Origin of the sequence: Actinokineospora sp. PR83, from assembly GCF_021056305.1 — a bacterium.
Classification (GTDB): Bacteria; Actinomycetota; Actinomycetes; order Mycobacteriales; family Pseudonocardiaceae; genus Actinokineospora; species Actinokineospora spheciospongiae.
On sequence record NZ_JAJCXD010000042.1, the window covers coordinates 1 to 41,878 of the forward strand.

Annotated in this window: 40 protein-coding genes; 12 read left to right on the forward strand and 28 right to left on the reverse strand. The window is 73.5% G+C overall.

Annotated features, from left to right (window positions below; genetic code table 11):
- The 3 genes from L6E12_RS15870 to mraZ all read right to left on the reverse strand — a co-directional run.
- The coding region (locus L6E12_RS15870; protein WP_236228687.1) for a hypothetical protein at nucleotides 1–220 on the reverse strand (220 nt) is incomplete at its 3' end.
- Nucleotides 217–1,173, reverse strand: coding sequence for a 16S rRNA (cytosine(1402)-N(4))-methyltransferase RsmH (gene rsmH, locus L6E12_RS15875; protein WP_236228688.1), 957 nt, complete (start codon nucleotides 1,171–1,173; stop codon nucleotides 217–219). The genes rsmH and L6E12_RS15870, both read right to left, overlap by 4 nt.
- Nucleotides 1,174–1,353: 180 nt before the next feature.
- Nucleotides 1,354–1,785: a division/cell wall cluster transcriptional repressor MraZ gene (gene mraZ, locus L6E12_RS15880; RefSeq protein ID WP_236228723.1), complete on the reverse strand. Its 432-nt coding sequence runs from the start codon at nucleotides 1,783–1,785 to the stop codon at nucleotides 1,354–1,356.
- A gap of 852 nt (nucleotides 1,786–2,637) precedes the next feature.
- Here mraZ and L6E12_RS15885 point away from each other — a divergent pair.
- Genes L6E12_RS15885 through L6E12_RS15895 form a run of 3 tightly spaced genes read left to right on the forward strand, consistent with a single transcriptional unit; the run spans nucleotide 2,638 to nucleotide 7,416 of the window.
- Entirely contained in the window at nucleotides 2,638–3,660 is a 1,023-nt protein-coding gene (locus tag L6E12_RS15885; protein ID WP_374201887.1) for an AAA family ATPase, read from the forward strand.
- Between the two features lie 40 nt (nucleotides 3,661–3,700).
- Nucleotides 3,701–4,966 (forward strand): DUF58 domain-containing protein, encoded by a 1,266-nt coding sequence (locus L6E12_RS15890; RefSeq protein ID WP_236228689.1) that lies wholly within the window; start codon nucleotides 3,701–3,703, stop codon nucleotides 4,964–4,966.
- Nucleotides 4,963–7,416, forward strand: a complete 2,454-nt coding sequence (locus L6E12_RS15895) for a DUF3488 and transglutaminase-like domain-containing protein (protein WP_236228690.1) — start codon at nucleotides 4,963–4,965, stop codon at nucleotides 7,414–7,416. Before L6E12_RS15890 ends, L6E12_RS15895 begins: the two co-directional genes overlap by 4 nt.
- Nucleotides 7,417–8,000: 584 nt before the next feature.
- Here L6E12_RS15895 and L6E12_RS15900 read toward each other — a convergent pair.
- Together L6E12_RS15900 and L6E12_RS15905 are read right to left on the reverse strand one after the other, a co-directional pair.
- Nucleotides 8,001–8,402 (reverse strand): DUF3040 domain-containing protein, encoded by a 402-nt coding sequence (locus tag L6E12_RS15900; protein ID WP_236228691.1) that lies wholly within the window; start codon nucleotides 8,400–8,402, stop codon nucleotides 8,001–8,003.
- 162 nt (nucleotides 8,403–8,564) lie between these two features.
- Complete coding sequence (locus L6E12_RS15905) at nucleotides 8,565–10,595, reverse strand: acyl-CoA dehydrogenase (RefSeq protein WP_236228692.1); 2,031 nt, start codon at nucleotides 10,593–10,595, stop codon at nucleotides 8,565–8,567.
- A 98-nt stretch (nucleotides 10,596–10,693) separates the two neighbouring features.
- On the opposite strand from L6E12_RS15905, the gene L6E12_RS15910 reads away from it, so the two are divergent.
- Nucleotides 10,694–11,704, forward strand: coding sequence for a PHP domain-containing protein (locus L6E12_RS15910; RefSeq protein WP_236228693.1), 1,011 nt, complete (start codon nucleotides 10,694–10,696; stop codon nucleotides 11,702–11,704).
- A 314-nt stretch (nucleotides 11,705–12,018) separates the two neighbouring features.
- Here L6E12_RS15910 and L6E12_RS15915 read toward each other — a convergent pair whose 3' ends face one another.
- Nucleotides 12,019–12,495 carry a MarR family winged helix-turn-helix transcriptional regulator gene (locus L6E12_RS15915; protein ID WP_236228694.1) on the reverse strand — a complete coding sequence of 159 codons (477 nt, stop codon included), beginning with the start codon at nucleotides 12,493–12,495 and terminating at the stop codon, nucleotides 12,019–12,021.
- A 56-nt stretch (nucleotides 12,496–12,551) separates the two neighbouring features.
- On the opposite strand from L6E12_RS15915, the gene L6E12_RS35400 reads away from it, so the two are divergent.
- On the forward strand, nucleotides 12,552–13,709 hold the full coding sequence (locus L6E12_RS35400) for a PP2C family protein-serine/threonine phosphatase (protein ID WP_236228695.1): 1,158 nt from the start codon (nucleotides 12,552–12,554) through the stop codon (nucleotides 13,707–13,709).
- Nucleotides 13,710–13,745: 36 nt separating this feature from the next.
- Here the strand turns inward: L6E12_RS35400 and L6E12_RS15925 are convergent, their stop codons facing one another.
- The 5 genes from L6E12_RS15925 to L6E12_RS35405 all read right to left on the reverse strand — a co-directional run bounded on the left by L6E12_RS15925 (nucleotide 13,746) and on the right by L6E12_RS35405 (nucleotide 17,526).
- A complete protein-coding gene (locus L6E12_RS15925) occupies nucleotides 13,746–14,075 on the reverse strand; it encodes an STAS domain-containing protein (protein ID WP_236228696.1) in 330 nt (109 codons plus the stop codon).
- Complete coding sequence (locus L6E12_RS15930) at nucleotides 14,072–15,130, reverse strand: B12-binding domain-containing protein (protein ID WP_236228697.1); 1,059 nt, start codon at nucleotides 15,128–15,130, stop codon at nucleotides 14,072–14,074. The genes L6E12_RS15925 and L6E12_RS15930 overlap by 4 nt, the downstream gene beginning before the upstream one ends.
- Nucleotides 15,131–15,134: 4 nt before the next feature.
- Complete coding sequence (locus L6E12_RS15935) at nucleotides 15,135–16,475, reverse strand: PP2C family protein-serine/threonine phosphatase (protein WP_236228698.1); 1,341 nt, start codon at nucleotides 16,473–16,475, stop codon at nucleotides 15,135–15,137.
- 43 nt (nucleotides 16,476–16,518) lie between these two features.
- Nucleotides 16,519–17,148, reverse strand: a complete 630-nt coding sequence (locus tag L6E12_RS34395; RefSeq protein WP_236228699.1) for an ATP-binding protein — start codon at nucleotides 17,146–17,148, stop codon at nucleotides 16,519–16,521.
- 66 nt (nucleotides 17,149–17,214) lie between these two features.
- The gene (locus tag L6E12_RS35405) at nucleotides 17,215–17,526 is read right to left on the reverse strand and encodes an STAS domain-containing protein (RefSeq protein ID WP_236228700.1); all 312 of its coding nucleotides are present in this window, start codon (nucleotides 17,524–17,526) and stop codon (nucleotides 17,215–17,217) included.
- A 187-nt stretch (nucleotides 17,527–17,713) separates the two neighbouring features.
- Between L6E12_RS35405 and L6E12_RS15950 the strand changes: the two genes are divergently transcribed.
- Nucleotides 17,714–18,010, forward strand: coding sequence for a WhiB family transcriptional regulator (locus L6E12_RS15950; RefSeq protein ID WP_236228701.1), 297 nt, complete (start codon nucleotides 17,714–17,716; stop codon nucleotides 18,008–18,010).
- Nucleotides 18,011–18,064: 54 nt separating this feature from the next.
- On the opposite strand, the gene L6E12_RS15955 is transcribed toward L6E12_RS15950, so the two are convergent.
- From L6E12_RS15955 to L6E12_RS15975, 5 genes are all read right to left on the reverse strand, one after another.
- Complete coding sequence (locus tag L6E12_RS15955) at nucleotides 18,065–18,847, reverse strand: SigB/SigF/SigG family RNA polymerase sigma factor (RefSeq protein ID WP_236228702.1); 783 nt, start codon at nucleotides 18,845–18,847, stop codon at nucleotides 18,065–18,067.
- A complete protein-coding gene (locus tag L6E12_RS15960; protein WP_236228703.1) occupies nucleotides 18,844–19,275 on the reverse strand; it encodes an ATP-binding protein in 432 nt (143 codons plus the stop codon). The genes L6E12_RS15955 and L6E12_RS15960 overlap by 4 nt, the downstream gene beginning before the upstream one ends.
- A 185-nt stretch (nucleotides 19,276–19,460) precedes the next feature.
- Nucleotides 19,461–20,399 carry a hypothetical protein gene (locus tag L6E12_RS15965; RefSeq protein WP_236228704.1) on the reverse strand — a complete coding sequence of 313 codons (939 nt, stop codon included), beginning with the start codon at nucleotides 20,397–20,399 and terminating at the stop codon, nucleotides 19,461–19,463.
- A gap of 175 nt (nucleotides 20,400–20,574) precedes the next feature.
- A complete protein-coding gene (locus tag L6E12_RS15970; protein WP_236228705.1) occupies nucleotides 20,575–21,849 on the reverse strand; it encodes a DNA polymerase IV in 1,275 nt (424 codons plus the stop codon).
- Between the two features lie 30 nt (nucleotides 21,850–21,879).
- Entirely contained in the window at nucleotides 21,880–22,593 is a 714-nt protein-coding gene (locus L6E12_RS15975) for a bifunctional 2-polyprenyl-6-hydroxyphenol methylase/3-demethylubiquinol 3-O-methyltransferase UbiG (RefSeq protein ID WP_236228706.1), read from the reverse strand.
- A 34-nt stretch (nucleotides 22,594–22,627) separates the two neighbouring features.
- Here L6E12_RS15975 and L6E12_RS15980 point away from each other — a divergent pair, with 34 nt between their 5' ends.
- Entirely contained in the window at nucleotides 22,628–23,509 is an 882-nt protein-coding gene (locus tag L6E12_RS15980) for a ParA family protein (RefSeq protein WP_236228707.1), read from the forward strand.
- Nucleotides 23,510–23,530: 21 nt separating this feature from the next.
- The gene (locus tag L6E12_RS15985) at nucleotides 23,531–24,382 is read left to right on the forward strand and encodes a DNA-formamidopyrimidine glycosylase family protein (RefSeq protein WP_236228708.1); all 852 of its coding nucleotides are present in this window, start codon (nucleotides 23,531–23,533) and stop codon (nucleotides 24,380–24,382) included.
- A gap of 374 nt (nucleotides 24,383–24,756) precedes the next feature.
- Here L6E12_RS15985 and L6E12_RS15990 read toward each other — a convergent pair whose 3' ends face one another.
- Both L6E12_RS15990 and L6E12_RS15995 read right to left on the reverse strand, forming a co-directional pair.
- Entirely contained in the window at nucleotides 24,757–25,206 is a 450-nt protein-coding gene (locus L6E12_RS15990) for a hypothetical protein (RefSeq protein WP_236228709.1), read from the reverse strand.
- 521 nt (nucleotides 25,207–25,727) lie between these two features.
- The gene (locus L6E12_RS15995; protein ID WP_236228710.1) at nucleotides 25,728–26,531 is read right to left on the reverse strand and encodes a hypothetical protein; all 804 of its coding nucleotides are present in this window, start codon (nucleotides 26,529–26,531) and stop codon (nucleotides 25,728–25,730) included.
- A 33-nt stretch (nucleotides 26,532–26,564) separates the two neighbouring features.
- Here L6E12_RS15995 and L6E12_RS16000 point away from each other — a divergent pair, with 33 nt between their 5' ends.
- The gene (locus L6E12_RS16000) at nucleotides 26,565–27,611 is read left to right on the forward strand and encodes a quinone-dependent dihydroorotate dehydrogenase (RefSeq protein WP_236228711.1); all 1,047 of its coding nucleotides are present in this window, start codon (nucleotides 26,565–26,567) and stop codon (nucleotides 27,609–27,611) included.
- Here L6E12_RS16000 and L6E12_RS16005 read toward each other — a convergent pair.
- The 7 genes from L6E12_RS16005 to rimO form a co-directional block, all read right to left on the reverse strand.
- Nucleotides 27,586–28,869, reverse strand: a complete 1,284-nt coding sequence (locus L6E12_RS16005) for a solute carrier family 23 protein (RefSeq protein ID WP_308074917.1) — start codon at nucleotides 28,867–28,869, stop codon at nucleotides 27,586–27,588. The two genes, L6E12_RS16000 and L6E12_RS16005, sit on opposite strands and share 26 nt — an antisense overlap.
- 228 nt (nucleotides 28,870–29,097) lie before the next feature.
- Nucleotides 29,098–29,955: a hypothetical protein gene (locus L6E12_RS16010; RefSeq protein WP_236228713.1), complete on the reverse strand. Its 858-nt coding sequence runs from the start codon at nucleotides 29,953–29,955 to the stop codon at nucleotides 29,098–29,100.
- Between the two features lie 27 nt (nucleotides 29,956–29,982).
- Nucleotides 29,983–30,825 (reverse strand): PspA/IM30 family protein, encoded by an 843-nt coding sequence (locus L6E12_RS16015; protein WP_236228714.1) that lies wholly within the window; start codon nucleotides 30,823–30,825, stop codon nucleotides 29,983–29,985.
- Between the two features lie 372 nt (nucleotides 30,826–31,197).
- The gene (locus L6E12_RS16020; RefSeq protein WP_236228715.1) at nucleotides 31,198–31,656 is read right to left on the reverse strand and encodes a helix-turn-helix domain-containing protein; all 459 of its coding nucleotides are present in this window, start codon (nucleotides 31,654–31,656) and stop codon (nucleotides 31,198–31,200) included.
- A 230-nt stretch (nucleotides 31,657–31,886) separates the two neighbouring features.
- Nucleotides 31,887–32,396, reverse strand: coding sequence for a CinA family protein (locus L6E12_RS16025; protein ID WP_236228716.1), 510 nt, complete (start codon nucleotides 32,394–32,396; stop codon nucleotides 31,887–31,889).
- Nucleotides 32,393–32,932: a CDP-diacylglycerol--glycerol-3-phosphate 3-phosphatidyltransferase gene (gene pgsA, locus L6E12_RS16030; protein ID WP_308074918.1), complete on the reverse strand. Its 540-nt coding sequence runs from the start codon at nucleotides 32,930–32,932 to the stop codon at nucleotides 32,393–32,395. The genes L6E12_RS16025 and pgsA overlap by 4 nt, the downstream gene beginning before the upstream one ends.
- 167 nt (nucleotides 32,933–33,099) lie before the next feature.
- Nucleotides 33,100–34,569, reverse strand: a complete 1,470-nt coding sequence (gene rimO, locus L6E12_RS16035) for a 30S ribosomal protein S12 methylthiotransferase RimO (RefSeq protein WP_236228717.1) — start codon at nucleotides 34,567–34,569, stop codon at nucleotides 33,100–33,102.
- 341 nt (nucleotides 34,570–34,910) lie between these two features.
- Here rimO and L6E12_RS16040 point away from each other — a divergent pair, with 341 nt between their 5' ends.
- A complete protein-coding gene (locus L6E12_RS16040) occupies nucleotides 34,911–36,185 on the forward strand; it encodes a lytic transglycosylase domain-containing protein (protein WP_236228718.1) in 1,275 nt (424 codons plus the stop codon).
- A 53-nt stretch (nucleotides 36,186–36,238) separates the two neighbouring features.
- On the opposite strand, the gene L6E12_RS16045 is transcribed toward L6E12_RS16040, so the two are convergent.
- Complete coding sequence (locus L6E12_RS16045; protein WP_236228719.1) at nucleotides 36,239–37,453, reverse strand: acetyl-CoA C-acetyltransferase; 1,215 nt, start codon at nucleotides 37,451–37,453, stop codon at nucleotides 36,239–36,241.
- Nucleotides 37,454–37,604: 151 nt separating this feature from the next.
- On the opposite strand from L6E12_RS16045, the gene L6E12_RS16050 reads away from it, so the two are divergent.
- On the forward strand, nucleotides 37,605–38,099 hold the full coding sequence (locus L6E12_RS16050) for an amino-acid N-acetyltransferase (RefSeq protein WP_308074916.1): 495 nt from the start codon (nucleotides 37,605–37,607) through the stop codon (nucleotides 38,097–38,099).
- Between the two features lie 125 nt (nucleotides 38,100–38,224).
- Nucleotides 38,225–38,677 carry a phospholipase gene (locus L6E12_RS16055; protein WP_236228720.1) on the forward strand — a complete coding sequence of 151 codons (453 nt, stop codon included), beginning with the start codon at nucleotides 38,225–38,227 and terminating at the stop codon, nucleotides 38,675–38,677.
- 167 nt (nucleotides 38,678–38,844) lie between these two features.
- Here the strand turns inward: L6E12_RS16055 and L6E12_RS16060 are convergent, their stop codons facing one another.
- Both L6E12_RS16060 and L6E12_RS16065 read right to left on the reverse strand, forming a co-directional pair.
- The gene (locus tag L6E12_RS16060; RefSeq protein WP_236228721.1) at nucleotides 38,845–39,321 is read right to left on the reverse strand and encodes a DUF5684 domain-containing protein; all 477 of its coding nucleotides are present in this window, start codon (nucleotides 39,319–39,321) and stop codon (nucleotides 38,845–38,847) included.
- A 90-nt stretch (nucleotides 39,322–39,411) separates the two neighbouring features.
- Nucleotides 39,412–41,878: DNA translocase FtsK (locus L6E12_RS16065; RefSeq protein WP_236228722.1), on the reverse strand; the 2,467-nt coding region annotated here is incomplete at its 5' end.

Genomic DNA, 41,878 nt, shown 5'->3' on the forward strand with positions numbered 1-41,878 from the left:
AGCGAGACGAGCCCGACCGGGTCGACGGTTCCAGGTCCTCGGCCTCCGCACGGCGGCGGGACGCCCCGGCCCGGTCCGCGCGGGGCTGCTCCGCGTCGGCGGGGTCGGCGCGGCGGGCGGCAGCCGCGCGCGTGCGGCGCTGCGCCTCCGGCTCCTCGGCGGGGGTGCTGCTGCGTGGAGACCGCGCCGGGTCGGAGGAGTTCCTCGCGGGCGCGGTCATGGGGCCTCCCGGATGCGTTCCGCCGCGCGCAGGCGCACCGACTGCGCGCGGGAGTTGTGTTCGGTCTCGCGCTCGTCCGCCATCTCCGCGCCCCTGGTGATCAGGCGCAGTTGGGGGGCGTGCTCGGGCAGCTCCACCGGCAGGTCCGGCGGGGCGGTCGAGTGGGCCAGCGCGGTGATCGCCCGCTTGACGATCCGGTCCTCCAGCGACTGGTAGGACTCCACGACGATGCGACCGCCGACGGCCAGGGCGGTCAGGGCGGCGGGGATGGCCCGGCGCAGCACGTCCAGTTCGGCGTTGACCTCGATCCGCAGCGCCTGGAAGGTGCGCTTGGCCGGGTGCCCACCGGTGCGCAGGCTGGGCGCGGGCAGGACCGAGTACAGCAGTTCGACGAGCCGGGCGCTGGTGGTGAACGGCGCCTTGTCCCGCTCGACCAGCACGGCCTTGGCGATCTTGCCCGCGAACCGCTCCTCGCCGTAGTCGCGCAGGACCCTGGCGAGGTCGCCGTGGGAGTAGGTGTTGAGGACGTCGGCGGCGGTGGGGCCGGTGGTGGGGTCCATCCGCATGTCCAGCGGGGCGTCGCGGGCGTAGGCGAAGCCGCGCTCCGGGACGTCGAGCTGCATGGAGGACACGCCGAGGTCGAACAGCACGCCCTCCACACGCGACAGTCCCAGGCCGGACAGCGCCTCGGGGAGTCCGTCGTAGACGGTGTGCACGAGGTGGACCCGGTCGCCGTGGTGGGCCAGCCGCTCGGCGGACAGCGCCAGGGCGTGCGGGTCGCGGTCGAGGCCGACGAGGGTGAGGCGGGGGTGGGCCGAGAGCAGCGCGTCGGCGTGGCCGCCGAGACCGAGGGTGGCATCGACCAGGACGGCGTCGCGGTCGGTGAGGGCGGGGGCGAACAGCTCCAGGATTCGGTCGAGGAGGACCGGCACGTGGCGGGGTCGCTCAGTCACGCGCACGCACCTTCTCCCACACTCCCGAACTGCAGGCCACGACCTGCCCGGCCGGATCGACGGATGCCGCCAGGTCCCCGCCCGCTCGTCGGACTTGGCACCGGGGAAGGTGCGCCAAGGCCGAAGGCGAGCGGACCGAGGCCTGGCGGCACCCGAATCCCCCTCGTCTCCTGTCCGTGCTCAGAACACGCCGGGCAGGACCTCCTCCCGGGCCTGGGAGTAGTCGTCCTCGTGCTCGTCCAGGTAGGTCTGCCACGCTCGCGCGTCCCAGATCTCCAGCCTGGTGATCGCCCCGATGACCACGCAGTCCTTGGCCAGGCCCGCGTAGCGCCGCAGTTCCGGTGCGACCGTGATCCGCCCCTGACCGTCGGGACGCTGCTCGTCCGTTCCGGCGAACAGGTACCGCTGGTAGGCGCGGACCGCCTCGTTCGTCAAGGGAGCCGCCGCCACCTTCCGCGCCATGTCCTCGAACTCCGCTCGTGGAAACACGTAGAGGCAGTGGTCCTGACCCTTCGTGACCATGAGCCCACCCGCGAGTGCGTCCCGGAACTTGGCGGGCAGTGTCAGCCGCCCCTTGTCGTCGAGCTTGGGGGTGTGCGTACCGAGGAACATCTCGACACCCACCTCCCCACCGAACCCATCGGATCGGCCGTGGAGCCCCCTGCTGCCCCACTTGGCGCCACAGTACCCCACTTTTCACCACAGTCAACGCGAAACCAGCCGTGTCGGAGCCGGGAAATTGTGCGTTTCCGCAGCTAGGAGGGTGGGGGGTGACAGTGGGGGGTGGTGGGGGCGTCACCGACTCGGGTTGCCGCCCGAGACGCCGCAAGACCCCCCGGAGCGCCTCCCCGTGACCCCCGAAGCGCACGTCACGGGGTTTCGCGGGGCGAGGTGGGGGAACCGGTGGGGCGGGGTGGGGGGCCGGGGGACGGCACCCGCGCCGCTGCGGCGGGCGCCCACGGAGAGTCAACCCGCCCGGTGGTTGCGTCCTCAACGTCACCTGAACAGCCCACGCCTGTCCGCCGGTCCCCCGGCGCCGCCCGGCCGCACCACCGCTGCGCCGAACGGACCAGGGGCCGGGCGGAGGGAGGTGTCCCGGCGGCGTGCGGCAGGATCAACGCCCCGCCTCCCCGGCGGGCAGGCTCGCCGGAAGGGGTGGGGTACCTCGCCCCGGTTTGACACACTGGATGACAGGCTGACGTCCGGCACGGGACTCCGACGGCGTGAGCCCGACACCGCCTCCCGGCCGCCGGACCGGACGGCCGCCGAGAACCAGCAGGAGGTCGCGTGACGTCGAGTACCCCGCCCACCGCTCCCCCGGGCAACGCCTACGGAGCGACCGGCGGCGAGCAGTACCCCCACCCCGGTGCGAACGGGCCCACCGGCAGGCACCCCGGCGCCCCCGCGCCCCACCCGGCCCCCGGCGCCCCGGCGGGCGGTCCGGGCACCGGGGCGCACCACCCGGTGGCGCCACCGCACCAGCAGGCGCCGTCGAACGGCCTGGCCGAGCTGCACACCGCGGTCGGCCGGATCGCGGCCAACGTGGAGCGGGTGCTCGTCGGCAAGCCCGAGGTGGTGCGGATCGCGCTGGTGACGCTGCTGGCCGAGGGCCACCTGCTGGTCGAGGACGTGCCGGGGGTCGGCAAGACCTCGCTGGCCAAGGCGCTGGCCCGGTCCATCGACTGCTCGGTGAGCCGCATCCAGTTCACCCCGGACCTGCTGCCCAGCGACGTGACCGGCGTGTCGATCTTCAACCGGCAGACCAACGAGTTCGAGTTCCGCCCCGGGCCGGTGTTCGCCAACATCGTCGTCGGCGACGAGATCAACCGGGCCTCCCCCAAGACGCAGTCCGCGCTGCTGGAGTGCATGGAGGAGCACCAGGTCACCGTGGACGGGCACACCTACCCGCTGCACTCGCCGTTCATGGTGATCGCCACCCAGAACCCGATCGAGATGGAGGGCACCTACGCCCTCCCCGAGGCCCAGCGCGACCGGTTCACCGCGCGGGTGTCGATCGGCTACCCGGACCCGGCGGCGGAACTGGCCATGGTGGACGAGCACGCCGCGCGTGACGTGTTCAAGGTGCTGGAGTCGGTGTCCGACGCCGAGCAGGTGCGCGGTCTCATCGAGACGGTCCGCGCGGTGCAGATCGCCCAGGAGGTCCGCCGGTACGCGGTGGAGATCGTTTCGGCGACCCGGCGGCTGCCGGAGATCCGCATCGGCGCCTCCCCCCGCTCGACGCTGCACCTGGTGCGGGCGGCGCGGGCGCAGGCGGCGCTGTCGGGCCGCGACTTCGTGGTGCCCGATGACATCCACGCGGTGGCGGTGCCGGTGCTGGCGCACCGGCTGGTGCTCACCCCGGAGGCGCAGGCGTCGCGGCGGCCCCCGGCCGACCTGGTGCGCGGTCTGGTGCAGCGGGTGCCGGTGCCGCAGGCCGCCCCCGACCACGGCGGTGCGCAGTGGTCGGGTCCTGGCGGCAGGCGCTGAGGGCGACCCGGTCGCGGCACGGGAGGAAGGCGGTCGCGCGATGCGCGGAGCTCTGTCCGGTCTGACCACCCGGGGCCGGTGCCTGCTGGCCGCGGGGCTGGCGGCCGCGCTGTGCTCGTTGATCCTCAACGAGCGCGACCTGCTGCGGGTGTCGGTGTTCGTGGTGGCCCTGCCGCTGCTGGTGTGCGGGTTGACCGCGGCGACCAGGGTGGGCCTGCGGGCGCAGCGGCACATCACCCCGACCAGGGTGCCGGTGGGCGGCCGGGCGGAGGTGGCGCTCGACGTGCGCAGCACCGGGCGGCTGCCGACGGTGGGCCTGCTGGTCTCCGACGGGGTGCCCTACGCGCTGGGCGGCAAGCCGCGGTTCCTCATCGAGCGGCTGCCCCGGCACTCCGGGACCCGGTTGCGGTACGCGGTGCGGCCGATGCTGCGCGGCGTCCAGCAGCTCGGCCCGCTGATGGCCACCGTCACCGACCCGTTCGGCCTGGCCGAGTTCGAGCGCGAACTGGCCCGCACCTCGCGGTTGGTCGTGGTGCCGAGGGTGTTCCCGCTCACCAGCGTGCCCGGCGGTTCCGGCCTGGGCTCCGGTGACGACGGTTCGAACCGGCTCTCCGCCGGGCAGGGCGAGGACGACGCCGTGGTCCGCCCCTATCGGCAGGGCGACGACCTGCGCAAGGTGCACTGGCGCTCCACGGCGAAGCGCGACGAGATGATGGTGCGGGTCGAGGAGAGCCCGTGGCGCGGCGGGACCACGGTCCTGCTCGACCACCGGGCACCCGGGCACCGCGGCAGCGGCGCGGACTCCAGCCTGGAGTGGGCGGTGTCCTTCGCCGCCAGCGCCTGCGTGCACCTGCATCGCTACGGCCACCAGGTGCGGCTGGTGACCGAGACCGGCGGGGTGCTGGTCTCCGACGCGGGCGACGGCAGCCACAGCGACACCGCGGTCCTCGACGCGCTGGCCGCGCTGCAACCGAGCCACCAGCGCGAGATCGCCTGCCCGGCCGACCCCGGTGGCGGCCAGGAGCTGATCGCCGTCCTGGGCAGCGCCACCCCGGAGGACCTGGGCAGGCTGATCCGCCACCGCACCCGGGGCACGCGCAGCCTGGCCGTGCTGCTGGACACCAGGGCCTGGGGCGCGGGAGAGGGTCCGGCCGTGGACCCGACCGCCGCGGCCGCGCTGCTCACCGGCGCGGGCTGGGGCGTGACGCTGGCCAGACCGGACATCCCGATGAACCGGGTGTGGGCCAACGTGTGCCGCTCCGGGTCGCGCCGGGACGGGACGATGATCGCCGGAGCGGGCACATGACCACGACGCAGCACCCACCCCAGCACGCGCCGCAGCCCCCCGCGCCGCCCGAGCACGACTCCGACGCGGTGCAGTGGACGACGACGGTGACCCCGGCGGTGGCCGCGGTGACCACCCTGTGCGCCTCCACGGCGCTGGCCGGGGTGATCGACGGGGTGCGCTGGCTCGGCTACGCGGGCGTGGCGATCATCGTGGTGGCGGCGGTGGGCATGGGCCTGCGCGCGATGCGCACCCCCACCGCGGTCGTCGGCCTGGCGCAGCTGTTCGCGCTGCTGTGCCTGCTGGTCGCGCTGTTCACCAACGAGGGGATCGTCGGGATCCTGCCGGGGCCGGACGCCATCGGTGCCCTGGGCGAGGTGCTCGGGCAGTCGGTGGAGGCGGTGCGGGTCGGGGTGCCGCCGGTGGGCGCGACGGCGCCGGTGCTGTGCCTGGTGGTGATCGCCATCGGGTTGGTGGCGGTGCTGGTGGACACCCTGGCGGTGGCCGCCGGGGCGCCCGCGGCGTGCGGGCTGGTGCTGCTGTGCGTCTACGCGGTGCCCGCCTCGCTGTCCGACGAGCTGCTGCCGTGGTGGTCGTTCGTGCTGGGGGCGATCTCGTTCGCCGGGCTGCTGGCCGTCGACGGCACGCACCGCCACCACCTGTGGCGCAACCGCCCGGCTCTGCCCGCCACCGGCCGCGGCCTGGGCGCCCCGGTGGCGGTGGTGGCCTCGGCGCTGGCGCTGGGGCTGGTCGCCGGGCTGACCGCGACCGGCATCGGCACCGTCGGCGGCTTCCCCGGCGGGGGCGGCGGCGGTGGGGGCGGCGGGCTGGCCCTCAAGCCGTTCACCGCCCTGCGCGGCATGCTCGACCAGGGCAGCAACGTGGAGCTGTTCCGGGTGCGCGGCCTGGGCAACGAGAGCCGCTACCTGCGGGCGATGACCCTGCCCCGGTTCGACCGCAACGGCGGCTGGACCGCGGCGGACGCCCTGTCGGACGCGGTCCCGGCCGACGGCGACCTGCCCAACGGCCTCGGCGACGACGGTGGGGGCGCGGTCACCCGGATCGAGATCGAGCCGATCAACTCCCAGGACCTGTGGGCCCCGGTCTACGGCATCCCGCGCAGGCTCAGCGACCTGCCCCCGGACATGTACTACGACCAGAACGGCGGGATGGTCTACTCCCGCAGCCCGCGCAAGCTCGACCGCTACGTCGAGGACGCGGACCTGGGCCAGCCCGCCGCGCAGGACCTGCGGCTTGCGGGCACCCGACCCGCCGAGGGCTTGGACCCGGTGTACCTCGGCGCGGAGGGCATCGACCCCGAGGTGGTGGACCTGGCCCGGCAGTTGACCGCAGGCCAGCCCACCACGTTCGACAAGGCACTGGCCCTGCAGAAGTACTTCGACCCGGCGAACGGCTTCAAGTACCAGACCCAGACCGGCACCTCCAGCGACGAGGACGCCCTGGAGGAGTTCCTCTTCCGCTCGAAGGTCGGCTTCTGCGAGCAGTACGCCTCGGCCATGGGCGTCCTGGCCCGCGCCGCGGGCATCCCCTCCCGGGTGGCCATCGGCTACACAGCGGGCTTCGTCTCCGGCGACTACCGGTCGATCACCACCCAGGACGCCCACGCGTGGGTGGAGGTCTACTTCCCCGACCAGGGCTGGGTCTCGTTCGACCCGACCCCCCTCAGCGACGGCCGCGGCTACCAACCGCCCTACGTCCAGAGCGACGCGAGCACCGGCCCGTCGACGACGGTCACCGAGGAGGAGGTCCCCGGCGGCAGCACCGAGAACACCCCCACCCCCCAGGCCCCGGAAACCGGCCCCGCCGACGACCGGCAGGCCGCCACCCCCGACACGGGCGGCGACGGGTTCAGCCTGCCCTGGCAGGTGTGGCTGGCACTGGTCCTGATCGCCTTCGCGGGCGGCCTGGCAGCCCTGGGCGCCCGGTCGGCCAAGGTCAGCTCCCGCGCGGCGCGGCGCCCGGTGGCGGCAGCCGCAACCGCCGCGGCACTGGCGGTGTTCTTCCTGGTGGCGGCGGTGTCGTGGTGGCTCGGCGCGCTGGTGGCGGTACTCGTGGCAGCCGCGGTCCCCGCGGCCGTGCGGGCCTGGCGCCGCCGCGAACACCACCGGGCGGTGACCGGCCGCGGCACCGACGCGGCAGGCGCGGCGTGGACGGAGCTGATGGCCGAGTCCTGGGACCGGGGCGCGGAGACCGCCGAGTCGGACACCGTCCGCACAGCCGCCCGCAGACTGGTCAAGGAACACAGCCTGGACAAGGACGGCCAAGAGGCACTGCGGACAGTGGTGAACTCCGTCGAACGCTCCTGGTACGGCGGCCGGGGCGACACCCCGGAACTACCCGCCGCATTCGACGAGGTGGTCCGCGGCCTGCGCCGCACCGCCCCGATGGACTGGAAGTCCCGCCTGCTCCCCCGCTCGGTCCTCAAGCCCCGGCGGCGCAAGCAGGACTGATCTCACCCCCGCGGAGGACCCGACCCGGCACCAGGCCGCCCCGACCAGCACCGACACAGCGGCGCGGCGTGGTCGGCAGTTGCGCACGGTGGGATTGCGGATGGCTGGCAGTGGGGTGGGGTTGGGGTGGCCTGCTCGGGCCGGTGGTTCGTGGTGGCTGGTTGGCCGCCGAGCGGCCAACCACCCGAAACACCACCGCGCGCAGCCGCCGACCACCCTCGCAACCGCCGGTCCGGCGATCAGCCACGCCGAACCCGACGGGGCGCAGCGAAACCAGCCACCCCCGCAACCGCCAGCCCGGCTAAGCAGATGCCCGGGTGGGTGGATGTGCTTGGGTGGGGGTGCCGATCATGTGCAAGCCTGCCCGGGCTGTGGGGCATCTCTTCAGCCCCACTCGGTCACACTGGGCACATGATCGGCGTAGGGGCCCCGCCCAAGCAGATCCACCCACCCGGGCACCACCACCAAACGACCGGCGCTTTAAACCAAAGACACGGCGCAACCCGGAAACGGCTCAGCGCCCGCCCTCGAAACCAGGGCAGGCGCTGAGCCGAGTACCAGCGCGAAGACCGAGAAGCCCCCGATCAGCGCTCCTCGTCGAAGCGCCGCTTGAAGCGCTCCTCCATGCGTTGGGAGAACGAACTCCGATCGCGGGCGGGCGCAGGCCCGCCGCCACCGGGGGGCTCCTGACCGGGTTCTGCGGGGTCAGAGCCCCGGCGCATGGCCGTCAGCGTCAGCAGGACGCCTGCGAACATGACAAGGAAGCCGAGCAGGCTCACTGCGGGGAAACCAGCGGGGTTGAACGGCACACCCAGCACGAGGAGCGCCACGCCCACGATGAACAGGGCGATGCCCAGCAGGCGGCGTCGGCGGGACGGCTTGCGTAGGCGGGCACCTCGGACGGTGGACGCGAACTTGGGATCCTCGGCGTAGAGCGCGCGCTCGATCTGGTCGAGCAGTCGCTGCTCGTGCTCGGAGAGTGGCATTCTTTCCTCCTCCGGCACAGTCGCGGGCGCCGGGCGATCACGGTTGCCGCCGGACCCGGCGGGCACCCCGCACGGGGGTGTCGGTCTCCAGGATACGGCGAGTGGCGCCCGGCGACTACCCGATCCTCGATCACGGAACGACGGGTTTTCGTCACCAGCCGGTCACCGGGTGGTTCCGGCCGCCTCCGCGACGTCGTGCTCACGCTGCGTGACCTGCCGCGAGGTCTCCGCGCCGATCGCGATCGGGGCGGCGACCAGCGACTCCGGGATGGCGAACGCGTCGACCAGGGTGGCCGCGTGCGGGCGCAGGTGCGCGCACAGCTCGTTGACCGCCCCGGTGACCGCCTTGGCCCTGGCGGTGGTGAACCGGCCGTGGCCGAGGAACCAGTCCAGGTCGGCCTCGATGTTCGACAGCACGTGCAGGTCGCAGAGCCGGTTGAGCAGCGCGGTGGTCGGTTCGTCGGTGCAGCGGTCGATGGCGGCGACGAAGGCCTCCAGCACGATCCGGTCGACGTGCACCCTGGCCGCGCGCAGCACGTGGTCCTGGGCGTCGTTGAACACCTCGAACGGGTCGGCGTCGGCGTCCCCGGCGCGGCGCAGGCGGCGGGCGAGGGTGTCGAGGACGTGCTTCTCCCGGTCCTCGAAGACCTTGACGTGCCAGCCGCGGTCGAGCAGGTCGGTCTCCTCGTCGTTCGGGGTGACCGCGTTGACCAGGCGCTCGATCACCGAGCGGGCGGCGGTGCGCTCGATGACCGTCTCGACGAAGCGGTCGGCGACGAATCGGGCCATGCCGACGCTGCCCAGTTCGCCGACGTGCTGCCGGTAGCCGGTCAGCAGGCCCTTGGCCACGAGCTGGAACAGCACCGTGTTGTCGCCCTCGAACGTGGTGAACACGTCGGTGTCGGCCTTGAGCTGCGGCAGCCGGTTCTCGGCGAGGTACCCGGCGCCGCCGCACGCCTCGCGGCAGGTCTGGATGGTGCGGGTGGCGTGCCAGGTGGTGGCGGCCTTGAGCCCGGCGGCCCGGGACTCCAGTTCGCGCTGGCGGCGGTCGTGTTCCTCGGTGCCCTGCTCGCCGTCGGTGTACTCCACCGCCGCGCCGTCCCGCTCGGACAGCTCGTGCAGGGTCGTGACCAGTTCCTCCTGCGCGAAGTGCAGGGCGTAGGTGGTGGCGAGCGCGGGCAGCAGCTTGCGCTGGTGGGCCAGGTAGTCCAGGACCACGACCTCGTCGAGGTCGGTGCCCGGCCGCTCGAACTGGCGGCGGGCCAGGCCGTAGCGCACGGCGATGGTGAGCGCGCTCTTGGTGGCGCTGCCCGCCGCCCCGGCGACGCTGATCCGGCCGCGGATCAGGGTGCCGAGCATGGTGAAGAAGCGGCGGCCGTCGCCCTTGATGGGGCTGCTGTAGGTGCCGTCCTCGGCGACGTCGCCGTAGCGGTTGAGCAGCGACTCGCGCGGGACCCGCAGGTGGTCGAACCAGATGCGGCCGTTGTCCACGCCGTTGAGCCCGGCCTTGCGCCCGCAGTCCTCGATCCGCACACCGGGGACCGGGTTGCCCTCGTCGTCGCGGATGCGGACCAGCAGCGCGTGCACGCCGCGCCCCGCGCCGCCTGCGACGAGCTGGGCGAACACCACCGCCATCCGGCCGTCGCGGGCGGCGTTGCCGATGTAGTCCTTGCGGGCGGCCTCGTGCGGGGTGTGCAGGTCGAACTCCCGGGTGGCCGGGTCGTAGACGGCGGTGGTGCGCAGGTGCTGCACGTCGGAGCCGTGGCCGGTCTCGGTCATGGCGAAGCAGCCGGGCAGGTCCAGTTCCATGATGGCGCGCAGGTGCGCGTCGTGGTGGCGCTCGGTGCCCAGCGCCTCGACGGCCCCGCCGAACAGGCCCCACTGCACGCCCGCCTTGACCATCACCGACAGGTCGCCGAAGCCGAGCATCTCGAAGGAGGTCAGCGATCCACCGGTGTCGCCGTCGCCGCCGTACTGCTTGGGGAACCCCACCCTCGGGTAGCCCGCCGCGGCCAGCTCGCGCAGCTCGTCGAACACCAGCGCGCGGTGCTGCTCGGTGGTCAGGTCGTAGGTGGCGGGCGAGGGCAGTTCGCTCATCCGCTCCCGCGCCGCGCGCCGCACGTGCCCCCAGCGACCGTCGAGCAGCTCGGTCAGCGGTCCGGTGGGCGCGGCGGGGGTGGCGGGGATGTCCATCGGTGTTCCTCCTCGGGGTGGTTCACCCCCGAAGCTAGTGGCGCGCGGCGGCGCGCGCCCGGCGTGCGCAGCGCGGCGGGGTGCGGTTTCCTGGCGCCATGGACCCCGTTGCGGCGTTGAAGCAGATCGCGCTGTTCCTGGAGCGGGCGGGCGAGCACACGCAGAAGGTGCGCGCGTTCCGAAGGGCGGCGGCGACGGTGGCGGCCCTCCCGGGAGGCGAGCTGGACCTGCGGATCGACACCGGGACGCTGCGGAACCTGCCCGGCATCGGCGACACCACCGCCACGGTCATCGCCGAGGCGGCGGCGGGCGGCGAACCCGCCTACCTGACCCGGCTGGTGGAGGCGGCGGGCAAACCGGTGGCAGGCGGCGCCGAACTGCGCGCCGCCCTGCGTGGCGACTGCCACACCCACTCCGACTGGTCCGACGGCGGCAGCCCGATCCGCGAGATGGCCGAGGCGGCGATCTCCCTGGGCCACGAGTGGATCGCCCTCACCGACCACTCCCCCCGCCTGCGCATCGCCAACGGCCTCTCCGCCGACCGCCTGGAGCGGCAGTTGGAGGAGGTCGCGGAGCTGAACGTGGAACTCGCCCCGTTCCTGATCCTCACCGGCATCGAGGTCGACATCCTGCTCGACGGCGCACTGGACCAGAGCGAGGACCTGCTGTCCCGGCTGGACGTGGTGGTGGCCAGCGTGCACTCGAAGTTGAGGATGCCCGAGCCGGAGATGACCGAGCGCCTCCTCACCGCCGTGGCCAACCCCCACGTGGACGTCCTGGGCCACTGCACCGGCCGCCTGGTCACCAAGAAACCCCGCCCGGAATCGGAGTTCGACGCGCACGCGGTCTTCTCGGCCTGCGCCGAGCACGGGGTCGCGGTGGAGATCAACGCCCGCCCGGAACGCCTCGACCCACCCCGCAGACTCCTCACCCTGGCCAAGGACCTCGGCTGCACCTTCGCCATCAACAGCGACGCCCACGCCCCGGGCCAACTCGACTGGCAACCCTACGGCTGCGAGCGCGCCGAGGAGTGCGGCATCAGCCCGGACCAGGTCATCAACACCCGCACCGCCGACGCCCTCCTCGCAGGCATAGCCGCCCGGAACTGAACGCACCCGCCTTCGAACCACCCGCCCGACCACCAGCCATCCACCCCCCACCGGCGCAGCGGCCGACCACCCCGCCAACCGCCGGCCCGGCTAAGCAGACGCCCGGGTGGGTGGATGTGCTTGGGTGGGGGTGGCGATCATGTGCAAGCCTGCTTGGGCTGTGGGGCATCTCTTCAGCCCCACTCGGTCACACTGGGCACATGATCGGCGTAGGGGCCCCGCCCAAGCGGATCCACCCACCCGGGCACCGCCAACAAACGACCGGGCCCTTGAAACCGCGGCAAGCGGATCCCAGGTACCACGGGAATCTCAGCTCACGCAGTGTCCTGTTCGTGCAACGCCACCTGCTCAGCAGCGATGCTGAACTCGTGCAGACCACGCAGCAGCGCGGCCCGTCCCTGCGGGCTCATCCGCTCCAGCACCTCGGCGAGCCCAGCCCGCCGAGCCGCCCGCAACCGCTCCAGCAACCGCACCCCGTCGCTGGTCAGCACCAACTCCACCTCACGCCGGTCGGTCGTGGCGGAACGCCGATCGAGCAGGCCGGCAGCCTGCAACCGGTCGCACAGCCTGCTGGCGGAAGAAGCGATGGTGCCCAGTTCCTCGGTGAGCCGGGTGAGGTTGATCGGTTCGTGGTCGCCGATGAACTGCAGCGCGCGCATCTGCACCGCGGGCACCTTGGGGTACACCCCGGCGGTGGCCCTGGCCAGCACCAGGCCGAGGGCGGCAGCGGCGATCTCGGCCTCGTCCGCCGCGTCCGCACCCGGCGGCTGGGATCCCGACGACGCAGCCATACTGCAACTCTCGCACACCGGCGGCCCTGTCGGCCCCACCCCCACCGGAGGACCCCGTGACGACCGCCGCCGAGAGCCTGCGCGCGCTGGAGACCACGCTGAGATCGCTGCCGCTGCACTCGTTCGCGGAGCGGCTGCCGGAGTTGCTGACCGAGCACGCCGCCCTGCTCGGCGCCACGGTCCGGCTGGTGGACTACCCGGCGGCGAACCTGGTGCCGCTGGTCGGCGCCGCCGAGGCGGTCCCGATCACCGGCACGCTGCCCGGCGCGGCGTTCCGCGAGCAGCAGGCCGTGGTGCAGAACGACTGGACCGTGCACCTGCCGCTGCTGTGCCGGGGCAACTGCCACGGCGTGCTCAGCGGCACCGTGCTCACCGAACCGGACGACGCGCGGCTGGTGGAGCTGCGCGAGGTGGCCGACGCCCTGGCGGACGCGTTGCAGGTGGCCGACCTGGGCAGCGACCAGCTCGCCAGGGTGCGCCGCGACCGGCGGATGACGGTGGCCGCGGAGATGCAGTGGGAGCTGCTGCCCGGGCGCGGCCTGAGCTGCCCGGAGTTCACCCTGGCGGGCCAGCTCGAGCCCGCCTACGGGGTGCGCGGCGACAACTTCGACTGGAGCGTGGACCCCGGGCAGCTCACGCTCACCCTGACCAACGGGATGGGCGAGGGCCTCGACGCGGCGCTGCTGACCACGATCGCCATCACCGCCATGCGCAACGCCCGCCGCTCCGGGCACGGCATCGCCGAGGCTGCCGCGCTGGCCGACCAGGCGGTGTGGGGCCAGTACGCGGGCACCCACTTCGTCGCAGCCCTGCTGCTGTCGCTGGACCTGGAGACCGGCGCCCTGGGCATCGTCGACTGCGGCTCCCCGCAAGTCTGGCGCGTCCGCGACGACGAGTGCAGCCGCGTCGACCTGGAAACCCAGGTCCCCCTGGGCTCCCTGGAGGAAACCCACTACCGGGTCCAGAACGAGAACCTCCGCCCCGGCGACCGCCTCCTCGTGGTCAGCGACGGGGTCTTCGACTCCCTCAGCGGCGACCGCCGCTACGCCGACGTGGCACTCCCCAGGACGGTGCGCACCACCCGGGCCCTGCCACCCGGCCAGGCCGTCCGAGCGGTCCTCTCCGACCTGGCGGTCTTCCGCGACCACAAGGACCTCGACGACGACGCCGTGGTGGTCTGCCTCGACTGGCACGGCCCCGCCGCCCGGACCTGAGCCCCCGCACCGGCGGGCCCGAACGCGCGATCCCGGCTAGCTGTTCGCCTGGGCCCCCGCGATCGGCAGCACAGCGGCCAGCCCGGTCACGGCGAGGATCCGGTTCAGGAACGGCGGCACCCGGTCCAGCAGCAGGCTCGCCCGCTCGTGGTTCAACGTCGACTTGTGCACCGCGATGAACGCGCTCAACCCGCTGGAATCGACGAACGTCAGCCCGGACAGGTCCACCAGCAGGTCGGTGTCGTCGGCCACCAGGTCCATCAGGACCTGCTTGAACTCGACCGACGTGTGCATGTCGAGTTCGCCGTCGACGGCGACCACGACCCGCCCGGGGCCGGTGCTGACGGTGTGGTTGAAGTCGTTCATGTCGGCAGGTGTCCAGACGTGGTGAGGCCGCGGTCCCAGTGGCGTTCGACGAGGTCGAGCGCGAGCGGGAACTCGGGCAGGGCGGCGGTCAGCAGGTCACCCAGCTCGGTGACCAGGGCCGGGTCGGCACCCCGGGCGGCGAGCAGGGCCCTGGCCCAGTCCGCGGTCCACGACAGCGCCCGGGTGTCGCCGGTGAGCAGGGCGGCGGAGGTGGCGTGCAGCGCCTGGTCGACCACGGAGCCGACCACGCCGTCGATGCCGTCGAGCGGTGGGGTGCCCACCACCCCGGCGGTGGGCGACCAGCGGACCCGCAGGTCCGCGGCGAGCCGGTCGTGGGCCAGTTCGAGGGCGGCCTGCTCGGCGGTGACCGCCTGCGGCAGCGCGGGCGCGGTCGGCACCACCGCGGGCAGTTCGGCCACGGCGGCCACGGCGGCGCGGGCGTCGGGGGCCCAGGCGGTGGCGCCGAGGGCCAGGGCGCGGACCGGGTCCGGGCCGAAGGCGGCGCCGCCGACGAGCACCGGGATGCCCGCGGCGGTGCCCGCCTCGATGAAGTGGCGGGTGGCGGGCAGCGAGCCGAGCACCGAGCAGCTCACCGCGACGGCGTCCGGGCCCAGGTCGTGCAGGTACTGGCTGAGCCGCCGGGCCGGGGTGGCGGCGCCGAGCAGGGTGGTCTCCCAGCCCGCGGTGCGCAGCGCGCAGGCGATGATCGTGGCGGGCAGGGCGTGCCACTCGCGTTCGGCGCAGGCCACCACGACGTGGCCGCGGGTGGCGGGGACCCGCTCGGCGTGCCGGGCGACCGCGCGGGTGGCGACCACCGCGACCGCGGTCGCGGCGTGCTCCTGGGCGACCGTCCACTCGGCCCGCTGCCAGCGCTCACCGATCCGGCGCAGGCCCGCGGCGATCACGTCGACCAGCACCCCCAGCGGGTCGGCGCCCGCGTCGAGGAGGCCGTCGACCACCCCGACCGCGGCGTCGGCGTCGACCCGGCCCAGGGCGTCGTCGAACCGCGCCGCCGGGTCCGGGGCGCCGGGTGTGTCGGGGAAACCGCCTGGCAAGTCCCTACCTCCCGCAGAACACCGCGAACAGGGCCATGTCGTCGTGCGGACGACCGGCCAGGTACTCCACCACGTCCCGCTCGACCGCCTCGCACACGGCCTCCGGGCCCGCGCCCGCGTAGACCGGGAGCAGCCTGGTGAGCCGGTCCATGCCGTAGAACCCGCGGGCGCCGCGGGCCTCGTAGATGCCGTCGGTGAACATCAGCAGCGTGTCCCCGGTGGCCAGGGTGTCCTTGACCTCGGTGTAGGTGGCCGAGGGCCGCACGCCCGCGACGATCCCGCGCACCTCCAGCTCCTCGACGGTGCCGTCGGCGCGCAGGACGATCGGCGGCGGGTGCCCGGCGACCGCGACGGTGACCTCCGCCCCACCGTCGACGCCGGGCCGGACCCTGGTGCACACCGCGGTGACGAAGCGGGCGTCGCCGTCGTCGTAGAGGGCGCTGTTGAGCGCGCCGAGGACGACGGCGGGTGAGTGGTCGAAGTGTACGGCGGTGCGGATGCTCTGCCGGGCGCGGCCGTTGAGCACGGCGGCCTCGACGCCCTTGCCGCAGACGTCGCCCAGGGCGAGCAGCCAGTCGTCGTCGTGGCCGTGCACGTCGTAGAAGTCGCCGCTGATGTCGCTGTGGTCGGCCGCGGCGCGGAACCCGGCGGCGATGCGCATCCCGGGGATGCGCGGCAGCGAGGGCGGGCGCAGCCCGGCCTGCAGCACCGAGGCGACCCGGTTGCGGTCCTCGTAGAGGCGGGCGGAGTCCAGCGCGGTGGCGGCGCGGCCCGCGACCCGCTCGGCGAGGGCGATGTCCTCGGCCGGGAAGCCGCGGTCGCCGCCGCGCAGCAGGACCAGCACGCCGATGGTGCTGCCGCGCGCGGTCAGCGGCACCCCGAGCACGTCGGCGGGTCGCAGGTCCACGGCTTGGGCGCGCAGCGCGTCGTGCGGGATGAGGCTGTCGAGGCCGTCGGTGGTGGGCGAGTCGGGGGCGACGTGCAGCAGTTCGCCCTGCCCGGAGCGCAGCACGCGGCCCACGCCGAGTTCCTCGGCGGGGTTGCGGGCGACGGAGTCGGTGAAGGTCGGGTCGGTGCCGCCGTGCAGGGAGAGCCTGCCGAGCCGGTGGTCGGCGAGGACGACCAGGACCCAGTCGGCGAAGCGCGGGCGGAGCAGGTCCGCCAGCCGCAGCACCGTGCGGCGCAGGTTCAGCGACCCGGCGAGGGCGGTGGTCACCTCGTCGGCCAACTGGTCGTGCTGCCGGGGGCGGTCCGGACCGTGGTCGCCGCCCCGGGTCGCCGCGCCGGGCTCACCGAGCGGCGGGGCCGGGATGCCGGTCGCCGGGCCCGTGGTCCCGGGGGTCATCGCGCCACGCTTCCCTCTCCGAAGCCAGGAGATGGAACCCAGCCTACTGGTTGTCCAGCGGCACGGGCGTCGCCGCCCGCCGGTCGGGAGCGACCGCGACGGCCTCGGGGAGCGGGACGGAGACTGCGAAGTCGGCCCACACCCATTTGCCCGCGTCTGTGCCCACGGCCCCGGCGATGCTCTCGTAGCCCCACGCGGTGCTGAGCGCCTCGACGATCACCAGGCCCCGACTGCGCTCGGAGAGCAGGGTGGGTGCCTGGCGCACCGGCAGCCCGGCGGAGTGGTCGCCGACCCGCAGCCGGACCACACCCGTGACGAGGACGACCTCGACGTCGACCTCACCGCAGCCGTGCTCGATGGCGTTGGTCACCAGTTCCGACACGGCGAGCACGATGTCGCCCAGCTCGGCGCGCGGCACGGCCCACGAGCCCAGCGCCGCGGACACGAAGTCGCGGGACTCGGCGACCGAGGACTCGGCCGCGGGGAGCCGGGTCGCCAGCCGCCGCACCCTGCCGCTGTCGGGTGCCACCCCGTTCACCGCACCTGCCACCGCCCTCCGACCGTCGAACGCGGGAACCCGCCACCGCGGGCCCCTACCGGACAGGGTGGCGTGACCACGGGTGACCTCCCGCTTGTGCACCACCGGCACGCGCCGCACTGCCTGCTCGTCCACGACCGGGGGTGTACCCCGTTCACGGCCCGGTGAACCACCGGGCCGGACCGGCTGGTGGGGAGCGGGTCAGGCGGTGCCCGCCAGGCCGAAGACCTCCGAGAGCCCGGTGATCTCGATGATGCGGCGGACCCGGTCGTGCGGGGCGGCCAGCGTCAGCGTCCGCCCGCCCTCCTCGGCGGTGCGCAGTGCCGCGACCAGTACCCGCAGCCCGGCGGAGTCCATGAACTCCACGCCCGCCAGGTCCACCCGCACGCCGGTGGCGCCGGGGGTGGCGAGCGCGTCGGACAGCTCGGCCTCCAGTTGCGGGGCGGTCGCCAGGTCGACCTCGCCGGTCACCGACACGACGACCGGATCGGTGCCCTCGCTCTTGATGTCCACGTTGTTCCTTCCCTCGGCGGATGGGGACACGCCCACACCCGCGTGACAGTAGTGCCGCGCCCCGGCGCGCACCCGGCGCGGGCGGGCGGATCTTGCCCCAGGAGGAACCGTTTCGCCCGGCGAACTCCTGGGTAAGTCGTGGTCGCACCCCCGCGGCGCGGAGCGGGATCCTAGGGAGGGAACCACCATGGCCGAGATCACCCGACTGCCCAAGCCGGTCTCCGACGAGTGGGCCTGGCAGCTCGAAGGCTCCTGCCGGGGCACCGACAGCATGGTGTTCTTCCACCCGGACGCCGAGCGCGGACCGGCCAGGCACGCCCGCGAGGAGCGCGCCAAGGAGATCTGCCGGGCCTGCCCCGTGCTGGCGCAGTGCCGCGAGCACGCGCTGGCCGTGCAGGAGCCGTACGGCATCTGGGGTGCGATGGGCGAGGGCGAGCGGCGCACGCTGATCGCACAGCGCAGGCGCGAGGTCCGCGTCTCGTAGTCGGGTGGCCAGGGGGCCTCGGCCCCCTCCCGTCCGCATCTGGGCATGGGGGCGTCAGCCTGCCAGGGTGTCCTCGCCGAGAGCGGCGCGCAGCCGCTCCAGCGTCTTGGCCAGCAGCCGGGACACCTGCATCTGCGACACGCCCACCCGGCGGGCGATGTCGGCCTGGCTCAGCCCGCGGAAGAAGCGCAGCACGATGATGCGCTGCTCCCGCTCGGGCAGCTCGGCCAGCAGCGGTCCGAGGGCACGGCGGTTGTCCACCTCCGTCAGCCGCTCGTCCTCGTAGCCGAACCGGTCGCCGCTGGGTTCCGACAGCCGCGCGTCCAACGAGGTCCCCTGCTTGCCCGCGCTCGCCACGAGGGCCTCGTAGACCTGCTCCTTGGTGAGGCCGAGGTGTTCGGCCAGCTCGCTGGGCTTCGGTGCGCGTCCGAGCCGCTGGCTCAACTCGTTGCGCCCGGCCGCAACCGTGACGTGCAACTCCTTGAGCTGGCGCGGGACCCGCACCGCCCAGCCGGTGTCGCGGAAGTGCCTGCGCAGCTCGCCCATGATCGTGGGGATGGCGAAGGCGTAGAAGTTGCCCCGCTCCACCTCGAACCGGTCGACCGCCTTGATCAGGCCGATGGTGGCCACCTGCACGAGGTCTTCGAGCTGGTCGCCGCGCCGGTCGAACTTGCGGGCGAGGTTGCGGGCCAGGTCGACGTGGTCGGCGACCAGCTCACCGCGCAGCGCGGCGCGGGCCGGGTCGGCCGGGTCCAGCTCGGCCAGCCTGCGGAACCGCGCGATGTCGGCGGCGTCGCGCGCCTCCTTGTCGCGCGCGGCGTCCTCGCGGGTGCTCATGGCGAATCGATTCCGGCGGGCCCCGACGTCAGCTCGATCGTGACGCGGTGGCCCCCACCCGCGGGCTCGACCCGTTCGGTCACCCCCTGGGCCAGGGTCGTCAGGATCTGCCACCCCATGGCGTCGGCCGACGGCGGGGTCGGCCCCGCGGCGTCGACGCCGACGCGGACGGTGATCACCTGCTCCCCCGGTTCGAACCCGCACGCCAACGCCGAACCGGGCACCGCCGCGCGCACCAGCAGCGAGCAGGCTTCGTCCACGGCCATCCGCAGGTCCTCGATGGCGTCGAGGTCGAAGTCCAACCGCATGGCGATGTCGGCGGCGAAGGACCGCAGCAGCGGCACCTGTTCGGCGTCGGCGAACACCTTCACCTCGACGGCCCGCACCCCGTGGGCGCGGACGACCGGGGTGGTTTCGACCTCAGACACGCGTACCTCCTGCCGTCCCAAGCTGTCCCGGGACCGTACCCCCTGCGCGACCTCCGCAGAACGGTGGTGGAGCGGGGTGGGATTCGCACCGTCACCGGCGCCATCACCACCCCGCCCCACGGCAACGGGCTCACGGGGGCAGGACCCGAGAGCTGGTACCCCGACTTGATCAGAGTCAAACCGGTTCAGCGAAAAGAATTCCGCGAGTAGGTCCGGGAGAAGTTCCCGAGGCCGCCGAAGTAGGTACCGACCAGCAGCGCGGGGTCGGTGGCGACGGAACCGCGGGGCACCGACCCGTCGTTGCCGTCGTCCCAGCCCCACGAGGTGTTCGCGGCGTTGTCCTTGCCGTTGTCACCCCGGAACGTGCCCGGGCTCGCGTAGGTCTCGGCGTTCGCGCGCCGCGCCCAGAGCCCACCGGCGTCCAGCATGTCCACGAGCTGGTAGCCCACCGAGCTGTCGGTGCCGGACGACGGGGCCTCGGCGGTGCCGCTCGGGTAGTAGACGACACCGTCGCCGTCGGGGGCGTGCTGGGCGTTCTTGGCGTAGAGCCCGTGCCCCTTGGCCTCCTGGAACGTCGTGGGGTGCGCCACACCGTTGTAGGTCTGCATGACGACCTGCCCGTCCACGCTCTCCCCACCGCTGGTGAAGGGACTGCCCGCGGGCGTGTAGGAGTAGAAGTCGCTGTGCGCGACGGTGACCATGCCCTCGAAGGCGCCGTAGGTCGACCCGTCCTTGCGCACGGTCAGCAGCAGGCCCTCCATGTCGTTCTCGTGCGTGAACTGCTCGAACGGGTCGGGGAAGTCCTCCCAGTCCCGCGGGTGGTAGAGCGCGTAGGTCAGGAACCAGTGCGTCCCGGTCTCGACGACGCTGTAGTAGACGGCGCCCTTGAGCCGGTTGACGTCGGCGGACTGGTTCTCCCAGTTGTTGACCGCGTTCCAGTCCCCGTCGTAGTCCACGCGGGAGAGGTAGTCGGCGTCGTAGTCGCTGGAGTCGGTGTCCTGGTAGTGGATCGGCGCCCACCGGGTCGCCAGCGCGAGGTCGGACGGCGCGGCGACGGCGGGGGTGGGGAGCAGGGTGACGCTCGCCGCGGCCAAGGCGCAGGCGAGCACGGTCAGGCGGGACATGCGGCAGGGACCTCCCGTGTGTGGGTGTGATCAGGTGACTACCGGACGTGGGTGAAGCGGGGGTGGCCCGCACGCCAAATCGTGATCGTCGGCCGGGGAAGCCTCGCCCGCCGCAGCCACCCGGAACCCGTTCACCGCACCCGCGGTGCGACCGGCTTGAGCGGTCCGGTGGGGGTCAGCGGTCCGGGCCGGGTTTTGTGGTGCCCGCGCGGTCCGGGCCCTTGCCCAGCAGTGCCGCCGGGCGGATGGCGAGGTCGCCGAACTTGGAACGGGCCCTGTCCGCGGCCTGGTCGGCCTCGCGCCAGCCCTGTTCCGGTGCGTCGAGCACCAGTTGCTCCGACTCCCCCGCTCCCAGTTGCTCCACGCGGACGCCGATCAGCCGCACCGCCCCGGGCGGGGTCTGCTCGTCGAGGAGTTGCGCCGCCGTGCGGTAGATCTCCTGGGTGACGTCGGTGGCGACCGGGAGGGTGCGGGAGCGGGAGATGGTGGTGAAGTCGGCGTAGCGGACCTTGATCGCGACCGTGCGGCCGCGCAGGCCCCGGGAGCGCAGGGTGGTGGCCGTGCGCTCGGCGAGGCGCAGCAGTTCGCGGCGGAGCAGTTCGCGGTCGTGGTGGTCGGTGTCGAAGGTCTCCTCGGCGCCCACCGACTTCTCCGCGCTGCGCGGGACCACCGGGCGGTCGTCGTGGCCCTGGGACAGGGCGTGCAGGTGCTCGGCCATGGCGACCCCGATCATCCGCCGCAGCCGGGGCAGGGGGGCCGCGGCGACGTCGGCGACCGTTTCCAGGCCGACGTCGACCAGGCGCTCCGCGGTCTTCTTGCCCACGCCCCACAGCGCGGAGACGGGGAGGGGGTGCAGGAAGGCGGTGACCTCGGTCCTCGGGACGACCAGCATGCCGTCCGGCTTGGCCAGGCCGGAGGCGAGCTTGGCGACGAACTTGGTGGACCCGACGCCGACCGAGCAGACGATGCCGTGCTCGGCGTGGACCCGGCGGCGGATCTCGGCGCCGATGCCCGCCGGGGTGGTGCGCAGCCTGCGCAGGGAACCCGACACGTCCAGGAACGCCTCGTCCAGGCTCAGCGGTTCGACCAGGGGGGTGATGTCGCGGAAGATGGCGAGGACACCCGCGGAGACCTGCTGGTACAGGGCGAACGTCGGGGGCAGGAACACCGCGTTCGGGCACAGCCTGCGGGCCTGGACGGTGGGCATGGCCGAGCGGACGCCGTGGCGGCGGGCGATGTAGTTGGCCGAGGACACCACCCCGCGCACCCCCACGCCGCCGACGACCACCGGGCGGTCGCGCAGTTCCGGGCGCTCGCGGATCTCCACCGAGGCGTAGAAGGCGTCCATGTCGACGTGCAGCATCGGGCAGCCGGTGTCCTCCGGCCAGCCGCCCGGTCCGGCCCTGTACCTCTCGACCAGCCCCCTGGGCAGGTCAGCGCTGCGCCCCACGCCCCTGAGCAAACCACAGGGGTCCGACGGTCAGCGGCGGGCCAGGGCGTGCAGCCGGGTGGCGATGTCGCGCAGCGGGGGGACGCGGGCGGCGGCGGCCTCCAGTTCGGCCAGGGCGTCCGGGTTGGCCTCCAGCACCGACCCGCCCACCAGGTCCGACACCACGCCCTGGCCCTGGAGCACCTCGACCACCAGGTGCGCGTCGGTGAGCAGGGCGGTGAGGCCGTCGGAGTCGAAGCGGCGCAGCAGGGTCTCCCCCGGCGCGCGCAGGGTTCCGGTGGGGTCGTCGAGCAGCCTGCGGGCGTCGACGAGCCTGCCCGCGACCGCGCGCTGCAGCACGGCGGCGAACCGGTTGGCCACCACGACCGACAGTGCCCCGCCCGGGGCGACCGCGTCCGCGAGGGCGGTCAGGGTCGTCCCCGGGTCGTCGACGACCTCCAGCAGGCCGTGCGCGAGGACCAGGTCGACGCCGCCGGGGGTGGCGACGTCGGCGAGGGCGTCGCTGTCGGACTGCACGGCGGTGATCCGGTCGGCCACGCCCGCCTCGACGGCGCGGCGGTGCAGGGTGGCCAGCGCGTTCGGGCTGGGTTCCACCACGGTCACCGCGCACCCGTCGGCGGCGAGGGACACCGCCAGCACCCCGCTGCCCGCGCCCACGTCGAGCACGCGCGGTGCCGCCCCCCGGCGGTCGCGGGCGGCGGTCAGCTCGGCGTCGAGCACTCGGCGAACAGCATCCGGTCGCATGGACAGGAACTCTAGAGACTCTAAGGTCTAGGACGTGCAAACGGTGGCAGTGCTCAGCCTCAAGGGTGGCGTAGGGAAGACCACGGTGGTGCTCGGCCTGGCCTCGGCCGCGCTGCGCCGGGGCGCCCGCACGCTGGTCGTCGACCTGGACCCGCAGTGCAACGCGACCGCCACCCTGGACCCGGCGGACACCGAGGCGACCCTGGCCGACGTGCTGGAGACGCCCCGCCCCTCGGTGCTGCGCGCCGCGATCGCCCCGAGCGGGTGGAGCGACGAGGTCGACGTGATGGTCGGCTCCGAGGAGCTGGAGTCGCTCAACGACCCGGACCCGGGGCAGCGCAGGCTGGAGAAGCTGGGCAGGGCGCTGGCCGAACTGGGCTCGCTGCTGGCCGAGGACGAGCTGCCCTACCAGATGGTGCTGATGGACTGCCCGCCGTCGCTGGGCCGGTTGACCCGGTCGGCGCTGGTGGCGGCGCAGGGCGCGCTGCTGGTGACCGAGCCGACGCTGTACGCGGTGTCCGGGGCGCAGCGGGCGTTCGAGGCGGTCGAGCGCACCCGCCGCGAGCAGAACCCGAACCTGGTGCCGCTGGGCGTGGTGGTCAACAAGGTGCGCACGCACTCCTACGAGCACCAGTTCCGCATCGCCGAGCTGCGGGAGAGCTTCGGCTCGCTGGTCATGCCGGTGGCGCTGCCCGACCGGCTGGCGGTGCAGCAGGCGCAGGGCGCGTGCATGCCCATCCACCAGTGGCACACCCCCGGGGCGCGGGAGGTGTCGCTGGCGTTCAACCTGCTGCTGGCCCGCGTCCTGCGGACCGGTGGCCGCGGGCGCCACCAGGCCATCGCCTGGCCGGACGACGACGACACCGACTCCACCGATCCCGACCCCGCCGGTCCCGCGCAGCGGGCGGCCGACTGAGCGCGGTGGCACCCTGGGGGGATGCCCGAGGGAGACACGGTCTACCGCACCGCCGCGCGCCTGCGCACCGCCCTGCTCGACCGGGTCCTGACCAAGGGTGAACTGCGCCACCCCCGCCTGTCCACGGTGGACCTGGCGGGCCGGGTGGTGGTGGGCGCGCGCACGGTCGGCAAGCACCTGTTCCTCCGGTTCGACCGGGACCTGAGCCTGCGCAGCCACCTGGGCATGGACGGCGCCTGGGACGTGTACGCGCCGCGGGGGCGCTGGCGCAGACCCGCCCACCAGGTCCGCGCCCACCTGGTCAACGCCGAGCACCAGGTCGTCGGGTTCAACCTGCACGAGATGGCGCTGGTGCCCACCGCGGAGGAGGACCGGCTCGTCGCGCACCTGGGCCCGGACCTGCTCGACCCGGCGTGGGGTCCCGAACTGGCCGCCGAAGCGCAGGCGCGGCTGACCGCGGACCCGGCTCGGGAACTGGGGTTGGCGCTGCTGGACCAGCGGGTGATGGCCGGGGTCGGGAACGTGTACAAGGCGGAGATCTGCCACATCCTGCGGGTCTCGCCGTGGTCACCGGTGTCCGCGGTGTCGGCGGCGGAGGCGGTCGAGCTGGCCCGGGACCTGCTGGAGCGCAACAAGCTGCGGGTCGACCGGTGCACCACGGGCGACACCCGGCGGGGGCGGGAGTTGTGGGTCTACGGGAGGCGGCGGACGCCGTGCCTGCGCTGCGGTGGGGCTGTGGTGGCCGGGGTGCAGGGGGCTGATGTGCGGGAGCGGGTGGCCTACTTCTGCCCGGTGTGCCAGCCGGGGCCTCGTGGAGGTGCTGATCCGGGTGCTCGCGCTCAGACTCCTCGGGCCACGGTCAGGTATCTCTGAGCTGGTTTTTCTGGTGCTGTGGGTGGATTCTCGCAGCGTGGTTTTGAAAGCGCCGGTCGTTTGGTGGTGGTGCCCGGGTGGGTGGATCCGCTTGGGCGGGGCCCCTACGCCGATCATGCGCCCAGTGTGACCGAGTGGGGCGAAAAGATGCCCCACAGCCCACGCAGGCTTGCACATGATCGGCACCCCCACCCAAGCACATCCACCCACCCGGGCATTTCCGTAGCCGGGCTGGCGGTTTTCGGGGTGGTCGGCAGCTGCGCGCGATGGGGTCGCGGGTGGCTGGCCGCCAAGCATGCGGTGTCGGGAGTGGTGGCTCGTGTCCCGCCATCGGGGCAGCGGCCCGGCTGCCTGCGCCCGGGTTCAGGCGGTGGTCAGCACCAGAGCAGGCCGCAGGGCTTCTTGGTCGTCGTGGTGGTGACCGGCGGTGGTGGCGGGGGCGGGGGCGGCTTGAACGTGGTCGTCGGCGGGGGCGGCGGTGGTGTGGTGGTGACCACCTTGGTGGTGGTCGTTGTCGTCACCGGGGGTGGTGGGGCCTCGGCGGCCGAGGACGACGACGTGGCGGTGGTGCTGGTCGTGATCGTCGTGGTGCCGGGGGCGGCCGAGGAGATGACCACCGAGACAGTGGTGACCACCTCGATCGTGGGTCCGCCGGTGGGGTTCGCCGGGATCGACTCCGGGGCCACCTCGGCGGCGGGGCGGGAGGCGGGCAGGTCGGCCTGGGAGGGTTCGGCGGCGATGCCCTCGTAGAACAGGGCCGCTGTCGCCGCGCCGAGCACCGCTCCGAGGGCTAACCGACCCGACCTGCTCAGCGCAGCGCGCACCCTCGTCCCCCTCGACCACCGCAGCGTCGCCATTCAGCTCGGTGAGTGATATTCACACACGCTCTGTATATGGACGATCACCCTAGCATCCCCCGAACGGGTGAGTGGAAAAAACGTTGTCGAGGGCGGCGCGGCGACGTAGATTCGAGGTACACGAGAGAGGAGGTGGTCCACCGGTGTATTCCAGTAGGACGCGTGAGGTGGCTGTCCGCTAAGGACCACCCATCAACGATGGTTGCCGGCTCCGCCCACGGCAGACACCGGGTCCTCCCGGTGCCGTAGGCGCGGCGCGTGGTCGGCGAATACCAGGCAGTCACCCAGCCCTCGGGCCCCCGGGGTAGTCCGTCCCGGGCCCTCCTCCGCGCTTCGGCGTGGGCGAGGGAGCAGGCCCGGGGGCTGTGCCCTGTTCTGGGCGGTTTTGCTTCGAGGCGGCTTCCGCATCACCCGGCCGCCGGATTCTCCTGACCCGCGGCCCCGGGCTCGTCCGGTGCGGCACGAGTCAGGTCTTCCACCGGGCCGTTCTAGTCCTCGGTGGCGTCGGTGCCCTCGACCTGGCGGAGGCGGCGCCAGGCCTGGCCCGCGGCTCGTTCGGCGGCCTTGGCCTCGCGGCGAGCGACCTGGAGGGCGCGGCGGGCGTCGAGTTCGGCGTGTTCGGCCGCGTCGAGTTCGGCGTTCAGCTCGCGGACGCGGTCCTCGGCCGCGGTGATGGCGTGCTCGGCCTCGGTTGCCGCGCGGTCGGCGTCGGCGCGGGTGGACTCGGCTTCCTTGACCGCGGCGCGGGCCGCCTTGAGGGCTGCCTTGTCGGTGGGCTTCCGTGGGGTCTTGGCCGGTGCCGATCGGTCCCCGCCGGGCTGCGGGGCGATCGACAGGCCGGGCCAGACCTCGGCGACGACGAAGTCCTTGGCGGTGGTCACCCGGCCCTCGGCCAAGCGGGCCGCTGCGGCCTCGTCGGTGATCGCGGCGGTGAACACGTCCTCCAGCTCGCGGGTGACCGCCTCGCTGGGCGACGCACCGTCGGCGGCCGTGCGGACCAGGTCGGCCAAGAGTTCGGTGCGGCGCCTGGTCAGCGTGCGCAGGTCCGCGCCGGAGCCGCTGGTGTGCGCCGCGCGCAGGTCGGCGGCCAGGTCGAGCAGGTCGGTGACCGAGTCCGGGTGGTCGCGGACGAGCCGGTTGACCAGCCAGGCCGCCGTGGTGGGCTTGGCCAGGCGCTCGATCTCGGCCGCGCGGGCGGGGTCGCCCGCGGCCTTCGCCGCGCGGGCCAGGGCGCGGCGGGCGGCGACGAACTCCTCCCGGGGGAGCGCGTAGAGGTCGTCGGCGTCGGTCACGGGGTCCATCATCCACCGTGACACGATGGCCGCGTGGTCTACCGGCAGCTCGCGCGCACCGTCCTGTTCCGCCTCGGCGGAGGCGACCCCGAAACCGCCCACGAACGGGTGCTCGACGGCCTGGGCAAGCTCGGCGCGGTCCCCCCGGCAGTGGACGCGCTGGCCAAGGTCTTCGGCCCCCGGCGCGGGCGCACCGTCTTCGGCGTGCGGTTCCCCGGCGCGGTCGGGTTGGGCGCGGGGATGGACAAGCACGGGGTGGCGCTGCGGGCGTGGCGCGGGATGGGGTTCGGGTTCGTCGAGGTGGGCACGGTCACCCGGCACCCGCAGCCGGGCAACCCGAAGCCGCGACTGCGCAGGCTGGTCGCCAGCGAGGCGATCATCAACCGGATGGGGTTCAACAACCACGGCGCCGACGCGCTCGCCGCGACGCTGCGCAGGCTCGGCCCGCCGGGCATCCCCCTGGGCATCAGCATCGGCAAGTCGAAGGTCACCCCCGTGGCCGAGGCCGTCGAGGACTACCGGTACTCGCTGCGTGCCCTGCACGGGTTCGCCGACTACTTCGCCGTCAACGTCAGCTCCCCCAACACCCCCGGCCTGCGCGGGCTCCAAGACCGGGCGCAGCTCGACGAGCTGGTGGGCGAGCTGCGCCGGGAGACCCTCGCGCTGGCCGACGAGCTGCCGCCGACCCCGCTGCTGGTGAAGATCGCGCCGGACCTCACCGACCACGCGGTCGCCGAGGTGCTCCAGGTCTGCGCCGACCACGGGGTCGCCGGGCTGATCGCCACCAACACCACGCTCGGGCGCGGCGGGCTGGACCCGGCCGACGTGCGGGCGGGCGAGGACGAGGCGGGCGGGCTGAGCGGTCGGCCGCTGACCGAGCGGGCGCGCGAGGTCGTGTCGTTCGTCACCGCGGAGACCGGCGGGGCGCTGCCGGTGATCGGCGTCGGCGGGATCATGCGGACCGACGACGCGCTGCGGATGTTCGACGCGGGCGCCAGCCTGGTGCAGCTCTACAGCGGGTTCGTCTACTCCGGTCCGCCGCTGGTGCGGGCGGTCAACCGCGCGGTCGACGGGCGCTGAGGTCGCTGCCGCCGCGACCGCGGCGGCGCAGCCAGCGCAGCAGCGGGTGCGCGGCGACCACCGCGATCGAACCCCAGCCGATGCCGTCGACGGTCATCCCGCCGAGGGTGACGGTCAGGTTGCCGACGCCCGCGGCCACCGCGACGGCCACCACGGTCAGGTTGACCGGCTCGGCGAAGTCGACCCGGTTCTCCTGCCAGATCCGCACGCCGACCAGGGCGATCATCCCGTAGAGCAACACCGATGCCCCGCCGAGCACGCCCGAGGGCACGGTGTCGATCAGCGCGCCGAACTTCGGGCTCAGCGACAGCAGCACCGACGCCGCGGCCGCCACCACGTAGGTGGCGGTGGAGTACACCCTGGTCGCGGCCATGACACCGATGTTCTCGGCGTAGGTGGTGGTGCCGGAGCCGCCGCCCGCGCCCGCCAGCGCGGTGGCCAGGCCGTTGGCGATGAGCGCGTCGCCCACGCTGCCGTCGAGGTTGCGGCCGGTGACGGCGGCGACCGCCTTGACGTGCCCGACGTTCTCCGCGACCAGCACCAGCACGACCGGGATGACGACCAGGATGACCGTCGGCCGGAACTGCGGGCTCTGCAACTCCGGGAGCCCGAGCCAGGCCGAGGCGCCCAGCCGGTCGGCCTTGTCCGGGTCGATGCCGCCCGCGACGGCCGCGGTGATCCAGCCCGCGAGCACCCCGACGAGGATCGACACCCGCGACAGCAGGCCGCGCGCGACGACCGTGCAGCCGGTGATGACCGCCACGGTGACCAGGGCGATCAGCGGCTGCTCGCCGAAGTTGCCGGTGGCGCTGGGGACCAGGCTCAGGCCGATGATCACGACCACCGCGCCGGTGACGACCGGCGGCATGACCGACTCCAGCAGCCGCACCCCGAGCGCCTTGACCGCGACGCCGACGCCGATCAGCAGCAGCCCGGCGACCAGCACCCCGCCCAGCTTGGCCGCCGGGCTCTCGTTGACGGCGGCGACCAGCGGGGCGACGAAGGCGAAGGAGGAGCCCAGGTAGCTGGGGATGCGGTTGCGGGTGATCACCAGGAACAGCAGGGTGCCCAGGCCGGAGAACAGCAGCGTGGTGGTGGCCGGGAAGCCGGTGAGGGCGGGGACCAGCACGGTCGCGCTGAACATCGCGGCGACGTGCTGCACCCCGAGGCCGATGGTGAGCGGCCAGCTCAGCCGCTCGTCGGGCGCGACGACCTCGCCGTCACGGAGGCGACGACCGTCCCCGTGCACGGACCACACCGTCAACTCGCCCCTCCACCCCCCGGTGCCCCCGACCGGATGCCGTGCATGGTGCCACAGCACGTAGTCGATCAGTCGATACGACACCGTGATGTTCACACCGATGGCCGCAGCGCCGGGCCGCGGGACCGCGGCCCCACCGGGGTGCGCTACGGCTCGTCACCGCGGGCTGGGGCAGGGATGACAGCGCCGTGTCGGGCGGGTGCGGACACCGCTCGGGCGCGCTGGTCAGCCGGAGAGGTCGCGCAGGGCCAGGGCCAGGGCGGAGAGCCGGTCGGAGGCGTCGGTGAGGCCCTCGCGGGGAGCGGAGGTGCTGGTGGCGGCGAGGGCGCGGCCCGCGGCGGAGACCAGGCCGCGGTAGCCCTCCACGCCGTCGTCGAGCTGGCGGCGCAGCGCCCGGACGCCCTCGGAGAGGTGGGCGCGGTCGGCGGCCGGGGCGTGGTCGCGGGCCCGTTCGACCGCCTGGAGCTGGGCGGAGACGCCGTGCAGGGCGGCGGCGGCCTCGGCACCGGAGTGGCGGGCGTGCTCGACGGAGTCCGGTGGCACCAGGGCGGCGCGGCTGAGCTGGGTGAGCAGTTCGGCCAGGGCGTCCTGGGCCTCGGCCAGCGCGCGCATGGGTTCGCGGGCGGCCGACGAGCGGCCGGGCAGCGACACCGGGACGGGCGCGGGTTCGGGCAGCGGCGCGCGGTGCAGCCGCCAGGACTTCACCCCGGAGAAGGCGGTGGCGATGCCGGAGACGACCGCGCCGCCGACCAGCAGCGGCAGGCTGGCCCCCGGCGCGGCGACGGCCACGTCGACCACGGCGGCACCGACCCCGGTCGCCGCGGTCGTGCCCGCCCAGCCCTTGGCGACCATGGCGGCCCGCCTGCGCTCGCGGAGCGCCTTGGCCCTGGGGTCGCGCCGGTTGGAGAGCACACCCCGGATCTGCTCGCCCACGTGCTCGCGGAGGGCGCTGCTGATCTCCCGGCCGATGCCTCGGGTGATCTCCCTGCCGGTCCCCGGAGCCGGTGCGGAACGGAGGTCACGGAGGTGGCGGTCGACGAACTCGCCGCCGAGCTTGCGCAGCTCGTCCCTCCGTGACCCCATCGTTCACCTCACCGACTCGTCAGCGGGTCAGGACCCGGCCTGCGGGTTCGCCCGCTGCTCCTGCGCGACGCGCTGGGCGATCTCGTTCTGGATGTTGGCCGTCGGCGCGGACGCCGCCTGCCCACCGGTGACCTGGCCCGCGACGGCGCCGCCGGACATCGAGGCGCGGATCTGGTCGAGCCGCGACTGCCCCGCCATCTCGGTGGTGGAGGCCTGGACCTCCATCATCCGGCCCTGCACCGAGTTCTGCGCCAGCTCCGCGGAACCGAGGGCGGTGGTGTACCGCTTCTCGATCTTGTCGCGGACCTCCTCCAGGGAGGGGGTGTTGCCCGGCGCGGCCAGCTCGCTCATCTGGTTGAGCGACCTGGAGACCTGCTCCTGCATCTTGGCCTGCTCGAGCTGGCTGAGCAGCTTGGTGCGCTCGGCCAGCTTGTTCTGCAGCACCATGGCGTTGCGCTCGACGGCCTGCTTGGCCTGCGCGGCGGCCTGCAGGGCCTGGTCGTGCAGGGTCTTGAGGTCCTCGATGCCCTGCTCGGCGGTCACGAGCTGGGTGGCGAACGAGGTCGCCGCGTTCTCGAACTGGGTCGCCTTCTGCTCGTCGCCCTTGCTCCGGGCCTCGTCGGCGAGCACCAGGGCCTGCCGGGCCGAGGACTGGAGCTTCTCCACCTCGCCGAGCTGGCGGTTGAGCTTCATCTCCAGTTGGCGCTGGTTGCCGATCACGGAGGCGGCCTGCTGCGAGAGGGCCTGGTGCTGGCGCTGGGCCTCCTCGATGGCCTGCTGGATCTGCACCTTGGGGTCGGCGTGCTCGTCGATCTTCGACGAGAACGACGCCATCAGGTACTTCCAGAACTTCACGAACGGGTTGGCCATCTCCTCCGCCTGCCTTCTTCGTACTGCCGGTCCACTGGTTCAGCGCTGCCACACTCTGCGCACCTGTCGTCCGCGAAACGGCAACGTCCCGGCGTCGTCATGGGTTCCATCGTGGCTGTGCGTCCCATCGTGTCAGGTGCGCCGGGACCGTTCCACCGGACCCGGCGTAATTCAGGGATCACCCTGAGAACACGGGCCCACCTCGGGGTCGCCCCCGGTCCTGGCACGCCGACGATTGTCCCCGATGATCGGCGCGCGGCCGGGTCGAACGGGGGAATCCACGCCGAACCGAGACGTGGCGGGTGCGGCGCAGGCCCGGGCGCCCGCCGCGTGCGGGTGCCCGGGCCTGCGCCGGTGCTCGTGGGGTGGGGGTCAGGCGGCGAAGACCGCCCCGGCCCTGGCGCCGCCCAGCGTGGTGTCGAGCCGGTGCGCGAGCACGGGCTGCAACCGCAGGTCGGCCAGGTTCTCGCCGACGACGGCGGGCACAAGCCTGCCGCCCTCGGCCGACGCGCGGGGGCCCGCGGGCCCCTTGGCGGCGTCCACCGCGTCCACCGGCTCGGCGCCGACCCGCTGCGGCACGCCGTCCTCCACCGAGGTCAGCGCGCTGATGTCGGACGCCACGTGGTGCAGCAGCTCCGACAGCGGCAGCTCCAGGGCGTCGCAGATGGCCGCCAGCAGCTCGCTGGACGCCTCCTTGCGACCCCGCTCGACTTCCGAGAGGTAGCCCAGGCTGACCCGCGCGGAGCGGGAGACCTCCCGCAGCGTGCGCTGCTGGTTGGTGCGGGCGTGTCGGAGCCGATCACCGATCGCCTCGCGCAACAGCACGGTCATCGCGCACCTCCCTTCCTCGGGACCTCAGTCCGAGCGCCGCTCCCGGTCGAAGCGGGAACCGCACCTGGCTGTCACACAGACAACGTTACCGAGAGGCACCGACACAGCGCAGCGACTTCACGGGTAGTCCGCCAAGAGCGAACGAGTGGTGAACCCGGAATGTTCCCGGGGTACCACGCCCGCACCCCGCACGCATCGCGCGCGGAACGCCACCGACAGTGAATGGGTCCTCACCCGGAAAGGGTACCGACCGCACGGGCGATCAGGTCAAGGGCGGCACGCACGGCAACCGAGCGAACTTCTTCCCGGCCACCGGTCGCTACCGGCGACGACAGCAGCGTTCCGTCCGGTCCGGACAGTGCCGCGTACACCGTCCCGACCGGCTTGCCGTCCTGCGGGCCGGGACCCGCGACGCCGGTGAGCCCGACGCCGTAGGTGGCCGCGCAGCGCAGCCGCGCGCCCTCCGCGAGGGCGACGGCGACGTCCGGGTCCACCGGCCCGCGCTCGGCGAGCAGGTCGGCGTCCACGCCCGCCAGGGTCGCCTTGAGGTCGGTGGCGTAGACGACGAGGCCGCCGCGGACGACGGCGCTGGAGCCCGCCACGCTGGTCAGCGCGGCGGTCAGCAGGCCGCCGGTCAGCGACTCGGCGGTGGCGACCGTCTCACCCCGGGCGCGGAGCGCGGCGACGACCGCGGCCACCGCCTCGGGGGGCAGTCCCGGCAGCAGGCCGAGCCCGGTCACGTGACCAGGGCGCGCTTGCCCCTGGCGCGCAGCCGGATCGCGCGGATGACGTAGTCGACGCCGGTGACCGCGGTGAGCGCCACCGCGATGCCCATGACCGCCCAGTTGAACGGGGCGAACAGCGGCGGCAGCGGGAGCAGGAACAGCCCGATTGCCAGGACCTGGGCCAGCGTCTTGGCCTTGCCGCCCCGGCTGGCCGGGATCACCCCGTGCCGGATCACCCAGAACCGCAGGAGCGTGACGCCGATCTCCCTGACCGCGATCACCAGGGTGACCCACCACGGCAGGTCGCCGAGCAGGCTCAGCCCGACCAGGGCCGAGCCGGTGAGCGCCTTGTCCGCGATCGGGTCGGCGATCTTGCCGAAGTCGGTGATCAGCCCGTGCTTGCGGGCCAGCCTGCCGTCGACGTGGTCGGTGACCGAGGCGACCGCGAAGATCGCCCAGGCGACCAGCCGCCAGAACGTGTCCGCGCCGTCCTCGGTGAACAGCGCCGCCAGGAACACCGGCACCAGCAGCAGCCGGGACACGGTGAGCATGTTGGCGATGTTGAGCACCGGGACCTGCGTCGGCTCCGGCAGGCCGGGCGCGTGGTGCTCCGGCACGGCCGCGGCGACCGGCTGGGCGAGGTCGGCGGGTCCCGCGGGTGACTCGGTGCACTCCGGACCCTCCACCGCCTCCCCGGGGCCCCCGGTCGCCGCGGCGCTCACGGCGAGTCCGGGGCGACGCGCGGGAGCACCTCGAGCGGCTCGACCACCAAGTCCACGCCCTCGGAGTCGACCACGCGCGCGCGGACCAGGTCGCCGACGGCGAGGTCGGTGACGTCGAGCAGGTCGCCGCTGACGAACACGCACTCGCCGTCGACCTCGGGGGCCTGGTGGGCGGCGCGGCCCGCGCAGTCCTCGTCCTCGGAGTCGGGGCGCTCGACCAGCACGACCACCTCGGAGCCGATCCGCTCCTCGGCGCGCTGGGTGGTCAGCTCCTCCACCAGCGCCGAGATCCGGGCCACCCGGGCGGTGACGGTGTCGGCGTCGAGCTTGTCGGGGAGGTTCTCCGCCTCGGTGCCGTCCTCGTCGGAGTAGCCGAACACGCCGACCGCGTCGAGCCGGGCCTCGGTGAGGAACCGGACCAGCTCGGCCACGTCGGCCTCGGTCTCGCCGGGGAAGCCGACGATGAAGTTGCTGCGGATGCCCGCGGCGGGCGAGTGCTCGCGGATCTGCCCGACCAGCTTGAGGAACGAGTCGGTGTCGCCGAAGCGGCGCATCCGGCGCAGCACGGTCTCGCTGGAGTGCTGGAAGGACATGTCGAAGTAGTCGGCGACGCCGGGCGTGGTGGCGATGGCGCGGACCAGGTTGGGCCGGGTCTCGGCGGGTTGCAGGTAGGACACCCGCACCCGGTCGATGCCGGGGATGGCCGCGAGGCCGGTCAGCACCGCCTCCAGCGCCCGCTCCCCGGCGTGCTCGCGGCCGAGGTCCTTGCCGTAGGAGGTGGAGTTCTCGCTGACCAGGACCACCTCGCGCACGCCCTGGGCGGCCAGCCAGGCGCCCTCGGCGAGGATCTCCCCGGGCAGCCGGGAGACGAACGAGCCGCGGAAGGAGGGGATCGCGCAGAACGAGCAGCGCCGGTCGCAGCCGGAGGCGATCTTGAGGGAGGCCACCGGGGCGTCGTCGAGGCGCTTGCGCTCGATCCGCGGCCCCCAGGCGTGCCCGGGGACGGTGACCTCGGCGGAGGCGGCCTGGCGCTCGACCGGGCTGATCGGCAGCAGGGTGCGCCGGTCGACCGGCACGTGCGAGGCGACGGCGTGGCCCGCGACCACCTCGCCGAGGCGCTCGGCCAGGTCGGGGTAGTGGTCGAAGCCCAGCACGGCGCTGGCCTCGGGGAGGCTGTCGGCCAGTTCGGTGCCGTAGCGCTCGGCCATGCAGCCGACCGCGACGACCTTGGCCCCGGTGTCGGCGGCGGCGAGCAGGGTGTCGACCGAGTCCTTCTTCGCCGACTCCACGAACCCGCACGTGTTGACGACGATCACGTCCGGGCTCGCGTCGGCGCCGCCGTCGAGGTCGACCAGTTCCCACCCACCGCCCGACAGCCTGCCCGCGAGTTCTTCGGAGTCGACCTCGTTGCGGGCACAACCGAGGGTGAGCATGGCGACACGACGTGACGTGGACGGAGAAGACACGACCAAAGGGTAACCGCCGGGTGACGAGGACGGCCGGGGCGTTGGGGTTGGTCAACGCCACCGGCCGTCGGGGCAATGGTGCCATCCCCCGCGCCGGGGGCGGGGATCGGGCGTGGTCACCGGATGGATGCGCTGCTGGGGGCGGGTGCCGCGCGCGCGTCGATCGGCTCCGACTCGGGCCGTGATCCACGCCTGCCGGGAGTTGTCGGCGGGCGACAAAATACGATCGGGTGAGCCATTGGACACGATCGGGTTCACGCGCGCGACTGGATCGTGACTACGAATACGCGCTGTGATGGTGCACAGTGTCCTGGTTCACCATGGAGGGGAGCGGCAAGGGCATGTCCAGCAGAGGTAAACACCGGAAGAAGCGCAGGATCCCGGCAGCGGCGGCGGTGGTGTTCCCGGTCGCGGTCGTGCTGGTGGTCTCCACCGGTGACGGCGTCCCGCTGCCCGGCCTGGCCGGGTCCGGCGTGGACGCGGTGCCGCCGGAGCTGTCCGTGCCGGTGTCGGCCTCGGTGAGCGTGCTCGCCGTCGACGGCTCGATGCCCGCCGACTCCGACCTGAGCCCCGAGGTGCTCGCGGCCGTCGCCGAGGCGCTGCCCGTGCCGCCGCCCGCCCCCGAGGCCGGGATCGACCTGAGCCAGGCGGGCATCCCCGAGGTCGCCATGCGCGCCTACGCCCGCGCCCAGCAGCTCCTCGCGGCCACCCAGCCCGGCTGCAAGGTCCAGTGGACCGTGCTGGCCGCGATCGGCCGGATCGAGTCCGGCCACGCGGGCTCCGGGGCGGTCGACGCCACCGGGCGCACCCTGACCCCGATCCTCGGCCCGGTCCTCGACGGTGGCGACACCGCCGCGGTGGCCGACACCGACGACGGCCGCTGGGACGGCGACCGCACCTGGGACCGCGCGGTGGGCCCGATGCAGTTCATCCCCGCCACCTGGGCCTACTACGGCACCGACGGCAGCGGCGACGGCACGGCCGATCCGAACAACCTCTACGACGCGGCCGTCTCCGCGGCCCGCTACCTGTGCGCGGGCGGCACGGACATGTCCGACCCGACCCAGCGGGCGCGGGCGATCTTCCGCTACAACCACTCCGACAGCTACGTCCGGTCGGTGCTGGCCTGGGTCGGCACCTACGCCGACGGCGTCACCCAGCCGCCCGCGGTCGTGCCCCCGCCCGGGGCGAACCCGCAGGCGCCCGGCCCCGGCAGCATCCTCGCCGGCGGCGGCGGCCCGATCGCGCCGCTGGCCGCCGCGGGCACCACCGTGGTCCCGCAGGCGGGCAACACCCCCGGCGGCACGGGTGGCGTGGCGGTGCCCCCGCTGACCGTCCCGGGCACCGGGGCGCAGCTCCCCGGTGTGCAGGTCCCCGTCCCCGGCCTACCGGTCCCGCCGGTCACCACCGCGCCCAAGCCGCCGACGACGACCGCGCCGAAGCCCCCGGTCACCACGGCCCCCAAGCCGCCGACCACGACGACGCCGCCGCCGGTGACCACCACGCGACCGCCCACGACCACCACGACCAGGCCGCCCGCCACGACCACCACGCGGCCGCCCCTGCCGGGTACCGACTGGTACGACTGGTCGGTCTGGGTGCCGTGGATGAAGTGACCCGCTGACCCGCACGCCGAGAGCCGCCCGGACCCCGGGCGGCTCTCGGCGCCTCAGACCCGTTCGAACACCGCGGCCAGGCCCTGCCCGCCGCCGATGCACATGGTCTCCAGCGCGTACCGCCCCCCGCGGCGGTCCAGCTCGCGCAGCATGGTGGTCAGGATGCGGACGCCGGTCGCGCCGAGCGGGTGGCCCAGCGAGATCCCGGAGCCGTTGACGTTGACCCGGTCCCAGTCGGCGTCGGTCAGCTCCCACTCGGCGGCCACGGCGAGCACCTGGGCGGCGAACGCCTCGTTCAGCTCCACCAGGTCCACGTCGGCGAGGGTGAGGCCCGCGCGGTCGAGGGCCTTGGCGGTGGCGGGCACCGGGCCCAGGCCCATCAGGTGCGGCGGCACGCCCGCCGCGGCCCACGACACCAGCCGGGCCAGCGGGCGCAGGCCCAGTTCGGCGGCCTTCTCGGGGGTGGTGACCAGGCAGGCCGCCGCGCCGTCGTTCTGGCCGCTGGCGTTGCCCGCGGTGACGGTGGCCTCCGGGTCCTGCCTGCCCATGATCGGCTTGAGCCCGGCCAGGGTCTCGGTGGTGGTGTCCGCGCGCGGGTGCTCGTCGCGGTCGACCGGGGCGGCGGGCTTGCCGCGCTTGCCCGGCACGGCCACCGGCACGATCTCGTCGGCGAAGCGCCCGGCCTCGATCGCGGCCACGGCCCGCTGGTGCGACCGCACGGACAGCTCGTCCTGCGCGGTGCGGGAGATGCGGTACTCGCGGCGCAGGTTCTCCGCGGTCTCGACCATGCCGCCGTCGACCGGGAAGTTCACCCCGCCCGCGGTCACCCGCGCCCTGGCCAGCCGGTCGTGCAGTTCGACGCCGGTGCCCTTGACGCCCCAGCGCATGGCCGTGGAGTAGAACTCGACCTGGCTCATGTTCTCCGCGCCGCCCGCGACCACCACGTCGGCCGCGCCGGTCTGCACCCGCATGGCGGCGTCGAGCACCGCCTGGAGGCCGGAGCCGCAGCGCCGGTCGAGCTGGGTGCCGGGCACCCCCACCGGCAGCCCGGCGTCGAGGGCGGCGACCCGGCCCAGCGCGGGCGCGTCGCCGTTGGGGTGGCACTGGCCGAACACCACGTCGTCCACCAGCGCCGGGTCGACGCCGGTGCGCGCGAGCAGTTCGCGGATGACGGTCGCGGCCAACTCGGTCACCGGGACACCGGTGTACACACCGCCGAACCGGCCGACCGCGGTGCGGACCGGCTCGCAGATGACTGCCTCGCGCATTGCTTGCTCCTCCACTCCCCACCCGGCCGGGCGGACCGGGGCTCCAGCCTGCCCCGCCGGGGCCGGTCGGGCGATGTGCCGTGTCACACGGTGTCACGCCGGTGCCGGTCCCGGCGCGACGGACCGGCGGGGCGGGACTAGATTCCGGAGGGTGAAACCGGTTGTGCGCAGGGCGAAGACCACCGACGTCCGGGCCATGAAGAAGATCATCGACGCCTACGTCGGCAAGGTCCTGCTCGCCAAGCCCACGGTGACCCTGTACGAGGACGTCCAGGAGTTCTGGGTGGTCGAGATCGACGGCGAGCTGATGGGCTGCGGCGCGCTGCACGTGCTCTGGGAGGACATCGCCGAGATCCGCACCATCGCCGTGCGCCCCGAGGCGCTGGGCAAGGGCGTCGGGCACCTGCTCGCCGACCGGCTGATCGCGGTCGCCCGCGAACTGGGCCTGGCCCGCATCTTCGTGCTGACCTTCGAGACCGAGTTCTTCGCCAGGCACGGCTTCGTCGAGATCGACGGCACCCCGGTCAGCCCGGAGGTCTACGAGGAGATGCGCCGCTCGATGGACGAGGGCGTCGCGGAGTTCCTCGACCTGGAGTACGTCAAGCCCAACACCCTGGGCAACACGCGGATGCTGCTGAAGCTCTGAAGCGGCCCTCAAACCTCCTCTAGGGGCGCCCCGGCACGCACAGAGGGGTTCGGCGGGGTACCCCGGCCCAGGGCGGCGGTGGGATGAATGACGGGCCGATTTCCCCACTCCCCCAGGAGAACCCCGTGGCCACGTCCACCCTGCGTCGTGCCTCCCGCGGTGTCGTCGCGTCCGTCGCCGCCGCCTGCGCCCTGGTCGTCGGCGCGGGCACCGCGTCCGCCGACCTCAGCGCCACCCAACTGCGCAGCACCACCGACAGCTACCTGTTCGGCCAGAGCCTGAACACCTTCCAGACGACCCGGGCCAACCGCCCGTACGCCGGCCAGATGGACTGGTCGTCGGACGGCTGCTCCAACTCCCCGGACAACCCCTTCGGCTTCAACTTCGTCAAGGCCTGCTACCGCCACGACTACGGGTACCGCAACTACAAGAAGCAGGGCCGGTTCACCGAGGACAACCGCCTGCGCATCGACAACAACTTCAAGTCGGACCTGTACACGATCTGCGCGGGCAACTGGTCCTGCAACCGCACCGCCGACGTGTACTACACGGCCGTGCGCCAGTTCGGCAATAGCTGAGGCCACCCTGGTGACCGGGGCCCGGCCCCGGTCACCACCGGCCGTGTCGCCCGAGCGCACTGAGCGCGGACCCGGCCGAGCCGGTGCGCCGCACCAGGTCCGAGGTCCCCGACGCCACCCGCCGAGCCGGACGAGGTCAGGCCGGACACCACCGTGACCGGAGGACCTCAGTAGCCCTGCTGGTACCCGTGCTGCTGCGGCGGGTAGTAGCCGCCCTGCTGCCTGTAGTCGGCGTAGTGCCGCGGGATGCCACCGGGGCCCACGTAGGCCGCCTTGCCGAAGCCCAGGATCGGGTAGCCGATGAACGGGAGCAGCACCAGCAGCACCGTGAAGCCCGCGTCCTTGCCGAACGAGCGGGACAGCCCGGCCAGCGCGAGGATCATGAACACGACGTTGGCGATCGGGATGAAGAACATGATCAGCCACCAGGTCGGCTTGCCGCTGATCTTGAGCAGGACGATGATGTTGTAGATCGGGACGATGGCGGCCCAGCCGGGTTCGCCCGCCTTGGTGAAGATCTTCCACATCGCGACGATGCTGACGATGCCGATGGCCGCGGAGACGGCGAAGATGCCGATGAAGGCGCCCCACGGGAACTCGGTGGTCGTGTAGGTGTAGGTGGGGACGTCGTCGTACTGGGCCACGGTGGGTCCTTTCAGGAGGGAGCGACTGTTAGTCGCTCCCGGGCCCCGGGGCGTGCCGTGTGCCGGGTGGGTCGTTATCCGTTCGAGACGTCAGTCCTCATCGGACACCTCGACCGGGCCGCCGCCGCGCATCTCGTACAGGACGCCGTCGAGTTCCTCCGGCTTGATCAGGACGTCCCTGGCCTTGGAGCCCTCCGAGGGGCCGACGACGCCCCTGGTCTCCAGGAGGTCCATCAGGCGGCCCGCCTTGGCGAAGCCGACGCGGAGCTTGCGCTGCAGCATCGACGTGGAGCCGAACTGGGAGGTGACGATCAGCTCCGTGGCCTGCACGAGCAGCTCCAGGTCGTCGCCGATGTCGGGGTCGATCTCCTTCTTCTCGCCCGCCTTGGCGGCGGTGACGCCGTCGGTGTAGTCGGGCTGGGCCTGTTCCTTGGTGAACGCGACGATGGCCATGATCTCCTCGTCGCTGACGTACGCGCCCTGGACGCGGACGGGCTTCGAGGCGCCCATGGGCAGGTAGAGGCCGTCGCCCATGCCGATGAGCTTCTCGGCGCCGGGCTGGTCGAGGATGACCCGGGAGTCGGTCAGCGACGAGGTGGCGAAGGCGAGCCGGGACGGGACGTTGGTCTTGATCAGGCCGGTGACCACGTCGACCGAGGGGCGCTGGGTGGCCAGCACGAGGTGGATGCCCGCCGCCCGGGCCTTCTGGGTGATGCGGACGATGGCGTCCTCGACGTCGCGGGGGGCGGTCATCATCAGGTCGGCCAGCTCGTCGACGATGGCGAGGATGTACGGGTACGGGCGGTACACCCGTTCGCTGCCGGGCGGGGCGCTGATCTCGCCGGTCTTGACCTTCTTGTTGAAGTCGTCGATGTGGCGGACCCGGTTGGCCTGCATGTCCTGGTAGCGCTGCTCCATCTCCTCCACCAGCCAGGTCAGCGCGGCCGCGGCCTTCTTCGGCTGGGTGATGATGGGCGTGATCAGGTGCGGGATGCCCTCGTACGGGGTCAGCTCGACCATCTTCGGGTCGATCAGGATCATCCTGACCTCGTCGGGGGTGGCCCTGGCCAGCAGCGAGACCAGCATGGAGTTGACGAAGCTGGACTTGCCGGAACCGGTGGAGCCCGCGCACAGCAGGTGCGGCATCTTCGCCAGGTTCGCGGTGATCATGTGGCCCTCGATGTCCTTGCCCAGGCCCACCACCATGGGGTGGGAGTCGGACAGGGCGGTCGTGGAGCGCAGCACGTCGCCGAGGCGGACCATCTCGCGGTCGGCGTTGGGGACCTCGATGCCGACCGCGGACTTGCCCGGGATCGGTGCCAGCAGCCGGACGTTGTCGGTGGCCACCGCGTAGGCGATGTTCTTGGTCAGCGCGGTGATCTTCTCGACCTTCACCCCGGGGCCGAGTTCGACCTCGTAGCGGGTGACCGTCGGGCCGCGGGTGAAGCCGGTGACCTGGGCGTCGATGGAGAACTGGTCGAGGACGCCGGTGATGGCCTCGATCATCGAGTCGTTGGCCTTGCTGCGGGTCTTGGGCGCGTCGCCCGCGGCCAGGACCGACGGGTCGGGCAGGCGGTAGTCGCCGTCGACGACGCGGGTGACGCTGATGGTGTCCGGGTCGCGGGGCGCCTCGGCGACCTGCGGGGTCTCCTCGACCCGCGGCACCGGGCGCTTGCGGACCGGTTCGGCGGGGGCGTCCAGCGGCAGCGTGGGCTGGGCGCCCTCGGCCTCCTCGGCGGCCTTGCGGGCGCGGGGCTTGCGCGGCCGCAGCGGCGGTTCGGCGAGCGGGTCGGGGTCGCCGAGGTCGAGTTCGTCGATGCCGACGTGGTGGCCCTCGGCGTCCTCCTCGTCGGGCAGGCGGCCCATCTCGCGCAGCCGGGTGGGGATCTCGCGGACCGGGGTGCCGGTGAAGACCAGCACGCCGAAGCCGAGCACCAGGAACAGCACCGGCACCGCGACCCAGGCGGTGACGCCCTTGGCGAGCAGGCCGCCGGAGAAGAACCCGAGCGCGCCACCGGCGAACATCCGGCCGTCGTTGTCCTCGGGCATCCCGGCGAACACGTGCAGCACGCCCAGCAGCGCCAGCAGGATCAGCAGCGCGCCGACGGCGTAGCGGGGCCGCTTCTGCGGTTGCGGGTCCGAGCGCATCAGGATCACCCCGACGGCCAGCAGGGCGGGCGGGACGATGGTCGCCAGCGCGCCGAACACGGTGCGCACGCCGATCTCCAGGCCCTGGCCGACGACGCCCGCCGCCCGCCACCACACGGCGGCGCCGAGCACCAGGCCGAGGGCGATCAGCCCGAAGGCGATGCCGTCGCGGCGGTGCGCCGGGTCGAGTTCCTTGGTGCGGCCGATCGCGCGGGCCAGGGAGCCGACGCCCTTGGCGAGCACGCCCCAGGCGGAGGCGAACGCGCCCCTGCGCGGCGGCGGGGCGGCCTTGCCGCGCGCGGGCGCGCGCTTGGCGGGTGCCTTCGCCGCGGACCGGGCGGGGGCCTTGGCCGCGGTGCGGGTGGGCGCCTTCGCGGGCGCCTTGGCCGGGGTCTTGCGCGTGCCGCCC

What these genes read in the sequence shown, in the direction of transcription:
- mraZ (WP_236228723.1), bottom strand. Translation starts at nt 1,785, where the DNA reads ATGTTCCTCGGTACGCACACCCCCAAGCTCGACGACAAGGGGCGGCTG.
- L6E12_RS15890 (WP_236228689.1), top strand. Translation starts at nt 3,701, where the DNA reads ATGCGCGGAGCTCTGTCCGGTCTGACCACCCGGGGCCGGTGCCTGCTG.
- L6E12_RS15895 (WP_236228690.1), top strand. Translation starts at nt 4,963, where the DNA reads ATGACCACGACGCAGCACCCACCCCAGCACGCGCCGCAGCCCCCCGCG.
- L6E12_RS15900 (WP_236228691.1), bottom strand. Translation starts at nt 8,402, where the DNA reads ATGCCACTCTCCGAGCACGAGCAGCGACTGCTCGACCAGATCGAGCGC.
- L6E12_RS15905 (WP_236228692.1), bottom strand. Translation starts at nt 10,595, where the DNA reads ATGGACATCCCCGCCACCCCCGCCGCGCCCACCGGACCGCTGACCGAG.
- L6E12_RS15910 (WP_236228693.1), top strand. Translation starts at nt 10,694, where the DNA reads ATGGACCCCGTTGCGGCGTTGAAGCAGATCGCGCTGTTCCTGGAGCGG.
- L6E12_RS15915 (WP_236228694.1), bottom strand. Translation starts at nt 12,495, where the DNA reads ATGGCTGCGTCGTCGGGATCCCAGCCGCCGGGTGCGGACGCGGCGGAC.
- L6E12_RS15925 (WP_236228696.1), bottom strand. Translation starts at nt 14,075, where the DNA reads ATGAACGACTTCAACCACACCGTCAGCACCGGCCCCGGGCGGGTCGTG.
- L6E12_RS15935 (WP_236228698.1), bottom strand. Translation starts at nt 16,475, where the DNA reads ATGACCCCCGGGACCACGGGCCCGGCGACCGGCATCCCGGCCCCGCCG.
- L6E12_RS15950 (WP_236228701.1), top strand. Translation starts at nt 17,714, where the DNA reads ATGGCCGAGATCACCCGACTGCCCAAGCCGGTCTCCGACGAGTGGGCC.
- L6E12_RS15955 (WP_236228702.1), bottom strand. Translation starts at nt 18,847, where the DNA reads ATGAGCACCCGCGAGGACGCCGCGCGCGACAAGGAGGCGCGCGACGCC.
- L6E12_RS15965 (WP_236228704.1), bottom strand. Translation starts at nt 20,399, where the DNA reads ATGTCCCGCCTGACCGTGCTCGCCTGCGCCTTGGCCGCGGCGAGCGTC.
- L6E12_RS15975 (WP_236228706.1), bottom strand. Translation starts at nt 22,593, where the DNA reads ATGCGACCGGATGCTGTTCGCCGAGTGCTCGACGCCGAGCTGACCGCC.
- L6E12_RS15985 (WP_236228708.1), top strand. Translation starts at nt 23,531, where the DNA reads ATGCCCGAGGGAGACACGGTCTACCGCACCGCCGCGCGCCTGCGCACC.
- L6E12_RS16010 (WP_236228713.1), bottom strand. Translation starts at nt 29,955, where the DNA reads ATGGGGTCACGGAGGGACGAGCTGCGCAAGCTCGGCGGCGAGTTCGTC.
- L6E12_RS16015 (WP_236228714.1), bottom strand. Translation starts at nt 30,825, where the DNA reads ATGGCCAACCCGTTCGTGAAGTTCTGGAAGTACCTGATGGCGTCGTTC.
- L6E12_RS16020 (WP_236228715.1), bottom strand. Translation starts at nt 31,656, where the DNA reads ATGACCGTGCTGTTGCGCGAGGCGATCGGTGATCGGCTCCGACACGCC.
- pgsA (WP_308074918.1), bottom strand. Translation starts at nt 32,932, where the DNA reads ATGCTCACCGTGTCCCGGCTGCTGCTGGTGCCGGTGTTCCTGGCGGCG.
- L6E12_RS16040 (WP_236228718.1), top strand. Translation starts at nt 34,911, where the DNA reads ATGTCCAGCAGAGGTAAACACCGGAAGAAGCGCAGGATCCCGGCAGCG.
- L6E12_RS16045 (WP_236228719.1), bottom strand. Translation starts at nt 37,453, where the DNA reads ATGCGCGAGGCAGTCATCTGCGAGCCGGTCCGCACCGCGGTCGGCCGG.